Source organism: Paenibacillus sp. FSL R7-0331 (assembly GCF_000758645.1).
Taxonomy (GTDB): domain Bacteria; phylum Bacillota; class Bacilli; order Paenibacillales; family Paenibacillaceae; genus Paenibacillus_AQ; species Paenibacillus_AQ camerounensis.
In genome coordinates, this window is sequence record NZ_CP009284.1 from 810,514 (window position 1) to 868,184 (window position 57,671).

The following is a 57,671-nucleotide window of genomic DNA, read 5'->3' on the forward strand; positions in this document are numbered from 1 at the left end:
TTTGTGTATTACGGGAATCACAGCGGATCTCAATCCGGTTCGCTCCCAGCTCTCCCGCTGCAAAGTCTGCAATGGCCTGCACAGCCTCTGTGATATATCCTTGTCTGCTGTAAGATGTCCGTACCCAGTAACCGATTTCAAATTTACGTGTCTGCCAGTCAATCCGGTGCAGGCCGCTGCTGCCGACGAGGATTCCGGTGTCCTTATGGAACAGAAGCAGGCGGATGTCCTTGCGCTCCAGGAACTCCAGCCGGGATCTGCGGATGCTGGCCTCAGACTGTTCCGGGGTAGGAAGGCTGTTGGCCCAGGGCATCCAAGAACGAAGCTCATCCAGGCTCTCGCGAACAGCTTCATTAACTGCGGCACCGTCTCCCCATAATGCCGGCCGGATCAGCAGTCGTCTGCTTTCAAAGTGTTCAGGAATATCGAAAAGAATGGGCTCTAACGGAGAGTTTTCCATAGTACCGCCTCCTGGTGGTTCTTATAGGAATTTTGTCCTAACTATATACCACCTAAGTATACTAAGAACGCTATCTAAAGAGTAATAAACTTTCCTCCTTCGTGTAATTCACAATCTTTGGGCGGAGCGTTATCTTATATAGTAAGAAATGTTCTTTATTAAGAACTATGCAGGATGTCAGTAAGTGGAGGCCTTTCTATGAGCGCAATCGCCGGTATCTATCATCTGCAGCAGCACAATCTGGACCCTGAACTGGGCATGAATCTGATGAAGCAGCTTAACCGTTATCCGGCTGATGATGCGAGGGACTGGCAGGACAAGAGTGTTTATCTCGGATGCCTGTCACAGTGGATTACACCGCAATCTGTAAATGAGCATTTGCCTTACTATGATCCGGAGCGGAAGCTTGCCATTACGGCTGATGCGATCATTGACAATAGAAATGAGCTGTTTGAGGTGCTGGGTATTCCCCGGGAGGACCGGGAAGCGATCCCCGACAGTCTGCTTATATTACTTGCCTATGAAAAATGGGGCGAAGAGGCACCCGTGCATCTGATCGGCGATTTCGCCTTTATGATTTGGGATGAGCGGCGGCACAAGCTGTTCGGGGCGAGAGACTTTTCGGGTAACCGCACCCTTTATTTTCATCAGTCCGGCACAATCTTCGCCTTTTGTACGGTTATCCATCCGCTGCTGTCGCTGCCGGGTGCGGGACAGAGGCTGAATGAGCAGTGGGTGGCCGAGTTTCTGGCCATTCAGGACAGAGTAGATGCTGCGGACTGCTTCTTAACCGTATATGACTCGGTTGGACAGCTTCCTCCCGCTCACTCCGTCTCGATAACCGGCGGTAAGATCGTCTTCTCCCGTTATTGTACCATTCAGGCTCCGCCGGAGCTGCGGCTTGGCTCCAACTGGGAGTACGAGGAGGCATTCCGGGAGGTGTTTGGACGGGCGGTGAAGGATCGGCTCCGTACATATCGTGCAGCAGGTGCTAACCTGAGCGGAGGGCTGGATTCCGGTTCAGTCGTCAGCTTTGCGGCAGAGGAACTGCGCCGCCGCGGCCAGCCGCTCTATACCTTCAGTTCTTATCCTGTAGACGGCTTCACCGGCTTCAAGCTCGGCAACCGGGTTGCAGATGAACGCCCATATATTCAGGAAACAATAGATTTTGTGGGGAATATTCAGCCGAGCCTGATGAATTTTCCAGAGCGCAACTCCTATAACGATATCGAGGATTGGCTGGGCATTATGGAAATGCCCTATAAATTTATCGAGAATTCTTATTGGCTCAAAGGGATCTATGAGCAGGCCCAGCAGCAGAATATCGGTATTCTGCTCAGCGGACAGAGAGGGAACTGGAGTGTCTCCTGGGGACCGGCCCTGGACTATCAGGCCAAGCTGCTCCGGGAATTCCGCTGGCTCTCCTTCTACCGGGAGAATAAGGGTTACAACGAGTCCATGCAGGCGAACCGCAGGCTGGTTATGAAGATCGTAGGCAGGAAGGCTTTTCCTGAAATACGCGGCCTGCTATCCCGGAGACAGAGCCAGGAGGAGCTGCCTGAGCTGATTGACCCCGGATTTGCCAGACGCACCGAGGTGTATGAGCGGCTTCAGCGATCCAATATAGCCGGAGATCCCTCAGCACAGAGTATCTATGATTTCCGCAAAAGACACTTTGAGCAGCCGCACATCTGGAATGTTAACGGTACGGTTGCTACGAAGCTGTCGCTGAAATACCGGGTATGGGACCGTGACCCGACGAATGACCTGCGTGTGATCCGCTTCTGCCTCTCCATTCCCGAAGAGCAGTACGTCCAGAAGGGTGTGGACCGTTCGCTGATCCGCCGCGCAATGGCCGGGCGCCTGCCGGACAATGTCCGGCTCAACCGCAAGCGGCGCGGAGTGCAGGGGGCGGACGGCATCCAGCGGATGCTGCCGGAATGGGATACTTTCCTGAGTGAGCTGAGGGAGATGACACGTGATCCGCAGGCTGCGGTATATTTGAACAGCCCGGGGCTCGCCGGATGCTTGGACCGGCTGGGTAGTGAGCCCGAACCTCATCTGATTTTTAATACGGATTTTCGCCTGCTGGCACGCGGACTTGTCTTTTACAGGTTCTTGAAGCGCCTGTCATGAGGAAATCGCTTGAAAGGGGGTGACATACATGAAAAAGGAATACAGCAAGCCTGCTTTGGAAGTACTCGACGTTAAGATGACTATGGCTGGACCGGGACTGGCAATCGCCGACTCCTTCCAAAGTGATCCGGATGAGATCGTACATCACTCCTAAGAGCATTTGGTACGAGGAGCCCTCATCCCCCTGAGCTTGCTGGAGGGGGATAAGGGCTATTTCCATCATCTTTAGGCAGGGGAGGAACGGGTATGGCAAGTACAGTCCAAGGTCTGGCGTATCAAGCTTTCGGCCTGCAGATTTTCAGTGAATTTCCATTACCGGAGCTTCCCTTAGCAGTGGGACCGGGGCTAAACGGCAGCGTGGCAGTAATCCGCGGAGATCTGGCACAGCGCTGGCAGGCCATTCCCAAGATCACTCCGAATGTTGGCGTTCTGGGTACAGAGGTCATGTTTGAGGCAAAGGGCAAGGCGGTGTATTCCGTTCAGGATGGTATCCGGATTACAGTTGATCCTGTGGCCGGAGCCGATTTGGACAGTGTCCGCCTGTACATTCTGGGGAGCTGCATGGGGGTTCTGCTCATGCAGAAACAGATATTGCCTCTACACGGAAGTGCGCTTGTGCTCAATAACCGGGCTTATGCGCTTGTCGGACAATCCGGGGCCGGCAAATCTACACTAGCCTCTTATTTGATGGAGCAGGGTCATCTGATGCTCAGTGACGACGTTATTCCCGTTATCGTGCAGGACGGCCAGCCGCTTGCAGTTCCAGGCTATCCCCAGCAGAAGCTGTGGCAGCAGAGTCTGGACTATATGGGAATGAATTCGTCCGGCTACCGCCCGCTGTTTGAGCGGGAGACCAAATTTGCTGTTCCGGTGCATGACCGTTTTCAAAAGGAGCCGCTGCCGCTATCCGGTATTTTCGAGCTGGCGGTATCTGCAGAGAACGGGCCTGTAACCGTACAGCCTGTTAACGGAATGGAAAGATTCCATACCTTATTCAATCACACCTATCAGAAGGCGATGATTGACCGGACCGGTGTCCGGGAATGGCATTTCGGCATGCTGGCATCCTTCATGAACCGGCTGCCAATCTACCGGATTACCCGTCCGCAGCAGGGATTTACCGCTCCGCAGCAGAGTGCACTGATCTACGACACGATTAAACCAAAGACAGAGGAGGGTTAACGATGAGTACTGCAAATGTGTTGTCCCTTGAAACGGTGCTTGTCCAGCGGCCGGGCAATATTGCCAGCGACATGGACGGCGAGAAGGTGATGCTCAATATACAGAACGGCAAATATTACAATCTGGGCGAGGTTGGCGGAGAAATCTGGTCGGCTATGGCACAGCCGGTGCCGGTAAGCCGGATCGTGGAGGTTATCCGGCAGACCTTCGATGTTCCGGCAGAAACGGCGGAGCAGGATGTATTTGAATTTGTGCACAGCCTGCTGGCTGAGGATCTGGTCGCCATTGATTCTGCATCATGACGGGCCTCCGGCGGCTTCACCTGCTGTTAACGGATGACCGCGCGGTCCTGGCCATTCTTCCGGAGGCGCTATGGCACCTGTTCATTGCAAGAATCCGCCTGCTGTTCCCCTTTGCCCGTACAGCCCCGCGGCTTGGCCGGCAGTCGCAGGAGACCGCCGGAGAAGTGAGCGCCAGGGATGCGCATACCATTAAGCGGATTACCCGGGCGATCCGGGGGGGCAGCAGGCTTACCCCATGGAAAAGCACCTGCATGGTAAGAGCCGTTGCCGCTTTGGGTATGCTCGAAAGACGCGGAATTGAGAGTACGCTGTACATGGGGGTTGCCAGGGATAAGCAGGGGCAGATGATTGCCCATGCCTGGCTGCGCAGCGGACCGTATTATGTGTCCGGTGATGACGCGATGCGGGGATTTGTTGTGGTTCAGAAATTTGCCAAGGTGATACAAGCCGAGTAATCGAGGTGGGATCATGCAAGCCATTATCTATTATGTCCGGCAGCTTCAGCAGCTGTCCGGAGTCAAGCTGTATTTGAATTTGCTCGGTATGGTCATCAGCGGTCTGCTCGAGAGCTCAGCTATACTGCTGCTGGTGCCGATGCTCGGTCTGGCAGGACTGCAGCTTGGCGGGGCAGGAGCGGCCTTTAATCTTCCTATGCTCGGCTTCATATCAGAGCTGCCGCAGACGAATGCGCTTATGCTGGTGCTGGGCTCCTACATCGGCATTGTGCTCTGCCAGAATCTGATTGCGCGCTTTGTGGCGGTCCGCAATGTGGAGATTCAGCAGACCTACGGCCGGCAGCTGCGATATGAAGTATACAGTGCCCTGCTGCGTGCAGAATGGTCTTTTTTCCTGAAAAAGAGAACCTCCGATCTGGTTAACCTCATGACTACGGAAATCGCCCGGGTGCTTGCAGGCATCAGCTGCTTCCTGCAGTTTCTTACCTCACTGCTGTTCACGCTGGTGCAGATCGCTTTTGCTTTCTGGCTGTCGCCGCAGATGACGCTCGCTGTGCTTGTCTGCGCTGTCCTGCTGTCTCTGTTCTCGCGCAGGTTCATCCGCAAAGCCAAAAAGCTGGGCAGCCGCAGCACCGAGCTCGGCAAAACGTATCTTGCCGGTATTACCGACCAGCTGAATGGAATCAAGGACATCAAGAGCAATAATCTGGAGCAGTCGCGGCTGGAATGGCTGCACGGGTTTACCGGAGAAGTGAAGCATGAACAGCTGGAATATACCCGTCTGCGTTCAAACTCCCAGCTGCTCTACAAAATGTCCTCGACCCTGCTGATCGCCCTCTTTATCTTCGTTTCGTTCCGGTTTCTTCATGTAGAGGGGCCGAATCTGCTGCTGGTCATTCTGGTGTTCGCCAGACTGTGGCCGACCTTTTCCTCTTTGCAATCCTTAATGGAGCAGCTTGCCTCCGTTCTGCCTTCATTTAAGCAGCTTAAGGACATGGAAGAGGAGTGCCTGCGCGCTGCTGAGGAAGGCCCGGCAGCAGGAAGCGGAAAGGCACCTGTTCCGATGGTGCTCAAAGAAGGCCTTGAAGCGCGCGGTGTCCATTTCCGCTACGATCCCCAGAAGCCTGAATACTCCATGCAGGATTTGAATGTTAAGATTCCCGCTAACCGCATGACCGCTATAGTCGGACGTTCCGGTGCAGGCAAAAGCACACTCGTAGACCTGCTTATGGGACTGATGCAGCCTGAGTCAGGGATTATCCTGGCCGATGATACGCCGATCACGGGGGAACGCCTGCTGTCCTACCGCCGTTCTATCGGCTATGTCGCCCAGGACCCGTTTCTTTACAATGCTACAATCCGTGATAATCTGACGATGATTAAGCCGGATGCCAGTGAAGAGGAGCTGTGGGAAGCGCTGGAATTCGCCTCCTCTGCCGGGTTCGTGCGCAGGCTGCCGGAAGGGCTGGATACGCTGATCGGTGACCGCGGCATCCGCCTGTCCGGCGGGGAACGGCAGCGGCTGGTACTGGCCCGGGCCATTATCCGCAAGCCGTCGATCCTGGTGCTGGACGAGGCGACTAGCGCACTCGACACCGAGAATGAGCAGAAGATCCAGGAGGCGCTCGACCGGCTGAAGCACTCTGTAACGCTGATTGTCATTGCCCACCGCCTGTCCACCATCCGCGGGGCTGATCAGATTCTGGTCATCGACCAGGGGCGGGTCATTCAGCAGGGTGTCTACGGCAGGCTCGCTTCCGAAACAGGCGGCATGTTCAGCCGGCTGCTTAGCGGCCAGGAGGCAATGTAACTGCCGATTTATAAGAATAATAGCAAAGCCCTAGTCTCTACTCATTGTAGAGGCCGGGGCTTTGACTTTGAGATGCTGCATGTATCTGCATGCTCAGGTATCTACTTGCTACAGTATAAAGCATCTTCACGGGACTGTATTATTCTACGACTTCAGCTGTTCACCAAAGCAGGCCGCATACGTAATCTGGAGGCGGCTTAAATTTAGTTTGATTTTGGTCACTTAATTCTAAAGATTTGCGGCGTTCACGACTATTAGCTGGAAAAAGGTAATCTAATATGGCTGGTTTATCGCTTTGAGAGCAATTTCGGTGAGATTAGGTGGCATTTTTCCAGCTAATCCCCGGGAGGAGGCGCTCATCTGAGAATTAGATGACGTATTTCCAACTAAATAAATTAGGACTCTACGAATAAGCAAGCACCACCCGCAGCTTAAGCCTCCTCCCGGCCGGTCATCTTACGCCAGCTCCAGAGAAACGGGCGGAGCGGAAAATAAAGCACATGCAGCGGCTTCGGCAGAGGCAGCGTCCTGGCATCTGCTGCATAAGGGTACAGGAAGCCTGCCGCCCGCAGCAGCCGGTTGCGGGCGGTTAAGATTGCCGGCTGGTAGGATTTAAAGTGCCGCTCTACCTCCGGCTCCAGCGGAGGGTCATTCAGATTGACCATCCTTGCTACATAGAATACAGCATCCTGAGCCAGCCGCTGAGCCTTTGGCTTGTCCATCAGTCCTGACAGACTGGGATTAACCTTAGTATCCAGCAGGTCAGCGGCAAGAATCAGCGTCTGTCCGGCAATCGCTTCACCATTATACTGCTTCAGCAGCTCTAGCAGCTGCTCACTGTCCGGCTGCTGGAGCAGCAGCATTTTGATGTCGAGCAGCCAGCGCAGCCGGGACCAGGCATGGCGCGCGCCGTGCGAGACAAGGAAGAGGAACAAATCCTCTCGGCCCAGATAGCGCACGTCAGGACCCAGCAGTGTGCTTGTGCGCGCATGCTTCCACAGCGCCTCGAAATCCGGTTCCGCTGAAGGCCCTGGACCTAGCCGCCAGTGGACCTCAAGCTTAATCTTGCTGTCAGGATGATTGAAGGTTAAGTGATGCTCCCGCCATTTCCAGTCACCGAGAATACTCTCATAGACCTCTATCTGCTCGTACCCCAGCCGCAGCAGGTAATCCGCCGTATCTGATAGCCGGTCTATAGGCACCATGAAATCAAGGTCGCGTGAGGTGCGGAGGGAGAAATCACCGTACAAGTCTTCAGCAAGCACAGGGCCTTTTAGAAAAAGGGAACGGATTCCCAGCTTATTCAGTCCAGCGCCGATCCGGGCCATTTCCCCGCTGAGCTGCAGCATTCGTACAGTGTTGCTTCGGTACTCCTGCTGCAGCCGTTCACGGACATGGGCAGGAATGAGCTGATTAGACATCCCGCTGAGCTTGGGATAGAGAAAAGGGAATACACGGTGATGCAAGGTTAGCCGGATAAATAGCTTCCAGTCTATCTCTGCGAACAGCTGCGGACGCTGCTCCATCAGCCCGTCAACCGAATCCGCTGTAAGTAAGTGAAGAAGAAGCGATATTTCCTTAGATAAACTCCCTCTGTCAAGGGTATACCGGTCAGTCATAGGGACTCTCCTTACTGGAAATTTAGGTGGGTCTGGAGTCAATTCCGTTCATTTTAACGAAGGCACAGAGAGCGTAACACCGGCAGCGGAACGTGTCAATTTGAAAATTACAATATATAGATTATTTTAAAAATAATAGAATCCCCCGCTGAAAGACAGGCTTTAACTCTTATAACGCATTTATAGGTCGAATGTAACAGGTTAATCCGATATAATATTTCAATCAACGCTTATCCGGAAAGGTTAGGCCCGGAGCGAAAGGGGCGGAAAAGATGACGGATGCCTGCATACCTGAAATTCCCGGCGCAGAGAACTGGCGCAGTATTGAACCAGTGCTGAAAGGCTGGTCGGACGACAAGAAGTATTATATAGAAGACCATGAGGGAACGAAGCTGCTGCTCAGGGTTTCAGCGGTGGACACCTATGAGCGCAAGAAAGCCGAATTCGAACTTATTCAAAAATTCAACACACTGGATTTTCCGATGTCGCAGGCACTCCGTTTCGGTACCTGTACCGGCGGGGAGGTATATATGCTGCTGACCTGGGTGGAGGGAGTGACACTCGAGGACTGTCTGGCTGATTTACCTGTGCAGGAGCAGTATGAGCTCGGAGTGGAGGCAGGGGGAATTCTCCGCAAAATCCACAGTATCCGCCAGGATAAGGAGCTGTCCGGCTGGGAAGCGGCAATGCAGGCTAAGATATTGAGACGGATCAGGGAGTATGAGGATTGTCCTTACCGTCTGGAGAATGATGCTGTGGCTATCCGTTATGTTCAGGAGAACATCGGGCTTATTCACAACGTAGAGAAGGTATACCACCATGGAGATTTCCATGCCGGTAATCTGCTGTATACCCCGGAAGGCGGGGTCGGTGTGATTGATTTCAACCGCTGGGATATTGCCGACTATGCTGAAGAGTTTTACAAGGTCCAGTTTTTTGACCGGAAGGTAAGCATTCCTTTCGCAAAAGGAAAACTGGATGGCTATTTTGTTGGCCCGCCGCCGGAGCCGTTCTGGCAGAGACAGGCATTGTATGTGGCGTACAGCTCTCTTTTCTCAATTAAATGGTCCATTCCCTTCGGGGAAGCTGATATTCAGGGGATGATGGAAATCGCCAGACAGGCTTTTCGGGATTACGATGATTTCCGCAGACTGGTCCCGTGCTGGTATACAGAGTAATTTCGGCGCTAAAGATTGAAATTAACCAGCGCAAACGGTAGAATTGCACTACCAACAGATTTAACCAAGAAAGGGATTGTATCTTTTGACTAATGAAGAACTGAATCAAGAGCTGCCGGAGAACTATTCGGAGCTGAAGAAGGCGGCCGGCCGTACTGCAGACTGGAGAGCACGCCTTGCGGCTGTCGAGGAGCTGGGCAACTGGAACCACAAGCAAGTTATTGACATCCTGAATCGTCTGGTGACCAGCGATCCTGTATATACCGTTCAAGAAGCTGCATACCGGAAGCTGAGTGCGTTCGGCGAGGAGGTCACTGCACCTTCCAAGGACAAGCCTGAGCTGTTCAAAGGGATCGGCAAAATTATGCTGCGCATCAAGAAGAGTCTTCCGCGTGAGCACTCCTACGGGGATTTTAAAGAGAAGCTGCAGAAGATGCGGATTGACATCTACGATGCTTACGAAGGCGAAAAAGGCGAAGAATTTGATAAGTGGCTGGAGCAGCAGTGGCTTGCAGCAAAATAGTAAAGGGTGACATAATCCGATATGCATAACGATTCATATGAATCCCCGCTGGCAGCACAGTTTCAGGAGTACCTGGGGCTCTCTGCAGGATTCCGGCCTGATTACATTGCCAGTCTTGGGAAAAGCGCTGAAGGAAGCAAGGCGCTTACGAACCTTGTTCCGGATGCTCCCGGGCTGCTACAGGTGATTTACGGTCAGGTCGCAGGGACAAGCAGTGACGAAGAAGAGCCGAGCCTGATCGAGTTCATTCCCGGCTACCGCCTTATTCATATTGCCGAGTATGCGCAGGAGATGCAGGTGCTGGCTGGAATTCTGGAGGAGAAGGGACATAGCGCAGGGGGCCGGGTTTTTCCTATCCTGACTAACTACGGCAGTGATTTTATCTGCCTGTGGCAGCAGGAAGACGGCACGGAAGTGATCTGTGACCTGCTGAACGACTTTGGCGATCTGGTTGTGATGTACAGCTCACCGGAGAAGTTTTTGGAGACGCTGTGTGAATTTTATAAGCAGGAAGCTTATTTTCTGGATGAAGACGGGTTCCTCGACTGTGATTTGATCAAAGAAGGCGAGATCGGAACGGAGCTGAATCCGGGAGCGCAGTACTGGTCAGAATAAAGAACAAAGCCCCCATGCCCGCTGATAAGCGGAGCATGGGGGCTTTTTGCTGCCTGGGCAATTATTGCTGTGCCTCACGTTTTTCCTGCTCACGCAGTTCGACGCGGCGGATCTTGCCCGAGGTTGTTTTCGGCAGATCGGTAATGAATTCGATTTTACGCGGATATTTGTAAGGAGCTGTCATTTCTTTAACATGGCTCTGGAGCTCCTTGATCAGCTCAGGTGAACCTGCATTGCCGTCCTTCAGGACAATGAAGGCTTTAACAACAGAACCGCGGATTTCATCGGGACTGGCAACAACGGCACATTCCTTAACCAGCATATGCTTCATCAGCGCATCCTCGACCTCAAACGGGCCGATGGTGTAGCCGGAGCTGATGATAATGTCGTCTCCCCGGCCCTCAAACCAGAAATAGCCATCCTCATCCTTACGCGCCCGGTCACCGGTTACGAAATATTCCCCTTGAGTAGCATTGGCCTTGCGGTCCGGGTCTTTATAGTAAGTTTTGAACAGGGCAGGCATACTGAGATGCACCGCAATATCGCCCACGACATTTGGAGGCACCGGATTTCCATCCTCGTCGATAACCTCGGCGATGCCGGGAGCAATTGATTTGCCCATTGACCCGATACGTACCGGCTCATCCTTCAGGGCGGCGATGATCAGCGTGCTTTCCGTCTGCCCGTAGCCGTCGCGGATCGTAATACCAAAATGCTGCTGGAAGGTATTAATGACCTCCTGGTTCAGCGGCTCTCCTGCGGATACGGCGCAGCGCAGCTTGGACAGGTCATACCGTGACAGTCCTTCGGTCTTCGCCATAAGCCGGTATTCCGTAGGTGTACAGCACAAGACCTGGATGCCCTCATCCTGCAGCAGCTGCAGATAACGGTCCGGATGGAAGGCCCCATTGTACACAAAGCCGGTAGCCCCATTGCCGAGCACCGTCAGGAACGGGCTCCAGATCCATTTTTGCCAGCCCGGGGCTGCCGTAGCCCAGACGGTGTCTGATTCCCTGATTTCCAGCCACTGCGGGGAGGTAATCCGCAGGTGGGCATAGCCCCAGCCGTGGGAATGCACAACTGCCTTCGGATTACCGGTAGTGCCGGAGGTATAGGCCAGAATGGCAATGTCATCGCGGCTGGTTACAGGCGCATCAAAGGAATCCGGTTGTCCGTCCATCAGGCTCTCCAGGTCGCGCCAGTCTTCTTCAAGCTCATCCGTGTTACCGGATACCGACAGACGGTAGTCGAGGGCGGGGAGATCATCACTGATCTTATTAACTTCTCCGGTTACCTCGGACCAGACGATGACTGCTCTGGCTTCCGAGTGACGCAGGCGGTAGGACAAATCCTTGGCCCGCAGCATCTCCGAGGAAGGAATAACGGCCAGTCCCAGCTTGAGGCAGGCCAGATAGATAACATAGGCAATGATGCGGCGCGGAACCATGACCAGAACGCGGTCACCTTTATGAAGACCCAGTCCGGCCAGCCCGCCAGCCAGCCTGTTGGCCTGGCCGAGCAGATCACCGTAGGTAATTTCCTCGGAGCTTCCATTTTCATGTAGCCATTTAAGCGCGATCTTATCCGGAGGATGCTGCTCCATTTCCGAAGTCAGATTATAAATTTCGGGTGCAATGAAACGCTGATTGTCCAATTGAACATCTCCTAAATTAACGTGATAGTTGCAGCTATCCTCTAGTATACCATGTTTTATTAGGACCAGGTGCTAATCGATTTCATTATCTTTAGTGAAATTTTGGTTACTATAGTTATAGAGAAAATAATAACAGGGTGAATCGTTACAGACTTGCCGGAAAGCGAGATATATATATGAAGCCTGCACAATTCGATGAAATCTTTTCTATTATGGAGGATTCTTTTCCCGAAAGTGAATTCAGAACCTATAGCGGCCAGAAGGCGCTGCTGGACAATCCTCATTACCGGATCAGTACCAGACAGGATGACGGCGGCCGGATTATCGCTTTTTTGGCGGCATGGGAGTTCCCGGAGCTGCGTTTTGTTGAGCACATTGCCGTTAGCCCTGATATTCGCGGCGGCGGCACGGGCAAGCTTCTGATGAATAGCTATCTTGCCCGCTCAGACACGCCCGTGCTGCTGGAGGTGGAGCCGCCGGACGGTGAGCTGGAGCGGCGCCGGATCGGATTTTATGAGCGGCTTGGTTTTCACCTGAATCCATTCGATTATGTCCAGCCTCCGCTGCGTCCCGGCCAGCAGGATCTGCCTTTGCGCATTATGACTTATCCGCATCCGCTCCAAGCGGCGGAATTTCAGCAATACAGGGAGATTCTCTATTCCAAGGTATATAAATAGACTGGCTTCAGCAGCCTTGAAATCCTTCTTTACAATCCGGATACAAGTTCGAAACAAGTTCATGATTAAATGAGTTCATAGCAAAGAACAACGCAAACACTAAACTAACCACTAAGGAGACGATATTCAATGAAAAGCAAAAAAATGATTATAGCAACTATGGTGTTCGGAATGGCTGTTACAGGCTCGGCCGGTGTCTACGCAGGAACGAATCTGCAGAAGATCAGCGCCAATCTGAATCACAGCATCGGGTTTAAAGTTAACGGAGCTGCTTATACCCCTGTTGACGGCAACGGTAAGACACTAGCACCAATCACTTATAACAACACAACCTATCTGCCGGTGCGCGCATTGGCCGACGCCTTGAAGGTTCCCGTAACCTTTGACGCCTCCACCAACCAGGTCGTGCTGGGTACTTCCGCCGGAACAGGGACGCCGGATAGCGGATCAACCGTTACACTGGCGGCTGTGAACTACAGCTCAGCTCAGAAAGAGCAGATTACCAAAGCCTTCGCGAACTACCAGGGCTTCGAAACCGCCTATGCCCCGGCCCAGATGATCAGCGGAGACAGCTTTGTGAGTGTTGGCGGCGGTGAGGACGGCGTATCCTTCCTGTTCAAGCACATGCGTGTTAATATTTCGCCGCGCGATTACTCCTACGATTACGATGGAACGACAGTGAAGCTGTCCAATGGAACAAGCGCCAAGTGGTATACACCATCCGATATTCCGATGCTGACCTTCAAGCTGGATGACCGTTATGTAACCATCAGCTCCCCGGACCAGTCGCTCAGCAAAGCGAAGCTGGAGAAGGTAGCCGTGAACGTTGCCAAACTGGCCAAATAAATTCATTCACTAACCCTTATCCATATAAAAAGAGAAAGCAGCAGCTGTTTCTGTATATACAGAGCCGGCTGCTGCTTTTTTTGTAGAATATAACGGCCAGCCTGTACACTAGCCTCTACTTATTGGTGCTGTGTGTTTTATTGGCTAATCGGGCCTGCGGAGAGCCTTGTCCCCTGCGTTTATTCTTTTCCGCCTTGCGCTGATTCTCCTGAAACTTAGCTACAAATTCATGTGTATTCATACTTGTCAGCCTCCTAAGCAAAATTGAGCATAGCCTGGTCAGAACTGCCTTTACTATGCCCTTTCCCCGAAGGGCTGATGCATGGAGCGGAAGCTTATTCCGCCGGCGGCTCCAATGCCCCGTACTGGGCCAGTGCTTTCATAGCCGAGTCACGCATCCGCTTTTTGAGCACAGCCCCCTCAGTCACACGCACTCTTTTGCCCAGAAAACGGAGCTTTGACAGCACATACTCACCTTCGTTTCCAAGGTAGGTTAAGGCGACGGAATAGATACCGGACAGCTCGTCATAATGAACCTCCTTCTCAAAGCAGGAAAAAGCGTACAGGATGCGCGACAGCTCCCGGTTATATTCCGGCTGCACCTCAATCACGGCACGCTGCTTCCGGCTCTCCAGAAGACCGCGGATATCAGCTAACGCTGAAGCATAGGCCTCTTCCTGAACGGGTACTTCGGAGACGGAAGCGATTTTGGACAGGCGGACGCTGAGTAAATCACGCCGCTTCCAGTTGTACCAGAGCAGATACCATTCCCGTTTGACCATAGAATACTCCAGGCGGTATGGCAGGCCGGATTGCTTAGGGCTGATCATGCCGTCCTTCAGGATAAAAGTCAGCCGTACCCCGTGCTTGTGCTGTATGCAATGCCGTAGTGTCTTCAGTAGCGGATGAAACACCTGCCGTTCCCTGCTTGCGGCTTTGTGGATCAGGTGATCATGCAGGGGGAGTGCTTCGTCCTGATACAGGAGAGTGCGCAGCTTTTCAAGGGTGGGGCCTGAGAAGGCAGTGGCGGATGAAGGATGGTCCAGCATCAGCTTCAGCCATGCGCGCTCGTGGGCAGTAGAGAGGAAGGCGCCGGATTCCCCCAGCCTGGATAGGACCCTGTAATTAAAAATCTTTTCAAACGGATTCATAGTAAGCCAGCAGCTCCTTCCATTCCTGGATCATCTCCTGCCGCAGCTGCAGGGGCTCGAGAATTTCACAGCTTGAACCGAAGCTCCGCAGCCATGGCTTGATCTCGGTATATCCGTTAACGTTAATCTCATAGATGAAAGAGTGCTCGTCCTCCCCGGTGATCACGCCCCATTGCCCCTGCTGGAGTACGCGTTCCTTAACAAAGTTGTTCCCGCCGCCCGCCACCGGGTTAAGAAACTTAGCACGGATGGTGACCGGATTGCCTGTATCAATCATCCAGCTCAGGGACAGCATACCGTCCAGCCGCTTTTTCTCAGCCTGAAACAGTTCTTCAGCTACGGCTTCGGCCTCGGCAATCTGGGTAATGCCCTCCAGCCTGTATTTACGGACTCCCTTGCGTTTATCGCTTGCCAGCAGATACCATCTTCCATATTGATGATCATAGACGATCTTGAGCGGCAGCATATTCTCCAGCCGGCCCTCTGTTTCCCGCTCAAACAATGGATTGGTTGGTCTGGCTGAATAATTCTTGCCTTCCTTTGGAGAAAAGTATAGAAACTGTACCTTGCGCCGCTCCCGGATTGCCGATAACAGAGGGTAGAGGTGGGCTTCATCAAGAATTCGCGAATAATAATGATATTTATATAAAAAAGGATCAGCTGCCGCATTCGCCAGGCTCCGGCGGTTCAACTGCTTTTTGAGGCTGTCTCGCAACAGATAGCCTTGAACGGATGGGACCTGCGTATTCGCCATTACATCCACGAAATCAAACAGCTCACATAGCTCGTCGTCGGACAGCTGGCGGATGAGGTCGTCATACAGCCGGTAGCGGTATGGCCGGGGCCCGGGCTGCTTCGCAATGACTCCAACCTCCTCAAGATACTTCAGATCCCCGCGCAGTGTTTTCTCATCGGGCCAAATCTCCTCCTGCTCTTCACCGCTGCAGCATACCTCCAGCAGCTCTTTGATTGTCAGCGGCTGTTCGTTTAAGCCGGCAAGGATGCGGGAGAGGCGCAGCGACTCGGATTCCTTCAGCGACTTGGCCCGGAAGAGAAACAGCAGAGCCGGTTCGGCAGAATCATAGTAATTGAATCTGAAGGTATCAATAAAAGCCTTATCCTGATCTTCAGGCAGCTCAACCTGTATGGTCTGGACGACTTCCTTTAGTTTTTTTACGGTTTTGTCAAAGGTGTGTACCGAGATGCCGAGACGCTCGGCGAATTGCTGGCGGCTGTAAGCCCCGCTGGTCAATACAAGCATGCGCAGGAACTGGATTTCCTTATCAAAGCTTTCTCTGGCCATGGCTTTCCTCCGAATCTTCGAATGTACTTTAATTGTAACAGGGGCGGATGCGGGTTGAAATGCTGATTTTGACAGTTTATGGGGAACAAGAAGCTGGCGCGCCGGGATGGGAGGCGGTCAAAACAGCCCTCCGGCGCTTCCCTGCCGGAGGGCTGTTTACTTACTTTCTTCTATAATACCTGTGCCAGTCTTGAATGGCATCGTCGAGTGAGGGATAACGGAGCCTTCTCCAGTCCGAGGTTTCCCATTCCTTAATAGCCTGCTGCTTGGTCTGATACGAACTGTATTCACAGATGTTCCAGGAGCAATACAGCTTTCTGTACCATTTGCCGTCTGAGACTCCAGAATGATAACGGCGTACAGCCTTTGCGGCCTGACGCTTAGCCCAGATCGTTCCGGGTGTCGTAGCATCATTACATACCGGATGCTTTTTCACGCTTCTGCTCATATACTCTAACCTCCTTATGGGAAGCTAGAGATCATGCAGCGTTTTAATGGTGATCACCTCATCTTCATTGGTGTAAATATCCATACGTTATTTGATGCAGTTATTGACGCAGCAGGGGACAAAAGGTTGCTGGCTATAAGCTAAAGATCTGACCTTAAAATAAAATCAAAAAAATGCTTGCATAGTTCTGCTCAGCATGGTATATTCTATTTCTGGCCGCGAAACGCTGAAAAGCGTCGAAGCTAAGCTCGAAAAAAGAAATTAAAAAAGAGCTTGACATTGAATGGTCAGAAGTGATATAGTATAAGAGTTGCTGCTGACGAGATAATCGATAGCGACGACGAGCTTGATCTTTGAAAACTGAACAACGAGTGAGTATCGGAAATCACTTCGGTGAGATCCAAAAGTAGAGAATGTAAATTCTCGTCAGATGTTTCAAAATGAGCAATCGCTCTTTCTAAATACCAATTTGGAGAGTTTGATCCTGGCTCAGGACGAACGCTGGCGGCGTGCCTAATACATGCAAGTCGAGCGGAGTTTATCCTTCGGGGTAAACTTAGCGGCGGACGGGTGAGTAACACGTAGGCAACCTGCCCCTTAACCTGGGATAACTACCGGAAACGGTAGCTAATACCGGATAATTTCTTTTTTCTCCTGAAGAGAGAATGAAAGGCGGAGCAATCTGTCATTAAGGGATGGGCCTGCGGCGCATTAGCTAGTTGGTGGGGTAACGGCTCACCAAGGCGACGATGCGTAGCCGACCTGAGAGGGTGAACGGCCACACTGGGACTGAGACACGGCCCAGACTCCTACGGGAGGCAGCAGTAGGGAATCTTCCGCAATGGGCGAAAGCCTGACGGAGCAACGCCGCGTGAGTGATGAAGGTTTTCGGATCGTAAAGCTCTGTTGCCAGGGAAGAACGTCCGGTAGAGTAACTGCTACCGGAGTGACGGTACCTGAGAAGAAAGCCCCGGCTAACTACGTGCCAGCAGCCGCGGTAATACGTAGGGGGCAAGCGTTGTCCGGAATTATTGGGCGTAAAGCGCGCGCAGGCGGCTATTTAAGTCTGGTGTTTAAACCTTGGGCTCAACCTGAGGTCGCACTGGAAACTGGGTGGCTTGAGTACAGAAGAGGAAAGTGGAATTCCACGTGTAGCGGTGAAATGCGTAGAGATGTGGAGGAACACCAGTGGCGAAGGCGACTTTCTGGGCTGTAACTGACGCTGAGGCGCGAAAGCGTGGGGAGCAAACAGGATTAGATACCCTGGTAGTCCACGCCGTAAACGATGAGTGCTAGGTGTTAGGGGTTTCGATACCCTTGGTGCCGAAGTTAACACAGTAAGCACTCCGCCTGGGGAGTACGGTCGCAAGACTGAAACTCAAAGGAATTGACGGGGACCCGCACAAGCAGTGGAGTATGTGGTTTAATTCGAAGCAACGCGAAGAACCTTACCAGGTCTTGACATCCCGGTGTAAGCATTAGAGATAGTGCCCCTCTTCGGAGCATCGGAGACAGGTGGTGCATGGTTGTCGTCAGCTCGTGTCGTGAGATGTTGGGTTAAGTCCCGCAACGAGCGCAACCCTTGACTTTAGTTGCCAGCAGGTTAAGCTGGGCACTCTAGAGTGACTGCCGGTGACAAACCGGAGGAAGGTGGGGATGACGTCAAATCATCATGCCCCTTATGACCTGGGCTACACACGTACTACAATGGCCAGTACAACGGGAAGCGAAGCCGCGAGGTGGAGCCAATCCCAGCAAAGCTGGTCTCAGTTCGGATTGCAGGCTGCAACTCGCCTGCATGAAGTCGGAATTGCTAGTAATCGCGGATCAGCATGCCGCGGTGAATACGTTCCCGGGTCTTGTACACACCGCCCGTCACACCACGAGAGTTTACAACACCCGAAGTCGGTGGGGTAACCCGCAAGGGAGCCAGCCGCCGAAGGTGGGGTAGATGATTGGGGTGAAGTCGTAACAAGGTAGCCGTATCGGAAGGTGCGGCTGGATCACCTCCTTTCTATGGAGAATCGTTCTCTGCAATGAGGACATTCAAATTTAAAATCTAACCGGTCGGTTAGTTACTCACTCGTTGGTCAGTTTTGAGAGTTTAAGCTCTCAAGTAAGTACCTTGATCCTTGAAAACTGGATACCGAAACGAATTTGCGTTTTAGAACATCTTTTAGCTGAAACTTGTGTAAGCAAGTTGAAATAGTTATTAGTTGATACGAATTTTTCTGTGAAGGAAATGAAGATCTTGAATTTATTCAATGGTCCGATATTTCTCCTCCGGAGAAAATCGAGGTTAAGCTAATAAGAGCACACGGAGGATGCCTAGGCGCCAGGAGCCGACGAAGGACGTGGCGAACAACGAAACTGCCTCGGGGAGCTGTAAGCAAGCTTTGATCCGGGGGTGTCCGAATGGGGAAACCCAGCTGTGGTAATTCGCAGTTACTCGTATCTGAATACATAGGATACGCAGAGGCAGACCAGGGGAACTGAAACATCTAAGTACCCTGAGGAAGAGAAAACAATAGTGATTCCGTCAGTAGCGGCGAGCGAACGCGGAACAGCCTAAACCAGGGGGCTTGCCTCCTGGGGTTGTGGGACGTCTCACATGGAGTTACAAAGGAATATGGTAGGCGAAGAGGTCTGGAAAGGCCCGCGATAGAGGTAAAAGCCCTGTAGCCTAAACTGTGTTCTCTCCGAGACGGATCCCGAGTAGTGCGGGGCACGTGAAACCCCGTATGAATCCGGCAGGACCATCTGTCAAGGCTAAATACTACCTGGCGACCGATAGTGAAACAGTACCGTGAGGGAAAGGTGAAAAGCACCCCGGAAGGGGAGTGAAATAGAACCTGAAACCGTGTGCTTACAAAAAGTCAGAGCCCTATTAATGGGTGATGGCGTGCCTTTTGTAGAATGAACCGGCGAGTTACGTTTAACATGCAAGGTTAAGGTGAGAAGCCGGAGCCGCAGCGAAAGCGAGTCTGAATAGGGCGATTTAGTATGTGGACGTAGACCCGAAACCGTGTGATCTACCCCTGTCCAGGGTGAAGGTGCGGTAACACGCACTGGAGGCCCGAACCCACGTACGTTGAAAAGTGCGGGGATGAGGTGGGGGTAGCGGAGAAATTCCAATCGAACTCGGAGATAGCTGGTTCTCCCCGAAATAGCTTTAGGGCTAGCCTCGGTGAATGGAGTGATGGAGGTAGAGCACTGATTGGGTGCGGGGCCCGCAAGGGTTACCAAGCTCAGTCAAACTCCGAATGCCATTACCTTCTTGCCGGGAGTCAGACAGTGAGTGCTAAGATCCATTGTCAAAAGGGAAACAGCCCAGACCATCAGCTAAGGTCCCCAAGTGTGTGTTAAGTGGGAAAGGATGTGGAGTTGCACAGACAACCAGGATGTTGGCTTAGAAGCAGCCACCATTTAAAGAGTGCGTAATAGCTCACTGGTCGAGTGACTCTGCGCCGAAAATGTAACGGGGCTAAACACACCACCGAAGCTATGGCTAGGATCGACTTCACTGCGCCTTTGAGGCGTGTTTATTCAGATTGACATTGATGCCGTGAAACATCCGAAGGGATGAATGGCTAAATGCTCTCAGGGGATAAACACAGACTTCGAAGCTGGAGTGAAGTCGATCCTGGGGTAGGGGAGCGTTGTATGTAGGTTGAAGGTGTACCGTAAGGAGCGCTGGACAGCATACAAGTGAGAATGCCGGTATGAGTAACGAAAAGATCAGTGAGAATCTGATCCGCCGAAAGCCCAAGGTTTCCTGAGGAAGGCTCGTCCGCTCAGGGTAAGTCGGGACCTAAGGCGAGGCCGATAGGCGTAGTCGAAGGACAACAGTTTGAAATTACTGTACCACCGTAATCCGCTATGAGCGATGGGGTGACGCAGGAGGGTAGTGACGCGGACTGATGGATGTCCGTCTAAGCAGTGAGGCTGGTGTGTAGGCAAATCCGCACACTATTAAGGCCAGGCTGTGATGGGGAGCGAAAATTGTAGTAGCGAAGGTCATGATCTCACACTGCCAAGAAAAGCCTCTAGCCAGGAGAAGGTGCCCGTACCGCAAACCGACACAGGTAGGCGAGAAGAGAATTCTAAGGCGCGCGGAAGAACTCTCGTTAAGGAACTCGGCAAAATGACCCCGTAACTTCGGGAGAAGGGGTGCCTCGGTAGGGTGAATAGCCCGAGGGGGCCGCAGTGAAAAGGCCCAAGCGACTGTTTAGCAAAAACACAGGTCTGTGCGAAGCCGCAAGGCGAAGTATACGGGCTGACGCCTGCCCGGTGCTGGAAGGTTAAGGGGAGTGGTTAGGAGCAATCCGAAGCTATGAACCGAAGCCCCAGTAAACGGCGGCCGTAACTATAACGGTCCTAAGGTAGCGAAATTCCTTGTCAGGTAAATTCTGACCCGCACGAATGGCGTAACGACTTGGGCGCTGTCTCAACGAGAGATCCGGTGAAATTTTAATACCTGTGAAGATGCAGGTTACCCGCGACAAGACGGAAAGACCCCATGGAGCTTTACTGCAGCTTGATATTGAATTTGGGTACGATCTGTACAGGATAGGTGGGAGCCGTAGAAACAGGAGCGCAAGCTTCTGTGGAGGCGCCGTTGGGATACCACCCTGATCGTATCTAGGTTCTAACCTGGTGCCCTTAACGGGTACGGGGACCGTGTCAGGCGGGCAGTTTGACTGGGGCGGTCGCCTCCTAAAGAGTAACGGAGGCGTTCAAAGGTTCCCTCAGAATGGTTGGAAATCATTCGAAGAGTGCAAAGGCATAAGGGAGCTTGACTGCGAGACCAACAAGTCGAGCAGGGACGAAAGTCGGACTTAGTGATCCGGTGGTACCGCATGGAAGGGCCATCGCTCAACGGATAAAAGCTACCCTGGGGATAACAGGCTTATCTCCCCCAAGAGTCCACATCGACGGGGAGGTTTGGCACCTCGATGTCGGCTCATCGCATCCTGGGGCTGAAGTAGGTCCCAAGGGTTGGGCTGTTCGCCCATTAAAGCGGTACGCGAGCTGGGTTCAGAACGTCGTGAGACAGTTCGGTCCCTATCTGTCGTGGGCGCAGGAAATTTGAGAGGAGCTGTCCTTAGTACGAGAGGACCGGGATGGACGTACCGCTGGTGCACCAGTTGTTCCGCCAGGAGCATGGCTGGGTAGCTACGTACGGACGGGATAAGCGCTGAAAGCATCTAAGCGTGAAGCCCCCCTCAAGATGAGATTTCCCAATTAGTAAGACCCCTTGAAGACGACGAGGTAGATAGGTTGGAGGTGGAAGTGCAGCAATGCATGGAGCTGACCAATACTAATCGGTCGAGGGCTTATCCAACAAACTACCCCAAAAAGTGAAGAAGAGGCTGACGAAGCCGATTCCGAATACTTTCCGGGGGCCCCATAACAAGGGCAAACGCAGATTCGTTTCGGATTCAGTTTTCAGGAATCAAGTTCCTGAAGCATTTACGCTGTAAGTGCCCGTTTGGTGGCGATGGCGGAGGGGTTCCACGCGTACCCATCCCGAACACGACCGTTAAGTCCTCCAGCGCCAATGGTACTTGGACCGAAGGGTCCTGGGAGAGTAGGACGCCGCCAAGCGGACAACCCACACACTTTGTGGTATTTTTTTTGCCCTTATTAGTTAAATAGGTGTATATAGGGCCTTTAGCTCAGCTGGTTAGAGCGCACCTCTGATAAGGGTGAGGTCAGTGGTTCGAGTCCACTAAGGCCCACCATTTTCCCTGATAGCTCAGTTGGTAGAGCACTCGACTGTTAATCGAGTTGTCACAGGTTCGAGTCCTGTTCGGGGAGCCATCTGGAGAGGTGTCCGAGTTTGGCCGAAGGAGCACGATTGGAAATCGTGTAGGCGCCACAAGCGTCTCGAGGGTTCGAATCCCTCTCTCTCCGTTGCGTTACCTCCCTTTAAAGGGTTGTAGGACAGCATTGATAGTAGCATGGCCCGTTGGTCAAGGGGTTAAGACACCTCCCTTTCACGGAGGTAACAGGGGTTCGAATCCCCTACGGGTCATAAGATGGAGGCTTAGCTCAGCTGGGAGAGCATCTGCCTTACAAGCAGAGGGTCGGGGGTTCGATCCCCTCAGCCTCCACCATAAATTCCCCCAAAAAGTGAAGCTAATGCTTCGCTGTGGATTCCGGGTACTTTCCGGGGACCCCAAGGGATAATACTTTTACTGACGCGGGGTGGAGCAGCCCGGTAGCTCGTCGGGCTCATAACCCGAAGGCCGCAGGTTCAAATCCTGCCCCCGCAATACATCCCCAAAAAGTGAAGAAATGCTTTGTAGCATATTCCGATTACTTTCCGGGGACCCCAAAATCTTTATCCTGGAACCGTGGTGTAGTTGGCCTAACATGCCTGCCTGTCACGCAGGAGATCGCGGGTTCGAATCCCGTCGGTTCCGCCATCTTTATTGCTTCTGGTATGAAGGTAACGGGAATTGAGCATCCTATATCTCGAAGTATAGAGTACCATCCGATTCCGTAGCATTTGCTAATTATTATTATTGGGGATTAGCCAAGCGGTAAGGCAACGGACTTTGACTCCGTCATGCATAGGTTCAAATCCTATATCCCCAGCCATTATGTTTTCTTTGAGAGCCATTAGCTCAGTTGGTAGAGCACCTGACTTTTAATCAGGGTGTCGAAGGTTCGAGTCCTTCATGGCTCACCATTTTCTTACAAGGTATGCGCGTGTGGCGGAATGGCAGACGCACCAGACTTAGGATCTGGCGTTTCACGACGTGGGGGTTCAAGTCCCTTCACGCGCACCATGTTTATGCGGACGTGGCTCAGCGGTAGAGCATCGCCTTGCCAAGGCGAGGGTCGCGGGTTCGATTCCCGTCGTCCGCTCCATATAGATTGTGCGCCCTTAGCTCAGCTGGATAGAGCGTTTGACTACGAATCAAAAGGTCAGGAGTTCGAATCTCTTAGGGCGCGCCATTTATTCTTATAAGCAGCACGAACCACTGTATTACGGGATGTAGCTCAGCTTGGTAGAGCACCTGGTTTGGGACCAGGGGGTCGCATGTTCAAATCGTGTCATCCCGATTTCATATTTTGCGGGTGTAGTTCAATGGTAGAACTTTAGCCTTCCAAGCTAATAGCGTGGGTTCGATTCCCATCACCCGCTTCACACAAGAGCAAGAACTGCAGTTAATCTGCGGTTCTTGTTTTTTTTGCGTATTTTTTATCCGGACGGACGTGTGCTGGATGACAGCATGAAAGAATGGAATTCTGGTATAGTTGAAGCTACATACATATCTTTTTCACGAATGACAGGAAGCTAAGGAGTAACGAAATGACAGACAAAGTAATCCGGATTTTTAAAATTATCAATGCTATCCAGTCTAACCCGGGAATTACCGCTGCAGATCTTGCCTTCAGATGCGATGTGAATATCAGGACGATATACAGGGATCTGGATGTGATCAGCCATTTTGCGCCGGTTGCGAATGAGGGCAGGGGGACAGGATACCGGTTTCTGGGGAAGTTTTTTCAGTATCCGCTCGATTTTTCTGAACAAGAGGCCTTGGCCTTTTCGATTCTGCCTTCCATGCTGCATGAGGACAAAATCCCTCCGGGTTTTCATACCGCCTATGATAAAGTAATGGGAACCCACCTGAAAGAAAAGTCTAAATCCAACGGCGTGCTGGAGAATATTGCTGACATTATTCAGATGGGAACCCCTGCTTACCGCAAAGAAAGCCGGAATTTTCTGCAGCCGATTATCGGAGCCATCCTGGAGCAGCAGAGTATCCGAACGGTCTACCACTCCCAGGCACGTAATGCTACTACCGAACGCGAGATTGATCCCTATTATCTGATTCCGCGTGACCAGCGATTTTATCTGGTTGGCTACTGTCATCTTAAGCAGGATATCCGCACCTTCCGCATGAGCCGGTTTCAGCAGGTAGAGGTTACCGGTAACACGTTTGACAAGAGCGGGTTTAACATTAAGCATTATCTTAAAAATACCTGGTCCATCGACCGCGGCAGCAAAAATATCCGCTTTAAGGTCCGTTTCTCCCCCGAGGTGGCCCGATACATTAAGGAGGAAGAGCTGTTTGTTCATCCGCGGATGAGTGATGAGCAGGACGGCAGCCTGCTGTTTGAGGTGACCGTCAATAACGCCAAGGAATTTATGAAGTGGATTCTGCAGTATGGCCCGGATGCAGAGATTCTGGAACCGGCGTCAGCCAGACTGGAAATGAAGCAGAAGCTGGAGAGATGGATCAAGATGTACCAGTAGAATAAAAGCACAACTTCCCGAATCAGATCGAATCAGGGAGTTGTGCCGGACAACATAACTATATATGATTTTGTGAAAAAGGATTAGTCAGCCTGAGCAGCTTCCGCCCAAGCAGGCAATCCGAGCCCGGCCGCAATACGCTGCCCAAACTCAGGATCAGCCTTGAAGAAATGACCGATCTGGCGGATTTTGATCTCATCGTATTCTACAGGAGTCATGGCACCTACGATATTCTCTACAAGGCGTCCACGCTCCTCTTCACTAAGCAGGCGGTACAGATCTCCGGCTTGGGTGTAGTGGTCGTTATGATCATAAGCCACACTGTCGGCCTGGCCGGTTACCTGGAATGGAGCAGGCTTATCCTGAGGGGACTCCTTAGCTCCGCCGAAGCTGTTTGGCTCGTAGTAGACAGAACCGCCGCCATTTGGGGTAGCGTTCATCGCACCGTCACGCTGGTTGTTGTTTACTTCAGCAACCGGACGGTTAATTGGCAGCTGGTTGTGGTTAGCTCCTACCCGGTAACGGTGTGCGTCTGCGTAGGCAAACAGGCGGCCCTGGAGCATTTTGTCGGGGGAAGCTTCAATGCCGGGTACGAACGAACCTGGAGAGAAGGTCGCCTGCTCAACTTCCGCAAAATAGTTCTCCGGATTACGGTCAAGCACCATGCGGCCGACTTCGATCAGCGGGTAATCTTTTTGTGACCACACCTTCGTTACATCGAACGGGTCGAACCGGTACGTATCTGCATCCTCCTCCGGCATAATCTGCACACACAGTCTCCATGCCGGGAAATCCCCTTTATCGATCGCGTTGAACAAGTCCTCAGTATGGTAATCCGGGTTCTCTCCGGCCAGCTGTGCCGCCAGTTTGACATCCAGATTTTTAACGCCCTGTTCTGTTTTAAAATGATATTTCACCCACACAGCCTTACCCTCAGCATTAACCCACTTAAACGTATGGCTTCCGAACCCGTGCATATGACGGAGGGTTGCCGGAATCCCGCGGTCGGACATAAGGATCGTAACCTGGTGCAGCGATTCAGGCGATAAGGACCAGAAATCCCAGACGGCGTTCGGATTCTTCAGATGAGTCTGCGGATGGCGCTTCTGGGTATGGATGAAGTCCGGGAACTTAATGGCATCGCGGATAAAGAATACCGGCGTATTGTTGCCGACCAGATCATAATTGCCTTCCTCTGTATAAAATTTAACGGCAAAGCCGCGCGGATCACGAACGGTATCAGCTGAACCGAGCTCACCGGCTACAGTAGAGAAACGGATGAACATTGGCGTGCGCTTGCCGATTTCAGATAAAAAGGCTGCTTTGGTATATTGGGATAAATCCTGTGTAACCTCAAAATACCCATGAGCGCCGGCACCCTTAGCATGTACAACCCGTTCTGGAACACGCTCTCTGTTAAAATGGGCCAGCTTCTCAAGCAGATGAACATCCTGCAGCAAAGTGGGTCCGCGCGAGCCCGCTGTCATTGAATTCTGGTTGTCTCCGACGGGGGCGCCCCAGCTTGTAGTTAGTTTGTTATGGCTTTGACTCATGAATATAATCACCTCGGCATAGGATTTGAAATTAGAATTAGTATAAGTTCTATATTAACAAAAATTTTAGAGAAATCAATCCTTTTTTATAATTATTATAATTAACAATATGCGGGAAAAAGCTGTGATATGAGCTGGTGCGGGCTATTAGCAAAATGCCGGGATGAAAAGGTGGTCATGAGAGAGGGATTTATTTTAACTGCACTTTGTACAGCTAAAACACCTATTTTTCTTCGGAAAAACCAAATAGCTGTATTTAGTGCAATTAAAAAGCCGGGAAAAGGCAAGTTTCCGTAGACACGCTCATTTTAGCTGCACAAAGTACAGTTATATCAATTAAACACTAACTTTCGCTGATTTTAGTTGTACAAAATACAGTTAGGCAGACTAGCGCTGTGGGTGGAATTACGCAAAAGGGATTGGATGCTGATCAAGCTAAGCAGTGCTAAGTACTGACGAAGGGAGTAGTCCATGCAGCACATAAGAAGCAGCAATCTAACATTCCCTGCTCCTAAAAAAGCCTCTATCTGCAGAAGCAGAAAGAGGCCTAATCTTGTTCCGATATCATGGAGCATAGGAGAAGCCGAACAGGCTACTCCTTAATGTACATTCTGCTATAATACTCATCCAGCATCCGTTTGGTGGCGAATTCCTCGCGGGTGGTCTCGATGCTCTTACGCATCATTTTCACCCAGGTATCACGGTTCTCATAGAAGGTCGGGAGCACACGGTTCAGCAGGGTATCGTATAAAGCATCGCTGTCATGCTTGTCGAGCACGGCAAAGTCAGTAGTCTCGAAGCCTTCGCCGATCTGCCAGCCGTTCTCCCCGTCCATGCAGGCTTCCGGCCACCAGCCGTCGAGGATGGAGCAGTTCAGCACGCCGTTCATCGCAGCCTTCATGCCGGAAGTACCGCTGGCTTCCAGCGGACGGCGCGGGTTGTTGAGCCAGATGTCGGAGCCGCGGGTCAGCTGTGCACCGATGGTCATATCATAGTTTTCCAGGAAAACGACGCTTTTCGGATATTTTTTCATCATGGCGACGAGATTGCTCACGATTTTTTTACCGTTGTCATCCAGCGGATGGGCTTTGCCCGAGAAGACGATCTGGATTTTGCCGTCCTTCAGGTAAGGCTCAATGATATCCGGCTGGGAGAAAATAAGGTCACTGCGTTTGTATGGGGCTGCGCGGCGGGAGAAGCCGATCAGCAGGTTGTCGGGATTGAGGGCGATGCCGGAACGTTCCTCGATAAAGCCGATCAACTCATTCTTAATCTCCTTGTGTGCCTCCCACAGGTCTCCGTTTTCCTCATAAGCACGTGTAATCCGCTCATCCACCCAGGTTGGAGTATGGATTGCATTGGTGATGCCGATAATTTCGGATCTGCCGGCGACTTCCTTCCACATTTTGTTGGCCGTATCGGCATGCAGCTGAGCCACACCGTTAGAGATGCGGGACAGGCGCAGGCCGGCTACAGTCATATTGAACGGCTCGCCGCCGATCCGCTCCATCTGTGCACGGGTCAGGCCGTTAAAGGCGCCCATATACTCAAGACGGTCCAGCGGATGGGTTTCATTGCCCTCTTTTATCGGAGTATGGGTGGTGAATACCACTTCTTCGCGCGTAGCCTTCCAGGCTTCCTCAAAGGTGCTGCCGCCGGACATCTTCTCGCGGATCAGCTCAACAGCAGCCAGTGCCGCGTGGCCTTCATTGAAATGGTAGACATCGATTGGAATTTCCAGCGCACGCATCGCTTTTACCCCGCCGATTCCGAGCACGATCTCCTGGGCAATCCGTTCCTCGCCGAACCAGCCGTACAGCTGGCCGGTAATCCAGGCATCGCTGTTCTCCGGAATATCCGTATCAAGCAGGTAGAGCGGGCTGTTGCCGAATTTATCTGTTTTCCATACTTTGCAGACTACATCGGTTTTTCTTACTTTTACGGTAACCTTAACTCCTGTATCTTCAAGGAAATCATAGACATAATTGTGGTATGAGTCATAAGGATTGCCGCTCGCGTCAATCTTTTGGTCGGTATAGCCCTGCTTCCATTTCAGCCCGATCGGGATGATGGGGGCACCGATGTCCTTTGCACCTTTGATGTAATCTCCAGCAAGAATGCCCAGGCCGCCGGCGTACATTTTGAAGTCGGAATGCAGGCCATACTCCATGCTGAAATAAGCGACAGACGGTAATTTGTTCTGGTTCACTTGATAAGCCTCCTAAATACGAATGGGATTAAAATCAGGTGCTGCTGCAGGCTACATCTAAGGTGCAAACGTTTGCTCAAAACTGCAAAAACTTCCCTGGAAGCGATTGCATACTTATTCTAGCACATTTATTCCAAAAAAGCACAGCGAAGTTTTCGTGAAAGGATCTATGCAGCGCTCCATGATACTGAACTGGTGAACTGGAGAGGTCATACAGCAGCTTAATAAAAGAACTCAACGGCTTTAACTATTCAGGCCGTGAAGAAAATAGCCGGAAACCGGTGTAAGCTGCAGCGGCGGTCAGAATAGTTTGATTAACGCGGCCTAAGGCCATAAGATATAGAGATAGAGGTGGCGAGCTGCCTGATCTTGAATGCAGTTCTGTAAAAATAACTAATGGTGGTGTACAAGCTTGAGTATAGTGGTAATCGGCAGCTTAAATATGGATATGGTTGTGCGCACGCAGCGTGCGCCGGAGGCAGGGGAGACGCTGTTCGGGCAGGATTTTGCCCTGTCGCCCGGCGGAAAAGGGGCTAACCAGGCTGTAGCGGCAGCGCGGCTCGGCGCAGAGGTAACGATGATCGGCAGCGTCGGGCGTGACGGGTTCGGCAGTGAGCTGCTGGAAATTATGCGCGGAGAGGGCATTAACACGGAGCATCTTACGCAAAGCGGGAACCTCGGGACCGGAGTTGCTTCGATCGTTGTTGACGGCGAAGGGGAGAACCGGATCATTGTGGTGCCGGGCGCGAATCTTGAGCTTGGTGTAGCGGATATTCAAGCGCTGGAGACAGTAATTGCAGGTGCGGACATGATTGTTATGCAGCTGGAAACGGATCTTGCGATGTGTGAGGAAGCAGCGCGGATAGCAGGCAAGCATCAGATACCGCTGATCCTTAACCCGGCTCCTGCACGGGAGCTGAGCAATGAAATGCTGAGCCATGTCACCTACCTCACTCCGAATGAGACTGAGGCGGGCATCCTTTCCGGCGTTGAAGTGAGCGGTATGGAGTCGGCGGAGCAGGCGGCACGTATTTTGCTGCAAAAAGGGGTGCAGAACGTGATTATTACCCTCGGCTCCAAAGGGGCGCTGATTGTAAATGGAGACGGCAGCGGGCATGTTCACGGATTCCCGGTGAAGGCTGTGGATACAGTGGCAGCGGGGGATTCTTTCAATGGGGCGCTGGCTTATCAGCTGACCTCCGGGAAGCCGCTGGCAGCTGCCGTCCGGTTCGCCAATGCAGTGGGTGCGCTGGCAGTCGGCAGACAGGGGGCAATACCGTCGCTGCCGAAGCTGGCAGAGGTTGAGCGGTTTATCAAGGAAGCTGCGGAAGAAGCGTAAAGGGCTATATTAGAACAGATGTATGGGGGCTGAACATAGATGAGCGGTACAGTAACTGTTAAGAATGTAACACTGGGCGAGGGCATGCCCAAAATATGCGTACCTCTGGTCAGTACCACGCTGGCAGAGCTTGAGGCTGAAGCAGCAGCGTTGAAGGCACTGGCTCCGGATGTGGTGGAGTGGCGGAGTGATTATTTTGCAGAAGTCGAAGATCTTGCTGCTGTTAAGGCTGCACTGGAGCGGATTCAGGGCCTCTTGCCGGACATTCCGCTGATCTTTACGTTCCGCAGTGCGAGGGAAGGCGGAGAGCAGGAGATTTCCGCAGACTATTATGTTCAGCTTAATAAGGCTGCCGCTGAGAGCGGATGGGCCGATATTATTGATGTGGAGCTGTCGGGCGGGGAGCCGCAGGTCCGGGAACTGATTGCTGCGGCGCATGCCTGCGGCGTGTTCGTTATTGTGTCCAACCATGATTTCGGGGGAACACCTTCTGAAGAGGAGATTGTCTCGCGGCTGCGCAGAGCCCAGGAGCTGGGCGGTGATCTGCCAAAGATTGCTGTTATGCCGAATAGTGCGGGTGATGTGCTGACTCTGCTGGCGGCAACTGTCAAAATGCAGGAGCTGTACGCGGACCGTCCGATTATTACGATGTCGATGGGCGGGGAAGGGGTGGTCAGCCGGCTGGCCGGAGAGATTTTTGGATCGGCGCTGACCTTCGGTGCTGCGCATAAGCCGTCAGCCCCGGGGCAGGTTGCAGTTGCAGAGCTGCGCAAGGTGCTGGAGCTGCTGCATAAGAGCTTGTAGGAGCAGACATCAGACATTACCTGTTGAAAAAAGAGGCGTTCCGGCCAATGGCCGGAGCGCCTTTTTGGATGTATGCCCCTGTGCCGCTAAAACGGCAGGAATTACAGTAAAAGTCCTGCAGTTACTGGCTGAGGCGGTGAGTCTGGTGAAAGGATCATCTCGGCAGTTTGTAACTATGCCTGCGAATGCCCTACAATGTAGGCAGATGGATGTCGAATATACGCATATACTGAATGCGTATACGGAAAGGAAGGATGCCCATGACGGAATCCATTCTTATTGTTGAGGATGAGGAAAAAATCGCCCGCCTGCTGCAGATTGAGCTGGAATGCGAGGGGTACCGCGTATCCATCGCCGGCAGCGGCCACCAGGGACTTGAAATATATCAGGAACAGCAGCCGGATCTGCTGCTGCTTGATGTCATGCTGCCCGGGTTCAGCGGAATTGAGCTGCTGCGGCGCATCCGGGTGAGTGATGCGCACACTCCGGTACTGCTGCTGACCGCCAAAAGCTCAGTCGAGGATAAGGTATCCGGACTTGATCTGGGCGCAAATGATTATATTACCAAGCCGTTTCAGATTGAAGAGCTGCTGGCCCGTGTCCGCGCTGCACTCAGGCTGGCATCAAGCCGCAGATCAGCGGAAGCGGAAACGAACACAGACTCCTGGCTGCGGGCAGAGGATCTGGAGCTGAACGAGAACACCCGCGAGGTTGTCCGCGCCGGCCGGAGCGTTGAGCTGACCCCAAGAGAATTCGACCTGCTGGTCTACCTGCTCAAGAACAAGCGCCAGGTGCTGAACAGGGAGCAGATCATGTCAGCCGTCTGGGGCTATGATTATTACGGTGACACCAATTTGGTGGATGTCTATATCCGATATGTCCGTAAAAAGATTGCGCTGGAGAATGAGAGCGAGCTTATCCATACTGTAAGGGGCATCGGCTATGTGCTGAAGGATACTCCATGAAGCTGCGCAGCAAGATCTATCTGTACTCCAGTGTGCTGTTCGCAGTGCTTCTCGTGATCATGAATTTGTTCATTTATACGGTATTCAGCCGGATGCTGACAGAGAATGAGCTGGATCAGGCCGCAGCTGAGACAGCCAAAATCGCCGCTGATATGCGCAGAGCTGCTGGCGGGGTTGCCCCGGCTGAGCTTCTGCGGGCATATGTCCCGGTTGAGGGGATGCTGCGCCTGCTGGGCGAGGGAGGAAGCGGGCCTGCTCCCGTAACCTCGGTCTCGGAGCAGGAGCTCAGCCGGCTTAAGCCGGAATATCATGCGGAGAGGCAGGCCGTAATGCTCAGCGCAGCGGGGCGTTCCTACGCCTCTGTGTCGGTACCGGTTATCTGGACGGACGGAACAGTGATGAATGTGCAGATGACCAAAAGTCTGGAAAGTACGATGGGTACACTCAGGGTACTGCGGATTGTGCTGGCCGGTGCTACGGCTGTTGCACTGATACCGCTGCTGCTGTCGAGCAGGCTGCTGTCCGGCCTGATTATGCGGCCGATTGTCCAGATGACAGCCACCATGCGGGAGATCAAGGACAGCGGGAAGTTCCGCAGGCTGACGCTACAGGACAAGACTAAGGATGAGCTGGTCGAGATGGGGCATACCTTCAACGGAATGATAGCGCTGCTTGAGAGCAATTATCTGAAGCAGGAAAAGTTCGTGTCAGACGCCTCGCATGAGCTGCGCACACCGCTTACGGTCATTGAAAGCTATGCCAGCCTGCTGAAGCGCAGAGGACTGGATCATCCGGAGCTGTTCAATGAATCGGTGGAAGCAATCCATTCCGAAGCAGTCCGGATGAAGGAACTGACGGAGCAGCTGCTCCTGCTGGCAAAGCACCAGGAGCAGTGGGTGCTGTCTATGAAGCTTTTGGATCTGGGTGAGCTGGCCCGGACGTCGGCAAAGGTGTTTCACGATGCTTATGGAAGGGATGTGCTTGTCCGCTCGCAGGGGACAGTCCGGGGATATACCGATGAAGCCAAGCTGCGGCAGCTGCTGTTTATATTTCTGGATAATGCCCGCAAATACAGCGACGAGGGCATCACGGTCACCCTCGAGGCTGCCGGCGGGGCGAGCATTATCGTCATTAAGGACCGGGGAATCGGAATTCCGCCGGAGGAACTGCCAAGAATATTTGACCGGTTCTACAGAGTAGATGCGGCAAGAAGCCGCCAGGGCGGAGGCGCTGGCCTGGGACTGGCGCTGGCCGCAGAGATTGCCGGGGCAATCGGGGCAGAGCTGTCTGTAGACAGTGCTCCGGGCCTCGGAACCTCGGTAACGATCCGGATTTCCGCTGAGAGCAGGGGAACTGTATGAGCATAAAGCGAGTCAACCGAAGCTTAATTTATAAGGTAATCATCATCGCAGCCGCTGTCCTGCTGCTGGCAGCTGCCGGTATATGGTTCTTCCGCAACGAATCAGGGCAGCAGCTTAGCAGGCAGGCTGCAGAACAAAAACTGCTGCAGGTGTACTCCGGAAGCATACAGCAAATGAGCCAGCAGGCCGGGAGCTTCGTGGCAGAGCTGCAAACCAGCCAGGGATTGTATGAGTTGAAGCTGGACGGGGTCACCGGTGATATTATCTCCATCGTGCGGCTGCAGGCGGCTTCCACACCTGCACCTACACCGGAAGCGCAGGCTACTCCCGTGGCCTCCGCAGCTCCTTCGGCATCACCCGCAGCACCTTCACCGTCTCCGGCGCAGCGGGTGGTGTCTGAAGCCGAGGCTGTAAAGCTGGCACTGCAGGAAGTACCGGGAGAGGCAGATGATGTGGATACCGGAATCAATGAAGCCGGGGCATTTTATCTGGTGGAGATTAATACCTCTGACGGCCGTGAAGCGGTGGTCCAGGTTGATGCGATTTCCGGGGCTATCCGCTCTGTAACCTGGGAAGAGCCGGATGATGATAATTGATGATAAGGAATGAGCTGGTTTCTCATCAAATTCTAATCTTGCTGCCGCTGTTCTCTCATATTGATGGCTTATATTAAATACATGAGCAGGCCAGATAAAACATAGGAGGCGGCAAAGATGAAAAAACAGTTACTCAGCAGTGTAGCAGCAGCAGCCATTATTCTCGGGGGGACTTACGGCATCAATGAAATCCGGAGCGGAACGGCAGCAGCGGCACCGGCGGTGCAGCAGAGCCAGAGCAAGACGCTGATCGGTATAGCCAAAGCCGAGGCGATTGCCCTTAAATCAGCACCCGGCCAGGTGGAGAGTATTGATCTGGAAAAGAAACTGAGCGGAACCTACTACGAAGTCGATATCCGGCAGACAAACAAGGAGGTTGATGTCCGGGTTGATGCTTATACCGGTAAGGTGTTGAGTGTACGTCAGGATACGGACAACGATGATGACTACGATGACGATAACTACTTGTCAGATGCTGCAGCATCAGCCTCCGGCACACAGCTCATTACTGCAGCCAAGGCGTCAGAAGCGGCCTTGGCCGCAGTGAAGGGCAAGGTAACGGATGTAGACCTTGACCGCGATAACGGAACGGCTGTCTATGAGGTGGAAATCAGAAACGGGCGGATTTCAACAGAGGTCGGAGTCGATGCTTATACCGGCAAGGTACTGTATAAAGATGTAGACTCCGATGACGATGATGACGATAACGATGGATATGATGATTAAATCAGCATGAAAGAGGCAGCCGGAAACCGGCTGCCTCTTTCATGTGTGTATATAACTTGGCAAAAACCTAAATCCGCTCTGCAGCAATCCTACTGCTTCGCCCCTGTGTATACATGCACGGCATCCCGCAGGAATTCAGCCAGCCCCGGGCGGCGCTTGTCGTAATACGCGGTGAACCGCTCATCATCCACATACATTTGGGCAACTCCGGCGTGTGCTTCCTTGGTGTAGGTATCCCAGTAGAAGGAGAGCCATTGGCGGTGCAGACCGGCAGCCTTTTGCGCCAGCTCACTTGCAGAATCGCCCTCCTCCATTGCCTGCTCTAGTGCGGCGAACATGTCTGCTTCCAGCTGCTGGAGGGCCGCATACTGCTCCTCAGTCATATTTTTCACCATACGGTTCGACTTCTCCACAGCCTCCTCGCCGTATTTCTCACGGATCTCCTGTCCGTATTTCTGTTCGTTCTCCTGGATCAGCTTCTGCTTAAAGCCCTCGAATTTCGCTTCATTGCTCATGGTTATTCTCCCTTCGGACTCAGCCAGTGTCTGCTCGACGTTTGCAATCAGGACATCCAGCTGCTGCCGGCGCTGAAGCAGCTTCTCATGGTGTTCCTGCAGCGCCCGGCTGCCGTCAAAGGAAGGTGAGGTCACGATATCCCGGATCGCCTCCAGTGTAAGGCCAAGCTCGCGGTAAAATAAAATCTGCTGCAGCAGATTAACCTCAGCCTGACCGTAAATGCGGTATCCTGAAGAGTTGATTCTCGCCGGCCTCAGAAGACCAAGCTCATCGTAATAACGCAGCGTCCGTGTGCTGATTCCCGCCATTGCCCCCAGCTTCTGCACGGTATATTCCATGTAAGCCACCTCCTTGTTCATTTACCGGATGTCTGTGCATTTCCGCCTGTAAGCTCGTGCTTACAAAACCAACTGTACACCTTGACGTAACGGCAATGTCAAATGCTAAATCTATTGAATTCTGTATTAACATACAAAAACGGCAATCTTCCTCAGGATAGCCTGTGGGAGATTGCCGCAGCTGCTGACAGCCGTTATTCCTGCTGCACTCCAGCGGTACCTCAGATCCTTATTTCTTACCGAGCTGTGCTGCAAAATAAGCCTGTAGCTCCGCCACCTTACGCGGATCAGCCAAGGCCCCTTCACTCTGGAAATAATGCTCGGCGACGAGCTCCCAGGTGGGGACGATTTTTTGAGAGGTCATCGCTTTGATGGCGATTTTGACCGTTTTGCGTTCTCTGGCGTTGGAGAAGGTGTCCACAAAATGCTGGGAGCGTGAGAAGTCAAGCTCCTCAAATACAGCGCGGAAAATTTCCGACGTCATCCGTGCATCGTCAAGCGCCCGGTGGGCGGAGCCGGAAGGCTCAAGTCCGAGCAGTGCCATCGCGCCTTCGACGCTAATGTCATTGGTAAGTCCGCGGGCCCGCAGCAGCCCTTTCAGCAGGTCGAAGTATGTGGCCTCCATCCAGTAGGACTCGTCCATCTTGTGCATGCGCACGTCCTGGATGATCCGCTTCATGTCCTCGCCGCCCCAGGTCAGCAGCAGCACGCCGTCAGGGCTCTGATCAAGCCAGCTCCGGAAGGCGGTAATGACTTTGGGGAACCGGGAGGCAACGTCGATGTCCTCTTGCGGGATGCCGGTTTTTTTCTTGATGAACGAATTGAGGGTAGAGAAATATATAGGTTTGATTAAGGCGGTGAACTCATCCTTAAATTGCAGTGATGCGTCTAACCGGACGGCACCGATCTCAATGACTTCCATAGGATGCTCGCTGGCAAATTTGCGGCCGTTGAATTCGATGTCCAGAATAATATAATCCACAGGTGATGCCTCCGTTTGAATAGTGACTGGCGCTGGTAAGAAGAAGATTGCGCCGACCTTTCTATTTTAACAAAAAATGCAGATAAAAGGGAGAAAGGGTTGGAACTTCAGCCGCGCAGCAGGTACGGGCAGCCGGACAATAGAAAATGTACAACAGGATATTGCGGCAGAAAGGGGAGAGAGAAGTGCTTCCAAGCTCTATATACTGGATCGGCGGCTCGGCTTGTGCGGGCAAAAGTACACTTGCAGGGATGTACGCGGAAAAGCACGGATTACAGCTATACGCCTGTGACGGGCGCTTTGATGAGCATTTGCAGCGGGTTACGGCAGAGCAGCAGCCGGCCATGAGCAGAATCAGCGGCCTTACGATGAACGAGGTTTTTTTGACGAGGGATGTGAAGGAGCAGTTGGATACGTATACCGCCTGCTTTCAGGAGGACTTTTCCTTTGTACTGGATGATCTGGCCTGCATGGGGGAGGCTCCGGTTGTTGTGGAGGGGAACCAGCTGCTGCCTGCTCTGGTTGCGCCGTTGCTGAGACAGGCAGACCGGGCCATATGGATCATACCTGCTGAACAATTCCAACTGGAGCACTATAGCAAGCGGACGTGGATTCAGGGTATTCTGCAAAGGACGGATGAATCGGAACAAGCGTTCCGTAATTGGATGAAGCGGGATGCTCTATTTGCGGAAAAAGTGAAGCAGGAAGCCCTTCGCTTAAACCTGCCTCTCATGGAAGTGGATGGAAGGACGTCTGTGCAGGATAACTTTGAGCGGATAGAGCGCTGCTTCCTTTTATGAGCAGAACTGTGCAGGGTAAGGCTGGTGCAATTTGGGTAATGAATGAAGATGCTCTGTGTAGCGGAGCGGCTGCTTACGAATAGGGGGAGGGATACGTATGCTGCTGTATGTCACTGTAAAAAGCGTAGGAAAACGCAAGCCGGTCCTTGGACGCCGCGAATTGGTTCTTCAGCAGACCCCGGGCAGCCTGGAGGAGCTGATTACGGCAATAGTAGCTCTACAGGTGCAAGAGCTTAGTGAGAAGCAGGGGCGGGGCGAGCTGATCCCTTTTTTGACGGGGGATGCCATCAACAACCAGCGGGTCAGCGGAAAAATCGGCTTCGGAACAGTCTATAACGACAAGCTGCCTGAGCTAGGGACTGCGGTGGAGGCTGCGCTGCTGGCATTTGAGGACGGGCTGTATAAGGTGTTTTTGCGTGAGGAAGCCTGTGAGCGGCTGCAGGAGCCTTTGGTTCTGAATGAGGGGGATGAGCTTGTATTCATCCGGTTCACGATGCTGGCAGGAAGTCTATGGTAAAAGAGGAGGCGGAATAATGGGATTGTTGAATGCGGAAGAGCGGGAGAAGCAGTGGTATGCAGAGATACAGGCGAAGGCGCAGACATTGGATGCTGAGGTGTCCGGGCTGGCTTCGCTCATTATCAGTGTAAGCAGAATACAGTACATAGGCGGAGAAGAAGAGGAATGCCGGGAATGCATAAATGTGCTGAAAAAGCTTGCCGGTAAAGCGCAGCAGTCTTTATTTGAGCCGCTGGTCGCTACGTTCCGGCAGCTGTTCAGTCCATACGCGGCAGCTGTTATGCAATATATTACAGAGCACTGTACGGAGTATCCCTACAGCAGGGGTTATGCCCGCAGACCGTTCCGGTCGGCTAATCCGGAGCTTCATATCTTTACGTTTCTCAGCAAAATGGGCTCGCTCATTCTGATGGACCGGGAGGGGCTGCCGCTCAGCTCTTATATGCAGAATGCCGAAAGTCTGGAGAACGGCTCGGATTACAGCCGGCGGCACCGGATTAATCTTGTGCTGAGTGATGTCATCGCCTATGAGCTGGACCGCACGGATGGCGATATGCTGGAGAGGATCCGGGACATCGTATACGGGGATAATCAGGGGGCTTCTCTGAGCCACGAGATGATCAAAGGCGTATTTATGAGCCGCCGGCAGGAGGCCGTGGCTATGATGGGTGAGCTGCTGATTGCCGCCCGTCTGCAGGAGGGCCTGCGCCAGTCTCTGGTGGAACGGATGGATGAGGGAACGCTTGAGAACAATCTGTACATGCTGAAGATCATTATTGATAATGATTTTATCCGCTACAGCTCTGTTGTACGGGCGCTTGGCGTCTGGACAGGCATGGGGCTTGAAGCGCAGAATCAGCGGGTAGCCAAAGCATTGATTGAAGATGCTTATCAGGCGCTGCAGGATGCCGGGCTGCGGGAGCAGTGGCTTTCAGATGCGAACGCGAACCGTGTGTACATCAGCTTGTGGGCAACGGCAGTGCATGAGGAAGCGGGGCTGTACGATAAAATCAGGGAACTGATGGCAACCGGCCAGGTATACCAGAAGATTATCGCCCAGTACCTGCTGGCGAACAGCCAGGAGACGGAGCTGCGGCTGCGGCTGGCAAGGGAACATCTGCATGAGCAGGATCATGAGCTGCAGTATTGGGTTCTGCTGAATTACTGCTACGGCTATAACCGTCTGTGGAGGCCGCAAAAGGATGAACCCAAAATCAGCCTGATCCGCAGTCCGCAGCTGGAGGACAAGGAGGAGCGCAGACGGGATTTTGCCCTGCTTAAGTCGCTGCTTCTGAATCCGTCCCGCCGCGAAACAGCGGGGCCGTCCAAGGTGCTGGATTTCATCCAGGTGAACTATACCTCTGAACTTCCTGTCCGCAAAATGCTGTATCTGATTGCCTACGATATGGACAGTGAGTGGATTGACGGGCTGATTGAGCTTAAGGATCAGCTTAGCAGTGATTTGCGCGGCGAGCTGCTGTCCTGCTTCCTCGAATATCCGTTAAGCCCGGTACAGCGGGAGTTCCTGTTCGCGAGCCTCTCCGACAAGAGCATGAAGAACCGGGAGCTGGCGCTGAACGAAGCGATGGAATTAACGCTCACTCCGCAGGAGCTGCTGCAGGCCGAAGCGCTGCTGAAGCTGAAGACCGGCTCACTGCGCCAGAGCGTTACGCTGCTGCTGCTCAGCCAGCCGGATTCCTCGCTGCAGGAATCCGTTACCCGGCTGCTGCAGGAGAAGAACAGCCTGCAGCGGCTGGCCGGGCTGGAGATGGCTACCGTGCTGTTCGAGGATGAGCAGCGGAGCGCCATTACCGGGCAGGTGAAGCCGCTGATTGAAGCCATGGACAGCCCCTCGGCCAAGGAGCGGGAGCTGCTTGCCAAGCTGGAGCGCCGGAACGAATACACGGCAGCCAGCGGATTTGGCTTGTTTAACCCGGCTGAAACAGAAGAATGGCTGACTAAAGGGCCGCAGCCGGGTGATTTTAAGTGGGATGAGGTGTTTGGCAGCAGTCTGGAGGACATCGAAGGGTTTCTGCAGGGACTGGATCAGCTGATTCATGAGTATAGAGACACGGAATATGAGCATGAGGATTATTCGGACCGGAAAGAAACACTGCTGCTTGGGACCATACTGAAGCCGCTGAAATGGAACAGCCTGTGGGAGAAGGAGCAGCAGGAGAACACCTCTCAACTGGAGCAGTATCCGCTGCATGAGGTCTGGTCTGCTTATTTACAGGAGCAGGGCTGGGATGCTGCACGTCTGCTTGAGCTTCACTTCTATCTGCAGCTGGAGGATCTGAATAAGACGCTGAATGATTATCACGGTTTTTACAGCAGCGACATGGATTATAACGAGTTAAGGAAGCACAAGCTGCTGGAAGGCTGGAGAGGTGAATTTGCTGCCTCCGTCTATCCGCTGCAGCGGATCAGTGAAGTGGACAGGCTGCTGGGGAAGCTGAAATACGGCCAGCATGCGGACACGCTCATCCGCGCATTTTTTGCTGACAGTGCCAAGAAAGAAGGCTTCCGGATTGTAGACCGGGCGCTGAATGCGCTGCTGGCAGCGATGCCGGAGGAGAAGATGGCGGCTGAGGCACCAATGCTGAATGTGCTGGCCGAGCCTTGGCTGCTGATGATCAGGGGCAGAGTGACGGATCAGGAGGATTATAAGACAATGTTCCGCACCCTGTATACGTTTGACAAAATGACGCCTCCTGCGCAGAACTGGTGGAATGTCAAATTGTCGCTTGATGATTATTTGCGGGCATTTGAAGCGGAATGGATCGGTGAGAATGAGCTCTACAAGGAGCTGCTTGCCAGCGAGGGCAGTAAGCAGCATATGCAGAGCCTGACGTCCTCCCTTCGGAATCTGGCCTGGATCGAGGACAGTGTAAAAATCACTGCGCTCCGCAGCCGGCTCATTGACCGCCTGATGGAGATTGAGCTGGCCCGCGGTGACCTGCCGACAGAAGTAACTCCGCTCGTGATGGGGCTGCAGCGGATCAGCGGTATGGAGTATTTTATCCGCATTCTGACCGGGCTTGATAAGGAGACCTTTGTGCGCGGTTATATTTACGGCTACGGGCGGAGTATCACCAAGAAGGAAACGTTCAGCCATTTACTGAAAAACTGCCATCCGCGTGAAGGTGAAGATACGGCAATGCTGGGCAAGATGCTGAAAGAGAGCGGCATCTCGGAAAAAAGGCTGCTGGAAGCGGCAATGTATGCCCCGCAGTGGCTTGAGCTTGTAGCGGAGCATCTTGGCTGGGAAGGGCTGCGCAGTGCCGCCTGGTACTTCCATGCTCATATCAATGAGAGCTTCTCGGCAGAAAAAGAAACAGTGGTCGCCCACTATTCGCCTATCACGCCGCAGGATTTCAATGACGGGGCGTTCGACGGCAATTGGTTCCTGTCGGCTTATAACACACTGGGAGAGAAGCGTTTCGCGCTGCTCTACGACTGTGCCAAATATATCTCAGCCGGCTCCAATCACCGCCGGTCCCAGCTGTTCGCCGACGCGGCGCTAGGCAAGCTGGAGCTTGCGGCTATGAAGACGTCGGTTGTTGAGAAGCGGAACAAGGATCACCTGCTAAGCTACAGCCTGATTCCGCTCGGCAAAGACCGGGAACAGGATGTCCGCGAACGGTATGAGCTGATTCAGCGCTTCCTGGCCGAGAGCAAAGCCTTCGGCGCACAGCGCCGGGCCAGCGAAGGGCTGGCTGCCCGGATTGCCCTCGGTAATCTGGCCCGCACGGCCGGATATGCCGATGTTACCCGGCTGATGTGGGATATTGAAGCCCGTAAGCTGGATGAGCTGGGGTCCTATTTCGAGCCGCATATGCTGGATGAGGATACCTCTGTCCGGCTGGTTATTGATGATCAGGGGCAGAGTGAGCTGGAAGTCATCAGTAAAGGCAAGCAGCTGAAGTCCGTGCCGGCCCGCTTCAAGAAGCATGAGTATGTAGAAGCGCTCAAGGAAACGCGCAGCGAGCTGACCGGCCAGTACCGGCGTGCCCGGGTGGAGCTGGAGCGGTCGATGGAAGCGGGCAGCAGCTTCACGCTGCAGGAGATCAGCTCGCTCAGCCGTAATCCGGTGCTGGCACCGCTGCTGCGGACCCTTGTCCTGCGCAGCGGAACGGCGCTCGGCTACTTCAAGCCGGAGGCCGGCACGCTTGCCGCTCCTTCGGGTGAGGAGGCGGTGATTGCTCCAGAGGCGGAGCTGTACATCGCGCATCCGCTGGATCTGTATACAAGCGGGCAGTGGAGCGCGTACCAGAAGGATCTGTTCGACCGGCAGATCAGACAGCCGTTCAAGCAGGTGTTCCGCGAGCTGTACCTGCCGAACGCGGATGAGCTGGCCAGCGGGACAGTATCCGGGCGGTATGCCGGCCACCAGGTGCAGCCGCGCAAGACCGTGGCGCTGCTCCGCGAGCGGCAGTGGACGGTCAGCTATGAAGAAGGGCTGCAGAAGGTCTACTACGGCGCTAATCTGATCGTGCGGCTGTACGCGATGGCGGACTGGTTCTCACCGGCGGATACGGAAGCGCCGGCGCTGGAAAGCGTGGAATTCTTTGACCGTAAGACGTATAAGAATGTTCCGCTGGCGCAGGTGCCGCCGCTGATTTTCTCCGAGGTGATGCGCGATGTGGATCTGGTGGTCAGCGTTGCCCACGTCGGTGGAGTAGACCCTGAGGCCAGCCTGACGACCATTGAAATGCGCCGGGTGATCGTCAATGAGTCGCTGCGGCTCTTGAAGATCGGGAATGTGCGCCTTGACGGGAATTACGCGCGGATTGACGGCAAGCTGGGCGAATATGCCGTGCACTTAGGCAGTGGCCAGGTCTACAAGCAGGCTAGCGGGGCGCTGCATATTATTCCGGTGCATTCCCAGCATCGCGGCCGGCTGTTCCTGCCGTTCCTGGACGAGGACCCGCGGACCGCGGAGATTCTGTCCAAGGTAGTGCTGCTGGCGGAGGATACGAAGATCAAGGATCCGTCGATTCTGTCGCAGCTGCGGGGCTAGTGTGCGGTTTGGAGAGTTGGTTTAGGGATTAGGTTTAGAGGTTGGAGTTAGAGTTAGAGTTAGAGTTAGAGTTAGAGTTAGAAATTGGATTTGGAGATGACTCCCGGATGGCCGGGAGTCATTTTTTTTTTGGTTTCGGCGTGGCCGAAAGAGGGAATGTGAGTGCGGTAGAGAAGGAGGCGGCTGGTGAAATGGAAAAGTAACGGGGGGAGGTGCCTTTGGTTCCGCCGATAGGGGGTGGAATGGCCGAGTAAAAGGGAAAAATCCCATTAATTCCGCCGAAAGTGGGTGGAATAGCCGAATCAAATGGAAAAATCCCTCTAATTCCGCCGAAAGTGGGTGGTAATAGCCGAATGAAAGGGAAAAATCCCACTAACTCCGCCGAAAGTGGGCCGGAATAACCGAATCAAATGGAAAAATCCCTCTAATTCCACCGAGAGTGGGTGGAATAGCCGAATGAAAGGGAAAAATCCCTCTAATTCCGCCGAAAGTGGGTGGTAATAGCCGAATGAAAGGGAAAAGTCCCACTAATTACGCCGAAAGTGGGCCGGAATAGCCGAATGAAAGGGAAAAATCCCACTAATTCCGCCGAAAGGGGGCCGGAATAGCCGAATGAAAGGGAAAAATCCCTCTAAATCCGCCGATAGTAGGCTGGAATAGCCGAATCAAAGGGAAAAATCCCACTAATTCCGCCGAAAGGGGGTGGAATAGCCGAATGAAAGGGAAAAATCCCACTAATTCCGCCGAAAGTGGGTCGGAATGGTCGAATCAAAGGGAAAAATCCCTCTAAATCCGCCAAAAGGGGGTGGTAATAGCCGAATGAAAGGGAAAAATCCCACTAACTCCGCCGATGGCGGGCGGCATGGGGACCGGAGCATGCCGCTATGCAGCCCAGCCCCTCAGTCCCGGATCACATGCCCCTGGCCGAGGGTGACCGGAACGAAGCCGGCCAGCTGGCGGGCCTGGTAGCGGACGGGACGGCCGCTGCCCATCAAGAGGATGTTGCGGACATCCGCAGCGCCCTCTGCCGGCAGGGCGAAGGCTTCGACATAAGTATAGTGTTCACTGAGGGTGGTATGAATCGCGTTTATCACCCGGTCATTTTCATTTTTGCCCATAAGATTCATGAGGATGGAGCCCCCGGAATGAAGCTTGCCGCGGGTGAGCCGGAAGAACTCATTAGAGATGAGATGCTGCGGCGTTCCGGCTGCGGTGAAGGCATCGAGCAGAATGTAATCATACTGGCCGTCCCGCTCTGCTTCCAGCAGGCTTCTGCCGTCGCCGATCATAACGTTGTCCTGGGCGTAGCCGAAATGGGATCTGCTGTAACGGACAACCTCGGCATTCACCTCAGCCACTTTAAAGCGCTTTTCGGCAAAATAACCGGCAATCGTGCCGATCCCGTGCCCGATCAGGAACACGTCCTGAAACAGCGGCCGGTTGAACTCCATAAGGTGAATCATCGCCCGGGGGTATTCGAACACGATCCGCTTCGGCTGCTCCAGGTCAAGCGCACCCTGGATGGCTTCTCCCGAGAACTGGAGAACACGGAAGCGTCCCTTTTCACCATATAGCTCTGTGGCTTCATACACTTGAATTTCATCATCGTTATTGTGCAGCTGCAAATAAAGGACTCCTTATACGTGGGAAATTCGTTTGTATTCATTCGGCGTGACACCGACGATTTTTTTGAATAGCTTGTTGAAGTAGGCGGGATCGGGATAGCCGACCTCTGTGCCGATTTCGTGCACCTTAAGATCCGGTGAGCTTTTCAGCAGCTGCTTGGCAGTCCGGATACGGATGTCAATCACATAATCCGTAAGCGTCAACCCCGTCTCCTGTTTGAACAGCTTGCTCAGATAGCTTGGCGTCAAAAACACCATGCCGGCAAGCATATTCAAATCGGCATGCAGCTTATAGTTGGCGGTCAGCCAGCGTTTTACGGTTTCAACAGCCGTCCCGGACAGCTCCAGCCGGTGGGTACGGATATTCTCCAGCACAGCACTTAATGATGAGGTGAACAGTTCTTCAATTTCACCAAGGCTCATGCAGGCTCTGATCTGCTCCTCCAGCCCCGGACGGTTCTCCTGCCGGCTTCGGGCTGCTTCAAATTCCTTCAGCTCATTACGTACCGTTTCCTCCACCTGCTGCAGGCTGCGGATGATAAGCTCAGGGTAGGCCTGCTGTGCCTCAAAGATACCGAACAGCCTGTGAATCCACTCCCGGACCCCGGGGATATTCAGAATCTGCAGTTCATGAATAAGCGGTTCACGGACATGGAGGAAGGGATCGGCAGAGGTTGCGTGACCGGCAGGCTTCAGCTCCTCAATAGTAGCATAATGCAGCAGCTGCGGGTTATAGATTCCTGCATCGCAGGCCAGCTTGGCTTCGAGATAAGCGGTCCTCAGCTGGGCGGGGTCGTCATATGAGCAGCTGACCCCGAGATGCAGACGCTGCTGCGGGCAAGCCGTCCCGATTTCACTGGCTGGTCCCCGCCGCTCGGAAAGAGTGAGCGGTTCCCGCGAATACCGGACCCAGGCCAGCAGCCCTTTATGAACTTCAAGCAGATCTGATGTAATCCCCTGAGCTTCGCGAAGGTGGTCTGCATAAGCGATAGCTCCTTCCAGACGGCCCCCCTTCACAACAGTAACTGTAAAATAGGGAAGGGGCAGGAGAATGCCGCCTATCAGCGCAGCCGAAGGCTCTGCGATCTGCAGCAGCGAGAGCAGCAGCCCGGAGCGCTGGCGTTCTTCCTTGTCCCGCTGCAGCTTCCGCTCCTGCTCAAGTGAATAAAGCACCTCGAAGAGCTGCTCCTTGTTGATCGGCTTCAGCAGGTAGTCCACAGCTGAACTGCGGATTGCCTCCCGGGCATAATTAAATTCAGTGAACCCGCTCATCAGCAGTGTACGGATCTGCGGATGGCTGGCCTTCACCTGTCTGATCAGCTCCAGACCGTCGATCTGCGGCATGCGGATATCGGTAATGACAACGTCCACCTGCAGGGACGGCAGCTCATCCAGCAGCTGCTTGCCGTCCGGGTAGGTACCAAGGACACAGAAGGAACTGCTCTCTTTGCCGATCATCCGGGCCAGGCCTTCGCGGATCAGAACCTCATCATCTACAATGACTATGCGCAGCAATAACGGTTCCCCCTTTCCTGAACTTGCTTTTACCTCTGCCGGGTCTGACAACTTATAGTGCTTCAGTCAGCTTATTCTTCGCCTCGCGTGTCCCCAGGCTCTTCGATCCGCAGGATCACGCGCGTGCCGCGGCCGGGTTCACTGAACACCTGCAGCCCGCAGGAGCTGCCGTAATGCAGGCGGAGCCGTTCGTTGACATTGCGCAGCCCGATCCCAAACATCTCGCTGTCGGTGCTGTTTATCAGGTTACTGTTCAACAGGCGCAGCGTGTCACTATCCATGCCGACACCGTCATCGGCGACGCAAAATACGGTTTTGCCATCCTCACTCCACGCGGTGATGCTGACGGTCCCCGGGCCTTCTTTTGGCTCAAGGCCGTGAAAAACAGCGTTCTCGACAACCGGCTGGAACACCAGCTTGAGCACAGGGAGCGGTAAACATTCCTCCGGCACATCAATATCCAGCCTGAACTTATCCGGGAAGCGGATCTGCAGCAGGTTGAGATAATTGCGCACATGATCCAGCTCATGGCGGATGGATACCATTTCTTCGCTGCGGACAATACCGTAGCGCATCTGTACTCCAAGCAGGTAGGTCAGCTCTGCTACACGCGGATCATCACTGCCCTCCGCCAGCATACGGATGGATTCCAGTGTATTGTAGATGAAATGCGGGTTGATCTGGTTCTGTAAAGCACGCATATCGGCTTTCTGCTTACGCTTTTCTGTCAGCGCCACTTCCTGGAGCAAATCCTTGACCCGGATAATCATCCGGTTAAAGTGGCTGCCGATCATTCCAATCTCATCATTATATTTAGGAGACAGCCATACATCCAGGTTGCCGTGCTGCACCTGCTTCATCAGCCGGACCAGTGATTTCAGCGGCTTGGTCAGTGCATAGGATATAAAGGTTGCTGCCACCAGCGCAATGGCGACAATCGCCAGTGTAGTCAAAATCAGCGTATTGCGGGTTTTCTGCACCGGAGTAAGGATGCGTTCCAGCGGGATTGTGACCATCGTGGTCCAGCCGGTTTTCTGAGATACGGTATATACAGCCAGATAATCCTGCTCCTCCAGCCGGAATTGAAAATGTCCTTCCGGACCCATCGTCTGCGGGAGCAGCAAAGCGATGTCCTGCTGCTCCCGGCCGGAGCCTGCAGCGCTAGTGTAACTGCGGATATCTGAAGCAGCGGAAGCAGCGGCAGTTACACCACTGCCGCCGGACTCGGCAGTTATACCGCCGTAGACCAGCCCGCCATGCTCATCTATTATAATCGTGTTGCCCTGGGTGACGGCGTTAACCGGCTCGGCGATGCCTTTGAACAGTCCGATGTCGATATCGAATACAATCATGCCGATCGGCTTCAGCATGCTGACCGAGGACACCGTCCGCATTACGCTGAACACCTCCCGGTGCTCGCCGGAGTTCACCCTGATGGTGTGCCGGCCCTGTACAACGGGAGCAACCCCGGCTTCTTCGGTGAGGCTCCGCCACTGCGCCATCCGTTCTGCCGGGAACAGCTCATTTATACCGGGAGCCCGGTCATAGAACACATAACCGTATTTATCCACGAGATATACGGCAGTCATCTCTTCCTTGGTATGAATCAGATAGCTCAGGAACATCGACATGCTGGTGTTCTTTTCCCAGTCAGCGTTCTGCTGTTCCAGATAGAATTGCACATCGGTATTGTAGAGCGGCAATGCGGTATATCTTTTCAGGTCGGCGATATATCTGTCGATGGTATCCGAGGCGTTGCCCGCCATCTGTCCGGCACTCTTCGTGGAGCTCTGCAGCACCGAATGAAAGGTGGAGCGCGAGGACAGGTAGCTGACATAAGTGATCGGCAGGGAGAGCACAAAGACGAATACGACAATCAGCTTGCGCTCCATCGGCAGGTTGGCCAGGAACAGCCAGAGCCTGCGCGGAATGCTCAGGATATAGGAAACCACAGGGCTTGTTCCTTTCCGTACACCCTATTTTACAGCGCCGCTCGTAACCCCTTCAAAAATATAACGCTGCAGGAAGAAGTACAGAATGACTGTTGGCAGCAAAATAAGCAAAATCGCTGCGCAGATCAGATTCCATTCGCCCGAGTTGACCCCCTGGAACCGCATCAGGATTGTGGTCACAACGCCAAGGCTCTGTTTGGGCATATAAAGATAAGGGATGTACATGTCATTGTAGATGCTGATCGTCTTCAGGATAACCAGCGTAGCTGTCGCCGGGGTCAGGAGCGGGAAGATGATCGAGCGGTAGATTTTGAACAGGGAGGCCCCTTCGACCATGGCGCTCTCATCGAGATCAAACGGAATGTTGCGGATAAACTGCAGATACAGAATGATCTGGATCACGTCCGCACCGATGTAGAGCACAATGGGAGCACCGAGCGTGTTGTAGAGCCCCAGGCTCTTGATAATGCCGAAGGTGGCGACCTGGGTCGTGATGCTCGGAATGATGGTGGCGACCAGGTAAGCTCCGAATACAAGCGGTTTCAATTTAAAATTGAAGCGGCCGAGCACGTATGCCACCATTGTGCCAAACAGAATGTTCAGGGTCAATGTAATTATGATGATTACCAGTACATTGCCGAAGCCGCTGAGCAGACCCCCGCGCTGGAACACGGCGATAAAGTTATCGAAATTCAGGAAGCTTTTCGGCAGAGCCATCGAGCTGCTGGAGTTGAATTCATCCGTAGATTTGAAGGCATTGATGATAACCACGTAAGGCGGAAAGAGGACGACGAACACCCCGATCAGGAGCGTAACGTATTTAATAAAATCAACAGAGCGGAATTTGCTGTGAGTCATGATTATTTGTCTCCTCCCCGGCTAAGCACTAACTGCTGCACCACCAGCACAATGACAACAAAGAAGAGCAGGATGATGCTCATTGCCGAGGCCAGCCCATAATTGTTAAAAGCAAATGCCGTATCGACTACCTTCTGTACATAAGTCTCACTGGCACCGGCCGGGCCGCCTTTGGTCAGCACGAACGGAAGGTCGAATACTTCGAGTGCTCCGGTAACGGTCAGGAACAGGTTAAGCTGGATGACCGGCTTCATGTTAGGCAGGGTGATTCTCCACAGTGTCTGGAAGGAGCCGGCACCGTCAATTTTGGCCGCTTCATAAATGTCCTTCGGGATAGCCTGCAAGGAAGCGATATAAATGACCATGTTATAGCCCATGAACCGCCAGAAGCCGGTGGAAGCGAGCGAATAGTTAACCAGCCCTTCGGTACCGAGCCAGCTGGTCTGGCCTAGTCCGGTAAGCCCGATGCTGTTCAGGAACAGGTTCAGAGAGCCGTTAGTCGTGTCAAAAACATAGCCGAACATAAAAGCCACTGCGACACCGTTCATTATATAAGGCAGGAAAAGCATGATGCGGAAGGCATTCCGGCCGCGCAGCTTGCTGCTAAGCACGACAGCGAAGTAGATAGCGACGATATTCTGGAGAATCCCCATGACGAAGTAGGCAAAGTTATGCGTGAATACCTTGAAAATATCGGGATTGCCGAACACCTCACGGTAATTATCCAGGCCGACCCACGGTTTCTCAGGGCTATAGCCGTCCCAGTTGGTGAAGCTGTAATAGATCAGCTTGAGCGCCGGATAATAAGTGAAAGTTGCCAGCAGCAGCAGCGGAATGGTCAGAAAGGCAATGATGATAATCATCTTTTGTTTGTTATAGGATAATGTGCCGAACATGTCTTTAACCTTCTTTCCGTAAAAGCGTTTCTTTGGAATGACGACAAAATGGATTATCCAGAGAAGGCATAATCCATTTTGCGCCGAAGTTTATGCGGAGCTAAGCTGCAGCGTGTCTACAGGATCAATAGCCGAGGTCTTTTTTAGCTTTGGCCCATGCTTTGTTCCATTTGTCAAAGACGGTCTGCGGATCTTTAGCCAGGACGAATTCCTGAGCCATAGCCGGCAGGTCGAGCTGTGCTTTGTTGGTGATTTCAGTAACCTGGGCGTCATCTACAGTGCCTTCCTGCAGGACTACGCCGGTAGCCTGGAATTCTTTCAGCTGAGTCAGGTTGGATTCTTTGCCCTTAAGCGGAGAGATGAAGCCGGCAAAATCCTCATACCCGGAATCCTCAATCATCCATTTAACAAACGCTTTGGCAGCGTCAACATTTTTGCTGTTCTTGGCTACTGCATAGAAGAAGTCAGGGCTCAGCGGAGCAGTGATTGTGCCCGAGTTGTCATAAGGAAGCGGGAAGAAGCCTACATTGTCGGAAGTTGTGCCTGCACCGATAACCTGGTTGATGACCCAGTTGCCAAGGTAGTACATGGCGAATTTGCCGGATGCGATGTCTTTCTTCGATTGTTCCCAGTTGGTGGAGTTGATGTCTTTTTCCAGATAGCCCTTCTCATTCAGCTCTCTGAGCAGGCTCAGTGATTTGCCGTAGCCGTTGTCCATGGTAAAAGGAGTATCGGAGGTCAGTTTTTCATTAGGGAAATTAGGGTCGCCGTCGATAATCCGGGGAACAGAGTAGACCCAGTCGTTCAGCGGCCATTTGTCTTTGAAGTTAGAAGCGAGCGGCACAACGCCGGCAGCCTTCAGCTTTTCGCAGGCAGCGAGGAATTCATCCCAGGTCTTAGGGATTTCCGTGATGCCGGCATCGGCGAACGCTTTTTTGTTGTAGACAATTCCTGTAGTGGAGTTGCCTGTAGTGATGCCGTACAGCTGGCCTTCATAGGATTTGAAGTCTTTAAATGTAATCTGGTCGGTCAGGCCGAGGTCATCGAGCGATGCGAAATATTTTGGCAGGTCGGAGTTAGGGATGGTCGGGATGAACATGACGTCAGGCAGCTCGCCGCTGGCCATTCTGACTTTTGCCTGCTGGTTGTAGTCGGTCTGAGAGGCTTCGAATTCAACCTTAATGTTCGGATACTTCTCATTAAAGCGCTTAACATATTCGTCATACTCTTTGCCGATCATGTCGGTTCTGTTGGTCAGGAAGGTGATTTTTCCGCTGATATCCGCGCCGCTTGGGGCTGCCGGTTCAGTGGTTGCTGCTGCATCACCGCCGGTATTAGCAGGAGCAGCAGTTGCGGCAGGCTCATCAGTGGCTGTGGCGGCGTTGTTGTTAGTGTTGTTGGAGCCGCAGCCGGTCAGGGATAGAGAGAGAATCATGATAATAACAAATGATAACGAAAATAACTTGTTTCTCATTGCGTAGTCCCCTTTTCGTTTAATTGTTAGCGTTTACATGGATATTATAGCGCGATTGAGCGGCTTGATAAATGTATTGAATTATTATTTATTGTCTTTATTTGTTCTCTTTGTGGGATTATAATTAAATTGTTGCTAACAATATAATAACAAAATAAAATGGTTATCGAATGCAGTTAGAAATAAGCGGATATATAAGGGCTCACAAAACTTTAGCGTATGCTTTCGAAGCGAGTTTTGTACGAGGCGAAATCAATGGAGTGTATGCTCACAAAACTTAAGCGTATGCTTTCGAGGCGAGTTTTGTACGAAGTAGATCAGGAAGTATACGCTCACAAAACTTTTAGGAGGACTCATGACACACAAACAGCTTGTTTTGGACAATTGGGAATTCAGGGCCAGCGGGGATGAATCGTGGCTTCCGGCAGCGGTGCCGGGAACGGTACATACCGATCTGCTGCGAAGCGGGCTGATTGATCAGCCTTTTTATGGAACGAATGAGCATAGGCTGCAGTGGATTGATAAGAAGGACTGGGAGTACAGAACGACGCTGCAGCTGGATGAGGGCTGGGAGAGCCTGGCGGTTACGGAGCTGAATTTTGCCGGGCTGGATACCTATGCCGATGTCTACGTAAATAATGTGCATGCGCTTTCGGCGGATAATATGTTTCTGGCTTGGACAGTGGATGTCAAAGGGCTGCTGCGTGCCGGGGAGAATGAGATCCTGGTGAAATTCCGCTCGGTGGTGACAGAGGATCTGCCGAAGCTGGAGCAGCTGGGTTATGACCTGCCTGCCCCGAATGACCAGTCGGAGCTAGGCGGTCTTGAGGAGAAGCGGATCAGCGTATTTGCGCGTAAAGCACCCTATCATTATGGATGGGACTGGGGCCCGCGGTTCCTGACCAGCGGTATCTGGCGTGAAGCCGTGCTTACCGGACGGAATGCTGCGGCGATTGCAGATGTATACATCCGGCAGGATGAGGTTAAAGAGGCGTCGGCACGCTTGACAGCAATAGTAGAAGTGGATGCGCCGGACAGCTGGGCGGGAACGCTGCGGATGACTGTGGAAGGGCAGGAGTGGACGCGGGAGGTTACACTGGAGCCTGGTAAGGGCGTGGTTGAGCTGGACCTGGTGATTGATCAGCCGCGCCTGTGGTGGTGTAACGGGCTGGGAGCGCCGGAGTTAACCACGTTCCGGGCGGAGCTGCTGGAGAATGGGGCAGTGCTGGCTGATGCTGAAGTGAGAACCGGTCTGCGGGAGATCAAGCTGATCCGCCAACCGGATGCGAAGGGCGCTTCATTCAAGTTCGAGCTGAACGGTGTGCCGGTGTTTGCAAAGGGTGCCAACCATATCCCGAATGACAGCTTTATTACAGAAGTATCGGAAGAACGCTACCGTCATGAGATCGCGTCAGCGGCAGAGTCGAATATGAACATGCTGCGTGTGTGGGGCGGCGGCTTTTATGAAGAGGAAGTATTCTATCGTCTGTGTGATGAGTACGGCTTGCTGGTATGGCAGGATTTTATGTTTGCCTGCAGCATGTACCCGGGAGACGAAGTGTTCCTTGAGAATGTGCGGAAAGAAGCAGAGTACAATGTGCGCCGGCTGCGCAATCACCCTTGTATTGCATTGTGGTGCGGCAATAATGAAATCGACTCTGCCTGGGCGCAATTCGAGGAGAACAAGGGCTGGGGCTGGAAGGAGAAGCTGAGCGGAGAAGTCCGGGAGACGCTGTGGACTGCTTATGAAGAGATTTTCCACCGTATTCTGCCGGAAGCGGTAACAGCACATCATCCGGGAATCGATTATTGGCCTTCCTCTCCGCTCCGTGAGCTTACTAATGATGCCGATCAGCATTCTGTGCGCATTGCAGGTGATGGGGATGTTCATTACTGGGGCGTGTGGCATGGCATTGAGCCGTTTGAGAATTATAACGTAAAAGTCGGCCGCTTCATGAGTGAATACGGCTTCCAGTCCTTCCCTGAGCTGAAATCGGTACTTACCTATGCGGAAGAAAAGGATATGGAGCTGGAGTCGGAGGTCATGCTGGCCCACCAGAAGAACGGGCGCGGCAATCAGATTATCAAGGAATATATGGACATTTATCTGCCTGAGGCTAAGGACTTCAAGTCGTTCCTCTACATGAGCCAGATTCTGCAGGCAGAGGCCATGCGGATGGCGATTGAGAGCCACCGCCGTAACAAACCGTACTGTATGGGCACGTTGTATTGGCAGATGAATGACTGCTGGCCTGTGGCTTCCTGGGCGGGTATGGACTACTACGGCCGCTGGAAGGCGCTGCAGTACACTGCACGCCGGAGCTTCAACGACGTTATGCTTTCTGTCGAGGTGACGGACGGGGATAATGTACAGGTCCATGCGGTATCTGACCTGCCGGGGGCACTGGCCGGAGCGCTGGTGCTGCGGCTGCATGCTTTTAGCGGAGCGGTGCTGAAGGAGTGGAAGCAGTCTGTGCAGCTGGCAGCTGATTCATCCGCGGTGGTGTTCACCGTGCCGTTGGCTGAGCTGATGGCGGGCCTTGATGCTAAACAGGTCGTACTGGCAGCCTCCCTGCTTGCAGAGGACGGCACCTTGCTTGAGCGTAAGGAGCACTATTTTGCAGCCGCAAAGGAGCTGACGCTGGAGCAGCCGGTTCTGACGGTGGCGGAGGTGCCGGGCAGCGGCGGCTTGAGCTTCACCGTCAGCACCGATGTGCTGGCGAGAGGAGTATACCTGACGGCGGAGCAGGAGGGCATCTTCTCGGACAACTACTTTGATCTGCTTCCGGGTCAGGTGAAGACGGTGCAGTTCCTGCGGCGGAGGGCTGATGCGGCGGCTGGCGCTGGAATGGAAACTGGCGCTGGAGCTGGAGTAGAAACTGTAGAAACTGGAGCTAAAGCTGGCGCTGGAGCTGGAGTAGCAACTGGAGTTAAGGCCGGCGCTGGAGTGCCGTACTTCGTTCCGGCTGCTCCGCAAGGACTCGAAGTCCGCTCGATGGCGGATTATGTGAACTAATCAGATACAACGTTCAGGAAGCCAAGGTGGCTAACCAGTGCGGGGGAGTTAGCGCAATTAGTGAAGGAGTCCCGCTAAGTGATGATGCCGCTACCAGAGTCTCAATAGAGGGGAAAATCCCTTTAAATGGGGTCGAAGGGAGCTGACGGGGTTGGATCAGAGGGAGAAATCCCTCTGATTGAGGCCAAAAGGAGCCGCGAGGGCCAGATTAAAGGGAAAAATCCCTTTAATTGAGGTCGAAGGGAGCCGCGAAGGCCAGATTAAAGGGAAAAATCCCTTTAATTAGGGTCGAAGGGAGCCGCGAGGGCCAGATTAAAGGGAAAAATCCCTTTAATTGGGGTCGAAGGGAGCCGCGAAGGCCAGATCAAAGGGAAAAATCCCTTTAATTGAGGTCGAAGGGAGCCGCGAAGGCCAGATTAAAGGGAAAAATCCCTCTATTTTCCCGCTAAATTCATCTGGCGCGGACAAATTAGCGGAGTGAGAGAAAATAAACCTAACAATTAGGGAGAAGGAGCCGGAAAATGGCGATTTGGGTACAGGAAGACAAAGGAATATTCCATTTGCAGAGCAAGGGTATGAGCTATATCATCGGCCTTTATAATAACTATCCTATGCACGTATACTGGGGCAAAAAGCTGCGCCATGAAGGCAATTTGGACGGGCTGCCGCATCTGGGTGTGGGCACTGCGCTTGACCGGCTTCCGCAGGAATATCCGCAGTACGGTACAGGAGATTACCGTGTGCCGGCCTATCAGGTCAAGCTGGAAGACGGTACGCGGATTACAGAGCTGCAGTACACCGGATACCGGGTGCTGGCAGGAAAGCCTGAGCTTGCCGGACTCCCGTCTGTATATGTGGAGTCACCGGAAGAAGCGGATACGCTGGAGATTACGCTGCGCGATGATTATGCATCGCTGAATGTAATTCTGCGGTATACCGTATACCGGGACACGGATGTCATTGCCCGCTCGGTGGAGCTGGTCAATGACGGCCAGGCTCCGGTGGATCTGCTGCGTGCACTCAGCGCTTCGGTCGATTTCCCGGAAGATGGACAGTTTGACCTGATCTATCTGTCCGGCGGCTGGTCGCGGGAGGGAAATCTCACCCGCAGACGGCTGGAGCAGGGCACGACAGCGCTGCAGTCCCGCCGTGGTATGAGCAGCCACCAGCATAATCCGTTCGCTGCGCTGGCTAAGCCGGGAACGGACGAGCACCAGGGAGAAGTATATGGCTTCTCTCTGGTCTACAGCGGCGGCTTCGCCATTGAAGCCGAAGTGGACGCGTTCAGCCATACCCGGCTGGGCATCGGGCTGAACCCGTTTGATTTCTCCTGGCGGCTAGCCCCGGGAGAAAGCTTCCAGACACCGGAAGCGGTAATGGTCTACTCCGCTGAAGGCCTAGGCGGCATGTCACGGACTTATCACCGGCTGTACCGCACACGCCTTGTAAGAGGAACCTTCCGTGATAAAGAGCGGCCAATTCTCGTAAACAACTGGGAAGCGACCTACTTCAATTTCAATGCTGACAAGCTGGTTGATATTGCTGCGGAAGGCTCCAAGCTGGGCATCGAGCTGTTCGTGCTTGATGACGGCTGGTTCGGCAAGCGCGATGCCGACAACTCATCACTCGGCGACTGGACCGAAGACTTGCGCAAGCTGCCGGGCGGACTGGCAGATGTGGCCAAGCGGGTCAATGACTTGGGCATGCAGTTCGGCCTGTGGGTTGAGCCAGAGATGATTTCCCCGGATAGCGACCTGTACCGCGCGCATCCGGACTGGTGCCTGCATGTGCCAGGACGCCGGCGGACCGAGGCACGCTGGCAGCTGGTGCTTGATCTTACACGCGCCGAGGTACGGGATTATGTGTATAACGCGCTCAGCAAAATTTTCTCTAGCGTGCCTATCGCCTATGTAAAATGGGATATGAACCGCAACCTGACGGAGATCGGCTCGGCTGAACTGCCGGCTGAGCGCCAGGCTGAGACTGCCCACCGCTATGTGCTGGGGCTGTATGAGCTGATCGACCGTCTGACCGGGGACTTCCCGCATATTCTGTTCGAAAGCTGCTCCAGCGGCGGAGGCCGCTTCGACCCGGGGATGCTCTATTACATGCCGCAGACCTGGACCAGCGATGACACCGATGCGGCGGAACGCCTGAAGATTCAATACGGCACCAGTCTGGTGTACCCGATAAGCGCGATGGGCGCACATGTCTCGGCGGTGCCAAACCATCAGGTCGGCCGGGTTACACCGCTGTCGTTCCGCGGCGATGTCGCCATGTCCGGCAACTTCGGCTATGAGCTTGACCTAACGAAGTTCACCGATGAGGAGAAGGAACTGGTGAAGCAGCAGGTGGCGAATTACAAAGAAATCCGCAGCCTCGTGCAGCAGGGTAACCTGTACCGCCTGCAGAGTCCGTTCGAGGGTAATGAAACGGCGTGGATGTTCGTCTCGGACGATCAGCGCGAGGCGCTGGTCTATTACTTCCGTGTAATGGCTGTGCCATATCCGGCACGCCGGACGCTGAAGGTCCGCGGCCTGAACCCGGATCTCGACTACACGGTGCTGGATAGCGGTGAAGTCTTCGGCGGTGACCGGCTGATGCAGGCCGGGCTGGCGCTGCCGGACATCCAGCGCGACTATGTGAGCGGCTGCTTCCATTTGAAGGCCCAGAATTAATGGGTTTAATTAAACAACATGATTAATTAAATGAATCGCTATGAATGAGCCAGGGAAACCTGGCTTTTTTAATTTTCTTGGGAATAATAAACTGAGAGGAAAAAGTATCCTTAATTTCAGCGCCCGCGGGTATGTTAATCTGGGTTCACACTCAGACTCCGAAGAAATTCAAGCGGCGAAAGTGCTCACTTTAAATGACCGTATCAGCATTTTCTCCTGCTCATTCTGCAATCATCAACTAGCATTGTTCGGATTTAGCGTTACTTTCATGTCAGTTTTAGTTTTTTTGTTGCCGAAAATACTTTAACTATGTATAATAGCAATTAATCTTGATGCGATTGTACGATATTCTGTTTTCGAAGGTGGTTTCATGGCAGAACTGGAAAACAGCGAGCAGAAGAAGAAGATGTGCCAGATCTACAATGAGATCTCCAAGGAATTGTTTGGTTTCGGGACGACCTTGCTCCGCGTATCTGTCGATCAGCGGGTCATTACCTTTCACGCCAAGCACCGCAGATCTCCACGGTCGACCGCCCTGGAAGGGGAGGCGCCGGAGCTTAAGCAGGAAGTGGACTTCCGGATGTCGCTGCTGTTTAAGAAAAGATTCAAAGAACGGCTTGAAGAAGAGATGGGCTTAACGATTGAGGTTCTGCTCAGAGATTACGATGCACCGACCCAGTGGGCTTTTACGAATATGATACTGGCCGGAGAATGACCGCTTCATCTTAATATCTGCGGATTTTTGCTTTTGATCTATCTTAAGCGAAGACCGTCCTTCTATAACGGGTAGCTCTTGACTTTGTTTACACAAAGGAAAGTGTTCTTGTTCCTACAAGAATGCTTTCTTTTTTTTATGGAAAAATAGATTACAACTACATTCTCAGGAGGTTTTTACTAATGAAAAAGATCATGACTACGGGCCTTGCACTGGCCCTGACTTCGATGCTGGCGGCTTGCGGCGCAAACAATGCGGCAACAAATAACACGGGTACCGATAACGCGGCAACAGGAAACACAGCGTCCGGAGAGCCGGCAGAGCTGGTCATTTCCACTTGGGGCTTCTCGGAGGATTTCTTCAAGGAAGCGGTATATGCACCTTTTGAGAAAGAGCATAATGTAAAAATCGTCGTGGAAATCGGCAACAACGCCGAGCGCCTGAACAAAATCCGTCAGGGCAGCTCCGATGTCGATGTTGTCTATCTGTCCGACTATTATGCCCAGCAGGCCATTAACGAAGGGCTGTTCGATACGATCGACAGCAGCAAAATTCCGAATCTCCAGAACATTTATGATA

General features: G+C 53.1%; 42 protein-coding genes, 14 tRNA genes and 3 rRNA genes (2 of these 59 only partly in view). 42 read left to right on the top strand and 17 right to left on the bottom strand.

Annotation, left to right across the window (positions count from 1 at the left end; genetic code table 11):
• Positions 1–460, bottom strand: partial view of a GNAT family N-acetyltransferase gene (locus R70331_RS03490; protein ID WP_042172910.1) — the 5' portion only. 125 nt of this gene lie to the left of the window's left edge; the window shows 460 of its 585 coding nt (coding positions 1–460); it begins with the start codon at positions 458–460; its stop codon lies beyond the left edge, outside the window.
• A gap of 198 nt (positions 461–658) precedes the next feature.
• Between R70331_RS03490 and R70331_RS03495 the strand changes: the two genes are divergently transcribed.
• From R70331_RS03495 to R70331_RS03520, 6 genes are all read left to right on the top strand, one after another.
• Positions 659–2,596, top strand: coding sequence for an asparagine synthase-related protein (locus R70331_RS03495; protein WP_042172912.1), 1,938 nt, complete (start codon positions 659–661; stop codon positions 2,594–2,596).
• A 28-nt stretch (positions 2,597–2,624) separates the two neighbouring features.
• Positions 2,625–2,750, top strand: coding sequence for a paeninodin family lasso peptide (locus R70331_RS31400; protein WP_039869839.1), 126 nt, complete (start codon positions 2,625–2,627; stop codon positions 2,748–2,750).
• A 92-nt stretch (positions 2,751–2,842) separates the two neighbouring features.
• The gene (locus R70331_RS03505) at positions 2,843–3,778 is read left to right on the top strand and encodes a phosphoenolpyruvate carboxykinase (ATP) (RefSeq protein ID WP_042172915.1); all 936 of its coding nucleotides are present in this window, start codon (positions 2,843–2,845) and stop codon (positions 3,776–3,778) included.
• Between the two features lie 2 nt (positions 3,779–3,780).
• Complete coding sequence (locus tag R70331_RS03510; RefSeq protein WP_042172917.1) at positions 3,781–4,080, top strand: lasso peptide biosynthesis PqqD family chaperone; 300 nt, start codon at positions 3,781–3,783, stop codon at positions 4,078–4,080.
• A complete protein-coding gene (locus R70331_RS03515; protein ID WP_042172920.1) occupies positions 4,077–4,535 on the top strand; it encodes a lasso peptide biosynthesis B2 protein in 459 nt (152 codons plus the stop codon). Before R70331_RS03510 ends, R70331_RS03515 begins: the two co-directional genes overlap by 4 nt.
• Positions 4,536–4,548: 13 nt before the next feature.
• Positions 4,549–6,345, top strand: a complete 1,797-nt coding sequence (locus R70331_RS03520; RefSeq protein WP_042172923.1) for an ABC transporter ATP-binding protein — start codon at positions 4,549–4,551, stop codon at positions 6,343–6,345.
• Positions 6,346–6,776: 431 nt separating this feature from the next.
• On the opposite strand, the gene R70331_RS03525 is transcribed toward R70331_RS03520, so the two are convergent.
• Positions 6,777–7,964, bottom strand: coding sequence for a nucleotidyltransferase domain-containing protein (locus tag R70331_RS03525; RefSeq protein ID WP_042172927.1), 1,188 nt, complete (start codon positions 7,962–7,964; stop codon positions 6,777–6,779).
• A 272-nt stretch (positions 7,965–8,236) separates the two neighbouring features.
• Here R70331_RS03525 and R70331_RS03530 point away from each other — a divergent pair, with 272 nt between their 5' ends.
• The 3 genes from R70331_RS03530 (at position 8,237) to R70331_RS03540 (ending at position 10,280) form a co-directional block, all read left to right on the top strand.
• Positions 8,237–9,142 (top strand): phosphotransferase family protein, encoded by a 906-nt coding sequence (locus R70331_RS03530; RefSeq protein ID WP_042172929.1) that lies wholly within the window; start codon positions 8,237–8,239, stop codon positions 9,140–9,142.
• A gap of 85 nt (positions 9,143–9,227) precedes the next feature.
• Entirely contained in the window at positions 9,228–9,665 is a 438-nt protein-coding gene (locus R70331_RS03535) for a HEAT repeat domain-containing protein (RefSeq protein WP_042172931.1), read from the top strand.
• A gap of 21 nt (positions 9,666–9,686) precedes the next feature.
• Entirely contained in the window at positions 9,687–10,280 is a 594-nt protein-coding gene (locus R70331_RS03540; RefSeq protein ID WP_042172932.1) for a hypothetical protein, read from the top strand.
• A gap of 61 nt (positions 10,281–10,341) precedes the next feature.
• Here the strand turns inward: R70331_RS03540 and R70331_RS03545 are convergent, their stop codons facing one another.
• Positions 10,342–11,883, bottom strand: a complete 1,542-nt coding sequence (locus tag R70331_RS03545; RefSeq protein ID WP_042182094.1) for an acetate--CoA ligase — start codon at positions 11,881–11,883, stop codon at positions 10,342–10,344.
• Positions 11,884–12,110: 227 nt separating this feature from the next.
• On the opposite strand from R70331_RS03545, the gene R70331_RS03550 reads away from it, so the two are divergent.
• Both R70331_RS03550 and R70331_RS03555 read left to right on the top strand, forming a co-directional pair.
• A complete protein-coding gene (locus R70331_RS03550; RefSeq protein ID WP_042172933.1) occupies positions 12,111–12,611 on the top strand; it encodes a GNAT family N-acetyltransferase in 501 nt (166 codons plus the stop codon).
• A 129-nt stretch (positions 12,612–12,740) separates the two neighbouring features.
• Positions 12,741–13,457: a stalk domain-containing protein gene (locus R70331_RS03555; RefSeq protein ID WP_042172935.1), complete on the top strand. Its 717-nt coding sequence runs from the start codon at positions 12,741–12,743 to the stop codon at positions 13,455–13,457.
• A 115-nt stretch (positions 13,458–13,572) separates the two neighbouring features.
• On the opposite strand, the gene R70331_RS30955 is transcribed toward R70331_RS03555, so the two are convergent.
• The 4 genes from R70331_RS30955 to R70331_RS03570 all read right to left on the bottom strand — a co-directional run bounded on the left by R70331_RS30955 (position 13,573) and on the right by R70331_RS03570 (position 16,359).
• Complete coding sequence (locus R70331_RS30955; RefSeq protein WP_081947453.1) at positions 13,573–13,698, bottom strand: DUF4023 family protein; 126 nt, start codon at positions 13,696–13,698, stop codon at positions 13,573–13,575.
• Between the two features lie 94 nt (positions 13,699–13,792).
• Entirely contained in the window at positions 13,793–14,608 is an 816-nt protein-coding gene (locus R70331_RS03560; protein WP_042172937.1) for a WYL domain-containing protein, read from the bottom strand.
• Positions 14,595–15,911, bottom strand: coding sequence for a helix-turn-helix transcriptional regulator (locus R70331_RS03565; protein ID WP_042172939.1), 1,317 nt, complete (start codon positions 15,909–15,911; stop codon positions 14,595–14,597). Before R70331_RS03565 ends, R70331_RS03560 begins: the two co-directional genes overlap by 14 nt.
• Before the next feature lie 160 nt (positions 15,912–16,071).
• A complete protein-coding gene (locus R70331_RS03570) occupies positions 16,072–16,359 on the bottom strand; it encodes a hypothetical protein (protein ID WP_042172941.1) in 288 nt (95 codons plus the stop codon).
• 466 nt (positions 16,360–16,825) lie between these two features.
• Here R70331_RS03570 and R70331_RS03575 point away from each other — a divergent pair.
• From R70331_RS03575 to R70331_RS03660, 18 genes are all read left to right on the top strand, one after another.
• Positions 16,826–18,373: ribosomal RNA gene (locus R70331_RS03575) — 16S ribosomal RNA — on the top strand.
• Between the two features lie 283 nt (positions 18,374–18,656).
• Positions 18,657–21,703: ribosomal RNA gene (locus tag R70331_RS03580) — 23S ribosomal RNA — on the top strand.
• A 146-nt stretch (positions 21,704–21,849) separates the two neighbouring features.
• A 5S ribosomal RNA gene (gene rrf, locus R70331_RS03585) occupies positions 21,850–21,966 on the top strand.
• The 16S, 23S and 5S rRNA genes sit together here with 14 tRNA genes alongside, the layout of an rRNA operon.
• 60 nt (positions 21,967–22,026) lie before the next feature.
• Positions 22,027–22,103 (top strand) — tRNA-Ile (locus R70331_RS03590).
• 3 nt (positions 22,104–22,106) lie between these two features.
• Positions 22,107–22,182, top strand: a tRNA-Asn gene (locus R70331_RS03595).
• A gap of 3 nt (positions 22,183–22,185) precedes the next feature.
• A tRNA-Ser gene (locus R70331_RS03600) sits at positions 22,186–22,275 on the top strand.
• A 49-nt stretch (positions 22,276–22,324) separates the two neighbouring features.
• Positions 22,325–22,396: transfer RNA gene (locus R70331_RS03605), tRNA-Glu, on the top strand.
• Between the two features lie 6 nt (positions 22,397–22,402).
• Positions 22,403–22,478, top strand: a tRNA-Val gene (locus R70331_RS03610).
• 85 nt (positions 22,479–22,563) lie between these two features.
• Positions 22,564–22,637: transfer RNA gene (locus R70331_RS03615), tRNA-Met, on the top strand.
• 75 nt (positions 22,638–22,712) lie between these two features.
• Positions 22,713–22,790: transfer RNA gene (locus R70331_RS03620), tRNA-Asp, on the top strand.
• Positions 22,791–22,890: 100 nt separating this feature from the next.
• Positions 22,891–22,965, top strand: a tRNA-Gln gene (locus R70331_RS03625).
• 15 nt (positions 22,966–22,980) lie between these two features.
• Positions 22,981–23,056, top strand: a tRNA-Lys gene (locus tag R70331_RS03630).
• Between the two features lie 16 nt (positions 23,057–23,072).
• A tRNA-Leu gene (locus R70331_RS03635) sits at positions 23,073–23,156 on the top strand.
• A 7-nt stretch (positions 23,157–23,163) separates the two neighbouring features.
• Positions 23,164–23,238 (top strand) — tRNA-Gly (locus R70331_RS03640).
• Positions 23,239–23,248: 10 nt separating this feature from the next.
• Positions 23,249–23,325 (top strand) — tRNA-Arg (locus tag R70331_RS03645).
• Between the two features lie 34 nt (positions 23,326–23,359).
• Positions 23,360–23,433: transfer RNA gene (locus R70331_RS03650), tRNA-Pro, on the top strand.
• An 11-nt stretch (positions 23,434–23,444) separates the two neighbouring features.
• Positions 23,445–23,515, top strand: a tRNA-Gly gene (locus R70331_RS03655).
• A 168-nt stretch (positions 23,516–23,683) separates the two neighbouring features.
• Positions 23,684–24,634, top strand: a complete 951-nt coding sequence (locus R70331_RS03660; RefSeq protein WP_042172943.1) for a helix-turn-helix transcriptional regulator — start codon at positions 23,684–23,686, stop codon at positions 24,632–24,634.
• An 83-nt stretch (positions 24,635–24,717) separates the two neighbouring features.
• Here the strand turns inward: R70331_RS03660 and katA are convergent, their stop codons facing one another.
• Positions 24,718–26,187 (bottom strand): catalase KatA, encoded by a 1,470-nt coding sequence (gene katA, locus R70331_RS03665; RefSeq protein WP_042172945.1) that lies wholly within the window; start codon positions 26,185–26,187, stop codon positions 24,718–24,720.
• 592 nt (positions 26,188–26,779) lie between these two features.
• Positions 26,780–28,396 carry an alpha-glucan family phosphorylase gene (gene glgP / locus R70331_RS03670; RefSeq protein WP_042172947.1) on the bottom strand — a complete coding sequence of 539 codons (1,617 nt, stop codon included), beginning with the start codon at positions 28,394–28,396 and terminating at the stop codon, positions 26,780–26,782.
• Positions 28,397–28,817: 421 nt separating this feature from the next.
• Here glgP and rbsK point away from each other — a divergent pair, with 421 nt between their 5' ends.
• The 6 genes from rbsK (at position 28,818) to R70331_RS03700 (ending at position 34,187) form a co-directional block, all read left to right on the top strand.
• Positions 28,818–29,735, top strand: a complete 918-nt coding sequence (gene rbsK / locus R70331_RS03675) for a ribokinase (protein WP_231576484.1) — start codon at positions 28,818–28,820, stop codon at positions 29,733–29,735.
• 39 nt (positions 29,736–29,774) lie between these two features.
• Positions 29,775–30,539, top strand: a complete 765-nt coding sequence (gene aroD / locus R70331_RS03680) for a type I 3-dehydroquinate dehydratase (RefSeq protein ID WP_042172948.1) — start codon at positions 29,775–29,777, stop codon at positions 30,537–30,539.
• Positions 30,540–30,799: 260 nt separating this feature from the next.
• A complete protein-coding gene (locus tag R70331_RS03685; protein WP_042172949.1) occupies positions 30,800–31,504 on the top strand; it encodes a response regulator transcription factor in 705 nt (234 codons plus the stop codon).
• Positions 31,501–32,865 (top strand): HAMP domain-containing sensor histidine kinase, encoded by a 1,365-nt coding sequence (locus R70331_RS03690; RefSeq protein ID WP_042172950.1) that lies wholly within the window; start codon positions 31,501–31,503, stop codon positions 32,863–32,865. The genes R70331_RS03685 and R70331_RS03690 overlap by 4 nt, the downstream gene beginning before the upstream one ends.
• Positions 32,862–33,461 (top strand): PepSY domain-containing protein, encoded by a 600-nt coding sequence (locus tag R70331_RS30280; RefSeq protein ID WP_052418901.1) that lies wholly within the window; start codon positions 32,862–32,864, stop codon positions 33,459–33,461. The genes R70331_RS03690 and R70331_RS30280 overlap by 4 nt, the downstream gene beginning before the upstream one ends.
• A gap of 117 nt (positions 33,462–33,578) precedes the next feature.
• Complete coding sequence (locus R70331_RS03700) at positions 33,579–34,187, top strand: PepSY domain-containing protein (RefSeq protein WP_042172951.1); 609 nt, start codon at positions 33,579–33,581, stop codon at positions 34,185–34,187.
• Positions 34,188–34,276: 89 nt separating this feature from the next.
• Here the strand turns inward: R70331_RS03700 and R70331_RS03705 are convergent, their stop codons facing one another.
• Both R70331_RS03705 and R70331_RS03710 read right to left on the bottom strand, forming a co-directional pair.
• Complete coding sequence (locus R70331_RS03705; RefSeq protein WP_042172952.1) at positions 34,277–35,041, bottom strand: MerR family transcriptional regulator; 765 nt, start codon at positions 35,039–35,041, stop codon at positions 34,277–34,279.
• Between the two features lie 229 nt (positions 35,042–35,270).
• A complete protein-coding gene (locus R70331_RS03710; RefSeq protein ID WP_042172953.1) occupies positions 35,271–36,023 on the bottom strand; it encodes a 3'-5' exonuclease in 753 nt (250 codons plus the stop codon).
• A 185-nt stretch (positions 36,024–36,208) separates the two neighbouring features.
• On the opposite strand from R70331_RS03710, the gene R70331_RS03715 reads away from it, so the two are divergent.
• From R70331_RS03715 to R70331_RS03725, 3 genes are all read left to right on the top strand, one after another.
• The gene (locus R70331_RS03715) at positions 36,209–36,823 is read left to right on the top strand and encodes a hypothetical protein (protein ID WP_042172954.1); all 615 of its coding nucleotides are present in this window, start codon (positions 36,209–36,211) and stop codon (positions 36,821–36,823) included.
• Positions 36,824–36,920: 97 nt separating this feature from the next.
• The gene (locus R70331_RS03720) at positions 36,921–37,340 is read left to right on the top strand and encodes a hypothetical protein (RefSeq protein ID WP_042172955.1); all 420 of its coding nucleotides are present in this window, start codon (positions 36,921–36,923) and stop codon (positions 37,338–37,340) included.
• A 25-nt stretch (positions 37,341–37,365) separates the two neighbouring features.
• Positions 37,366–42,363 carry a DUF4132 domain-containing protein gene (locus tag R70331_RS03725; protein WP_042182101.1) on the top strand — a complete coding sequence of 1,666 codons (4,998 nt, stop codon included), beginning with the start codon at positions 37,366–37,368 and terminating at the stop codon, positions 42,361–42,363.
• 899 nt (positions 42,364–43,262) lie between these two features.
• Here the strand turns inward: R70331_RS03725 and R70331_RS31405 are convergent.
• From R70331_RS31405 to R70331_RS03755, 6 genes are all read right to left on the bottom strand, one after another.
• Positions 43,263–43,988: a spermidine synthase gene (locus R70331_RS31405; RefSeq protein WP_042172956.1), complete on the bottom strand. Its 726-nt coding sequence runs from the start codon at positions 43,986–43,988 to the stop codon at positions 43,263–43,265.
• 12 nt (positions 43,989–44,000) lie between these two features.
• Positions 44,001–45,503 carry a response regulator gene (locus R70331_RS31795; RefSeq protein ID WP_042172958.1) on the bottom strand — a complete coding sequence of 501 codons (1,503 nt, stop codon included), beginning with the start codon at positions 45,501–45,503 and terminating at the stop codon, positions 44,001–44,003.
• A 71-nt stretch (positions 45,504–45,574) separates the two neighbouring features.
• Positions 45,575–47,455, bottom strand: a complete 1,881-nt coding sequence (locus tag R70331_RS03740; RefSeq protein ID WP_042172960.1) for a cache domain-containing sensor histidine kinase — start codon at positions 47,453–47,455, stop codon at positions 45,575–45,577.
• A gap of 24 nt (positions 47,456–47,479) precedes the next feature.
• Positions 47,480–48,313 carry a carbohydrate ABC transporter permease gene (locus tag R70331_RS03745; protein ID WP_042172961.1) on the bottom strand — a complete coding sequence of 278 codons (834 nt, stop codon included), beginning with the start codon at positions 48,311–48,313 and terminating at the stop codon, positions 47,480–47,482.
• 2 nt (positions 48,314–48,315) lie between these two features.
• Positions 48,316–49,209: a carbohydrate ABC transporter permease gene (locus tag R70331_RS03750; protein WP_042172962.1), complete on the bottom strand. Its 894-nt coding sequence runs from the start codon at positions 49,207–49,209 to the stop codon at positions 48,316–48,318.
• A 124-nt stretch (positions 49,210–49,333) separates the two neighbouring features.
• Positions 49,334–50,683, bottom strand: coding sequence for an ABC transporter substrate-binding protein (locus tag R70331_RS03755; RefSeq protein ID WP_042172964.1), 1,350 nt, complete (start codon positions 50,681–50,683; stop codon positions 49,334–49,336).
• A 355-nt stretch (positions 50,684–51,038) separates the two neighbouring features.
• Between R70331_RS03755 and R70331_RS03760 the strand changes: the two genes are divergently transcribed.
• From R70331_RS03760 to R70331_RS03775, 4 genes are all read left to right on the top strand, one after another.
• Positions 51,039–53,699 carry a beta-mannosidase gene (locus R70331_RS03760; protein WP_042172966.1) on the top strand — a complete coding sequence of 887 codons (2,661 nt, stop codon included), beginning with the start codon at positions 51,039–51,041 and terminating at the stop codon, positions 53,697–53,699.
• 521 nt (positions 53,700–54,220) lie between these two features.
• Positions 54,221–56,377, top strand: coding sequence for an alpha-galactosidase (locus R70331_RS03765; RefSeq protein ID WP_042172968.1), 2,157 nt, complete (start codon positions 54,221–54,223; stop codon positions 56,375–56,377).
• A gap of 370 nt (positions 56,378–56,747) precedes the next feature.
• The gene (locus R70331_RS03770; protein WP_042172970.1) at positions 56,748–57,092 is read left to right on the top strand and encodes a hypothetical protein; all 345 of its coding nucleotides are present in this window, start codon (positions 56,748–56,750) and stop codon (positions 57,090–57,092) included.
• A 182-nt stretch (positions 57,093–57,274) separates the two neighbouring features.
• On the top strand, positions 57,275–57,671 hold the 5' portion of the coding sequence (locus R70331_RS03775) for an ABC transporter substrate-binding protein (protein WP_042172972.1). Its footprint extends 689 nt past the window's final position; only the first 397 of its 1,086 coding nucleotides appear in the window; it begins with the start codon at positions 57,275–57,277; its stop codon lies off the right edge, out of view.

Excerpts from the sequence above, each read along its gene's own strand:
- R70331_RS03540 (WP_042172932.1), top strand. The coding sequence starts at position 9,687 with ATGCATAACGATTCATATGAATCCCCGCTGGCAGCACAGTTTCAGGAG.
- R70331_RS03745 (WP_042172961.1), bottom strand. The coding sequence starts at position 48,313 with ATGACTCACAGCAAATTCCGCTCTGTTGATTTTATTAAATACGTTACG.
- R70331_RS03750 (WP_042172962.1), bottom strand. The coding sequence starts at position 49,209 with ATGTTCGGCACATTATCCTATAACAAACAAAAGATGATTATCATCATT.
- R70331_RS30955 (WP_081947453.1), bottom strand. The coding sequence starts at position 13,698 with ATGAATACACATGAATTTGTAGCTAAGTTTCAGGAGAATCAGCGCAAG.
- R70331_RS03700 (WP_042172951.1), top strand. The coding sequence starts at position 33,579 with ATGAAAAAACAGTTACTCAGCAGTGTAGCAGCAGCAGCCATTATTCTC.
- R70331_RS03760 (WP_042172966.1), top strand. The coding sequence starts at position 51,039 with ATGACACACAAACAGCTTGTTTTGGACAATTGGGAATTCAGGGCCAGC.
- R70331_RS03505 (WP_042172915.1), top strand. The coding sequence starts at position 2,843 with ATGGCAAGTACAGTCCAAGGTCTGGCGTATCAAGCTTTCGGCCTGCAG.
- R70331_RS03525 (WP_042172927.1), bottom strand. The coding sequence starts at position 7,964 with ATGACTGACCGGTATACCCTTGACAGAGGGAGTTTATCTAAGGAAATA.
- R70331_RS03705 (WP_042172952.1), bottom strand. The coding sequence starts at position 35,041 with ATGGAATATACCGTGCAGAAGCTGGGGGCAATGGCGGGAATCAGCACA.
- R70331_RS03520 (WP_042172923.1), top strand. The coding sequence starts at position 4,549 with ATGCAAGCCATTATCTATTATGTCCGGCAGCTTCAGCAGCTGTCCGGA.
- R70331_RS31400 (WP_039869839.1), top strand. The coding sequence starts at position 2,625 with ATGAAAAAGGAATACAGCAAGCCTGCTTTGGAAGTACTCGACGTTAAG.
- R70331_RS03685 (WP_042172949.1), top strand. The coding sequence starts at position 30,800 with ATGACGGAATCCATTCTTATTGTTGAGGATGAGGAAAAAATCGCCCGC.
- R70331_RS03690 (WP_042172950.1), top strand. The coding sequence starts at position 31,501 with ATGAAGCTGCGCAGCAAGATCTATCTGTACTCCAGTGTGCTGTTCGCA.
- R70331_RS03565 (WP_042172939.1), bottom strand. The coding sequence starts at position 15,911 with ATGGCCAGAGAAAGCTTTGATAAGGAAATCCAGTTCCTGCGCATGCTT.
- R70331_RS03720 (WP_042172955.1), top strand. The coding sequence starts at position 36,921 with ATGCTGCTGTATGTCACTGTAAAAAGCGTAGGAAAACGCAAGCCGGTC.
- R70331_RS30280 (WP_052418901.1), top strand. The coding sequence starts at position 32,862 with ATGAGCATAAAGCGAGTCAACCGAAGCTTAATTTATAAGGTAATCATC.
- R70331_RS03660 (WP_042172943.1), top strand. The coding sequence starts at position 23,684 with ATGACAGACAAAGTAATCCGGATTTTTAAAATTATCAATGCTATCCAG.
- R70331_RS03530 (WP_042172929.1), top strand. The coding sequence starts at position 8,237 with ATGACGGATGCCTGCATACCTGAAATTCCCGGCGCAGAGAACTGGCGC.
- R70331_RS03510 (WP_042172917.1), top strand. The coding sequence starts at position 3,781 with ATGAGTACTGCAAATGTGTTGTCCCTTGAAACGGTGCTTGTCCAGCGG.
- R70331_RS03495 (WP_042172912.1), top strand. The coding sequence starts at position 659 with ATGAGCGCAATCGCCGGTATCTATCATCTGCAGCAGCACAATCTGGAC.
- R70331_RS03770 (WP_042172970.1), top strand. The coding sequence starts at position 56,748 with ATGGCAGAACTGGAAAACAGCGAGCAGAAGAAGAAGATGTGCCAGATC.
- katA (WP_042172945.1), bottom strand. The coding sequence starts at position 26,187 with ATGAGTCAAAGCCATAACAAACTAACTACAAGCTGGGGCGCCCCCGTC.
- R70331_RS03550 (WP_042172933.1), top strand. The coding sequence starts at position 12,111 with ATGAAGCCTGCACAATTCGATGAAATCTTTTCTATTATGGAGGATTCT.
- R70331_RS03560 (WP_042172937.1), bottom strand. The coding sequence starts at position 14,608 with ATGAATCCGTTTGAAAAGATTTTTAATTACAGGGTCCTATCCAGGCTG.
- R70331_RS03765 (WP_042172968.1), top strand. The coding sequence starts at position 54,221 with ATGGCGATTTGGGTACAGGAAGACAAAGGAATATTCCATTTGCAGAGC.
- aroD (WP_042172948.1), top strand. The coding sequence starts at position 29,775 with ATGAGCGGTACAGTAACTGTTAAGAATGTAACACTGGGCGAGGGCATG.
- R70331_RS03515 (WP_042172920.1), top strand. The coding sequence starts at position 4,077 with ATGACGGGCCTCCGGCGGCTTCACCTGCTGTTAACGGATGACCGCGCG.
- R70331_RS03755 (WP_042172964.1), bottom strand. The coding sequence starts at position 50,683 with ATGAGAAACAAGTTATTTTCGTTATCATTTGTTATTATCATGATTCTC.
- R70331_RS03570 (WP_042172941.1), bottom strand. The coding sequence starts at position 16,359 with ATGAGCAGAAGCGTGAAAAAGCATCCGGTATGTAATGATGCTACGACA.
- R70331_RS03545 (WP_042182094.1), bottom strand. The coding sequence starts at position 11,883 with ATGGAGCAGCATCCTCCGGATAAGATCGCGCTTAAATGGCTACATGAA.
- R70331_RS03555 (WP_042172935.1), top strand. The coding sequence starts at position 12,741 with ATGAAAAGCAAAAAAATGATTATAGCAACTATGGTGTTCGGAATGGCT.